This is a genomic window from Streptomyces sp. DSM 42067, assembly GCF_055792885.1.
On the sequence record NZ_CM147706.1, the window covers coordinates 2,213,637 to 2,270,440 of the forward strand.

A 56,804-nucleotide genomic window follows, 5' to 3' on the forward strand; every position below is an offset into this window, starting at 1 on the left:
GACCGATCCGGAGTCGGGCAGGGCCGTGCCGCGCGGGCTGTCGGGCTTGTCGGCGTACGGGAAGCTGCTGCCGTCGTGGAGGGTCAGCACGCTCTCCGGGTCGTTGCGCTGCCGGAAGGACTCCCAGACCCTGGTGCCTTCTTCGATGCCGTACTTCTGCTGAGCCGTGAGCAGGGAGAGTGCGGCTTCGACCTCTCCCCCGCCGCCGTTGCCGAAGAGGCCGCCCACGACCGAGGCGAGCGCGATCATGTCGGTGATCTTGAAGGGATCTATCTGGCCGACGTTGCTGATCGCGTCGATCTTGCCCGTGAGGACGTACTCGCCGGGGAAGTACCGGCCCTTCTTGGCCTGTTCGCGATAGGCGTTGAGACCGTCGATATAGGCCTGCGCATCGGCCATCGCCTGCTCGCCGCGCGCGCCCGAGGCGCTGCGGAGGTGGTCGACCTGCTTCTGCAGATCCTCCTCGGTGTACGGGGCCTGCGGCCAGAACTGCTGTTCAAGGCCCTGGTTGGCGAGTGCGCCGCCCGCGAACGAGGTGAGCTCACCGCGCCCGATGTGCCGGAACAGGTCGATGAGCCAGAGACGGTCCTGCCCGGCGGCATAGCCGGCGCCGAACTCGGTTCCGTAGCGCGTGGTCCCCTTGATGTGCGGAATGCCGTACTTCTTGTCGCGGGTGATCGTCACATCGTCGCGGGGGCGGGTGACGGAGGCGACCTGGTCGTCGGGGACGCCGAACGAGGCGTCGTTGAAGTACCGGGTGAGGGTGTCGTCCGTGAGAGTCGGGTACCCGGAGGAGAGCGTGTCATAGGGGCCCAACTGGTCGCCGGCGTGCGCGGGCTGAGTGCCCAATAGCTGGTTGGCGAGGATCTCGGCGAGCGTGGCACTGCCGTTCGCACCGGGCGGCAGGATGTCGACGCACTGGCCTTCGCAGTAGTCGGCTGCGGCGGGCTCCGCCGCGGCGGCTGCCGGGACAGGGGCCAACAGGCCCCCGGTAAGGATGAATACAGCCGTGACGGCCAGTGAGCCCGCGGATCTGCGAAGGGATCTGGCGAAGGTGTGGTGGGGGGTACGCCGTGGCATTCCTGCTCCTCCCGACGATGGGTGAGCCGGAGGTTACCGCCGGTACAGCGACGATTGAAGATGAACATGCGTCACGTTTTCCGAATCATCACAGGGCCGAGAGCGGTTGTTGACCGTCCGAGGAGACCAAAGAGACCGGTCATTGACAGCCGCTTGACGGCCCGTCCGGGACCCTCGAGAGCAACCGGCGGATGTCATCCGAATTCGGATGGAGCCGAATGGCGTGTCGATACGTCTATTCGGCGACGTCCGTACGACGACGCCGAATCAGCCGGAGTACATGTGACGGAGGTGCAGAGCGATGGCCGGATTCCGGAGTCTCGCGAGACAGGTGCGTGACCCCCGCAACGACCTGGCACTACGGCGGTACTCACTGCGCAAGTGCCTCGAGCGGTTCGCCCCTTACGGCCACCGGGCCACCTGGGACCATCTCTGCTCCCGGGCGGGCTTCGGACAGGAGGACCGCTCACCCGATCCGGCGCGGCTGGTGGCCGCGCTCGACGAACTCGAGGAGGCACGGGCGGTCTGGCTCGCCTACGAGGCCCAGTTCGCCGAACGGCGCAAGAGGGAGAAGCACGACGGACTGCGCAGGCCGGGCAGCGTGGACGACTGGCACCGGCTCACCTGGGGCGGCTTCGGGGTCGCATGGTGCGACGACCCCCGTGTCCATCCCGCCGGGCCGCTGGCCGAAACACTGCGGCGACTGATAGCGGCCCTGGAGCGGGAGCCTGGCACGGTGTGCCCGGTGTGCGCGGGTTCGCGCCTCGTCTGGAAAAGCGATCTGGCCCATGAGCCCTCGTCGGGTCCGGTCTGCACGGGCTGCGGGATAGTGGTGCCGCGGCCCGTTCTGACATCCGTGGCCCTGGCGGAGGCGAGACGAGCGCGGTTGCTGGTGTCGGCCTGAGCACGACGGGGGTGCGACATCGCGGCCGCACCCCCGTGCGCGAAGCGCCGGACCGTTTCTGCACTACGGAGTGATCACATCCGTGTGAATGGCGAGCTTGAACTCGGCCAGGATCAGCGGCGTGCCCAGCTTCTTGTCCCCCGCGCCGCGCGCCGAGACCTTCAGCCCCAACGGTGTGCCCGGGTGCACGAACATCTGCCACATGTAAGAGCGGTACTGGCCGCCCCGGGTGGCGGCCCCATCGGTCGTGGCGGTCGAGTCGTACCCCGTCGACGAGCCGAGCGGATCGCGCACGAACCGCGCCCGGTACTCGGTGGGTTCGGCGGCCGCCTCCCAGAAGACAAGCGCGGACAGCACACCCCAGCCGTCGTGGCTGGGCCATATCAGCCCCGAGCGGCGGTCCGGGAAGGCGGACGCCTTGTCGCCACCGTGGCCCGGGTCGTGCATCTTCCACGGGTCGTATGACTCCTCGCCCACCGCGTAGGGAAAGCGCACGAGGTGGTAGCCGTCGCTGTCGTACGAGATCTTCTGCGGGCCGCTGCGGGCTGCTTCCCACTTGAGTGAGCAGATGGCGAGGCTCATAGGTGGCTCCTCCTCGGTGTCCGGCCGGCGCTCGCTGTCGCTGGCGACCGGATTGTCAGTGGCGGGTGGCACCATCGGCGACATGGACTTCTTGCTCCAGGTGTGTCTGAACGGCCCGCGCGGGGCCGGCGATGGTGCGGCCGTGCCGGTTTCTCCGGGGGCGATGGCCGAGTCCGCGGCGGGGGCCGTCGCGGCCGGCGCCCAGGATGTTCATGTACATCCCAAGTCCCCCTGTGGACAGGACACTCTTTCGCCGCGCGCGGTTGCGGCGACGCTCGAAGCGATACGTTCCGCCGTGCGCGTTCCGGTCGGTGTGACGACGGGCGCGTGGGCCGAGCCGGACCCGCGGGCGCGGGCCGAGCGCATCCGCGAGTGGGCGGCGCTGCCCGATCATGCGTCGGTCAACTGGCATGAGCCGGGGGCCGAGGAGGTGGCTGCGGCCCTTCTCGACCGGGGTGTGGGCGTGGAGGCCGGGGTGTGGTCGGGCACGGACGGCCCGGCCCGGTTCGCCGCATCGCCTCTCGCACCGCGGGTCCTGCGGGTACTGGCCGAGGTCACCGATCGGGATCCCGAGACCGCCGAGGACACGGCCCGGGAGCTGCTCGAGGCGATCGGCGCGGCCCATGGCCGTCCGGTGCTGCTGCATGGTCAAGGGGGCGGTGCCTGGCCGGTGTTGCGGATGGCCCGGGGGCTGGGTCTGGCGACGCGGATCGGCCTGGAGGACACGCTGGTCCTGCCGGACGGGCAATGGGCCAGGTCCAACGCGGAGTTGGTGGCGGAGGCGCTGAGGGTGGGGGCGGGGCCGTAAGGGCTCGGAGGGTTGGTGAACGCCTTGCGGCCCGGATCTGCGGCTGCATTGGCGCCCGGATCTGCGGCCGCATTGGCGCTCGGATCAGCGGCCGCATTGGAGCTCGGATCAGCGGCCGCACTGGAGCTCGGATCAGCGCCCGGATCGGTGGCCCGGGGCCGTACCAGACGTAAATCGCTGGCTGTAGAGATGTGCCGCCGGGACAGTAGGGGCTGCAACACGGCTGAGGCCCGACCGGGGGCGCGGGACTGGAGCCAGGAGTTCCGCTATATGGCTCCGCCCTGCCGCACAGGGGACGGCAGGGCGGTTCGCGGAGGCCGGGGGCGGCGCGCGGAGGGGGCGCGCCGCCCCCGGCCACCCTTCGCGGCGCGGACGCCCTGCGCTGCGCGGACACCCTTCGCGGCGCGGACGCCCTGCGCTGCGCGGACACCCTTCGCGGCGCGGACGCCCCTCGCTGCACGGACACCCTTGGCCGCGCGGACGACCCTCGCCACGCGGACGACCTTCGCCGCGCAGACACCCCTCGCTACACGGACACCCTTCGCAGCGCGGACGACCTTCGCCGCGCAGACACCCCTCGCTACACGGAGGCCCCTAGGTGCGCGGAATGCCCCTCCCTGTGCCGAGACCCCTCCGTGCCGGACGCCCTTCGCTGCCCGTGGTCGCGCTGGCTCAGCCGGGCTTGCTCCGCTCCGATGCCCTGGGTGTCATCGGAAGGTGTCCTTGGTGTCAGGGCGGCCGCATGCAGCACCAGACGCTTCATCGGGCTCCGTCTCGCCCGAGCGCAGCGTCCCGCCCGGCTTCCCGGTGCGGCCGCGTTCGGCGAGCAGGCGTGAACCGGTCAACCGCTCACCGAAGACGTCGTCCGGGTTGGAGAGCACGCATGTCTCCAGGGACAGGCAGCCGCAGCCGATGCAGTCGGTGAGGTGGTCGCGGAGGCGGCTGAGCTGCTTGATGCGTTCGTCGAGTTCGGAGCGCCAGGCCTCGGAGAGGCGGGCCCAGTCCTCGCGGTTGGGCGTGCGCCCCTCGGGGAGTTCGGCGAGCGCCTCGCGGATCGTCGCGAGCGGGATGCCGACTCGCTGGGCGGCGCGGACGAACGCGACGCGGCGCAGCGCGTCGCGCTGGTAGCGGCGCTGATTGCCCGCCGTGCGACGGCTGCTGATCAGTCCCTTGGACTCGTAGAAGTGCAGCGCCGAGACGGCGGCGCCGCTGCGGGCCGAGAGCTGGCCGACCGTGAGCTCGTGGATCTTCTCCGGAATCTGCGGCACCCTTCGAACCCTACCGGCCCCCGCACCGGCTCCTCGTTGACAGAGGCGCCCCACCCGACCATGCTGAGCAAGCGCTTAGACAACGACGCCCGGGAGGGTCAGGGACAATGGCAGAGCCGAGGATCTTCACGTCCGCCGACGAGCTGAAGGCAGCGGTGGGCGAGCAGCTTGGCCACAGCGACTGGCTGGAGATCGACCAGAAGCGGATCGACCTGTTCGCGGAGGCCACGGGCGACCACCAGTGGATCCACGTGGACCCGGAGAAGGCGGCGGCCGGCCCGTTCGGCACCACCATCGCGCACGGCTATCTGACGCTGTCGCTGCTGCCCAGCCTGGTCCCGCAGGTCATGCGGGTCGAGGGCATGAAGATGGGCATCAACTACGGCACGAACAAGGTGCGTTTCCCCGCCCCCGTGCCGGTCGGCTCGCGGCTGCGCGCCACGGCCGTTCTCCAGGAGGTCACCGAGGCGGGCGGCGGCGTGCAGGTGACGGCGGCCGTCACCGTCGAGCGCGAGGGCGGCGACAAGCCGGTGTGCGTGGCGGAGTCGGTGTCCCGCTACTACTTCTGAGTCGCGTCACACGCAGCCGTAGAGCCGGGGTTTTGCCGCCGTAGAGCCGGGGCTTCTGCCGCGGCACCGTAGAGCCGGGGCTTCTGCCGCGGCACCGTAAGGCCGGGGCTCACCGCGGCGCCGAACAGCCGCGGCTTACCGCTTCGCCCCCACCATCCGCAGCACGAGGTCGGCGTACAGCGCGCCGACCTCGTCGGGCGTCCGGCGCCCGGCCACGTTGAACCAGCGTGCGACATCGATGCAGAGCGACAGCACGGCGAGGGTGGTGCCCTTCACGTCGGGGACGTCGAACTCCCCCGCCTGCACACCGTCGTTGATGATCCCGCGCACCACGTCGTCGGTCCTGCGGCGCAGGGCGACGATCTCCGCGCGCGCCTCCGGACCGAGCGCGTCCAGTTCGTACTGCACGACGCGCGCGGTGGTGTGCTGCGAGGCGTGCCAGCGGACGAAGGACTGCACGGCGCCGGAGAGCCGCTCCGCGGGGGTGCCCTCGCGGTCGGACGCCGTCTGCAGGACCTCAAGAGCCTTCTCGTGGCCGATCCTGCTGATGCGGTGGAGCAGCTCTTCCTTGGTCTTGTAGTGGATGTAGAGCGCGGCCGGGCTCATGCCGGCGCGGCCCGCGATGTCGCGGGTCGTCGTCGCGTGGTAGCCGCGCTCGGCGAATGCCTCGACGGCGGCGACGAGCAGCCGCCTGGCCGCGTCCGGGGTGACCTCACCCCACGGCTGGTCCTCGCCATCGGCCGTCTGAGCCGCCGCACCCATCGCTCGCCCCTTCCACCGGTCGCCTGCCGCCATCCTCGACGAAAACGGCCCTGCGGACCGCGTCTGAAGTGGCAGGACGCACCACGATACCGGAATGCTGAGCGGGCGCTTAGATCTTCTCGAAGGGGTCGTGCTCGGCGAGCAGCTTCTCGAGCCTGGCCTGGTCGACGCGACTGACCAGCTGCCCCGCCTCCTGCCGATCCCTGATCACCTTGGCCAGCGTGAACGCCGAGGTGACCAGATAGAGAACGGCGACTCCCAGGAAGGCGCGGACCCAGGCGTCGGCCTGCAGATTGAAGATCCCGATGGCCGTAGCCGCCAGGGCGACGGCGAAGGAGGCGACGGCCTGACCGTAGAACGCGGCGGTGTTCTGCTGCTTGACGGGTGTCTCGCTCATGCGGTCCAGCGTCGCGGCCCGTGGCCCGGGACACATCCGCGCGGATACTCAGCTTCGTACTTACGCTCTCGGCCGCAGGATCGTTCCGAGCTGCGCCTCAGAAGGCCGATACGCCCGTCAGCGCGCGGCCGATCACCAGCTTCTGTATCTGGCTGGTGCCCTCGTAGAGCGTCATGACCCGCGCGTCGCGCAGCAGCTTCCCGACCGGGTACTCGTCGATGTAGCCGTAACCGCCGAAGACCTGGAGGGCGTTGTTCGCGGCGCGTACCGCGGCCTCCGAGGCGAACAGTTTGGCCTTGGAGGACTCGGTGGCGAAGGGCAGGCCGCGGTCGATCAGGTCGGCGACCCTCCAAGTGAGCAGCCGCGCGGCGTCGACGTCCACGGCGATGTCGCTGATCAGCTCCTGGACCAGCTGATGGTGCGCAATGGTCTTGCCGAACTGCTCACGCTCGGTCGCGTACCGCACCGCAGCGTCCAGCGCGGCCTGCGCGATGCCCACGCAGCCGGCGGCGACCGACATACGACCCTTGGCGAGCGCGGACATGGCGACCGCGAAGCCCTTGCCCTCGGGACCGAGCATCGCCGACGCCGGGACACGTACGTCCTCGAGGACCAGCTCGGCGGTGGCCTGACCGCGCAGACCGAGTTTGCCGTGGACGGTGCGGCGGGTCAGGCCCGGCGAGGTGGCGGGCACAAGGAAGGCGGAGACGCCCTTGTGGCCCGGAGTGTCGTTGGTGCGGGCGAAGAGGAGGACGACGTCGGCCCACGTGCCGTTCGTGATGAACATCTTCGTGCCGTTGACGACGTACTCGTCGCCGTCGCGCACGGCGCTCGTCGCGAGGCTGCCCGCGTCGGAGCCGGTACCGGGCTCGGTGAGGCCGAAGCAGCCGACGTACTCGCCGGACGTCAGCCCCGGCAGCCACTGCCGCTTCTGCTCCTCGCTGCCCCAGTGCGCGATGGTCTTCGCGACCAGGCCGAGTGAGACGGAGACGATGCCCCGCACCGACGAGTCACCTCGGCCGAGTTCCTCCGTCACCAGGCAGTACGCGAGGTGGTCGCCGCCCGAGCCGCCGTACTCCTCGTCGACGGTCAGACCCAGGAAGCCGACCTCTCCGAGCTTATTCACGATCGAACGGTCGACACTCTCGGCGCGGTCCCACTCGACGACGTGCGGGGCGATCTCGCGCGCCACGAAGTCCTTGGCGAGCTGCCGGACCGCGGCCTGCTCCTCGCTGAGCTCCAGGTTCATCGATGAACGCTCCACGCTGGAATCGACTTGACGAATCGGCTTCTACTTTAACTATCACTGCTAGTTTCTGCCGCAGCGGCCCTACTATGTGCCGCATGGCCCGACCGCGCAAGCCCCTGCTGAGCACCGACCGCATCGTCGAGACGGCGCGTGCGCTGGTCGACGCCGAGGGCCTCGCGGCCGTGTCGACTCGGCGCCTCGCCGCCGAGCTCGGGGTGAGCGGGCCATCGCTCTACAACCACTTCCGTACGAAGGACGAGATCCTCGAGGCGGTCGCCGACTCGATCAGCGCACAGGTCGATCTGTCGATGTTCGAGGACGGCAGGGACTGGCGGACGGCGCTGCACGACTGGGCCGTGTCCTATCGCGCGGCCCTCTCCGAGCACCCGAACATCGTGCCGGTCCTCGCCCAGGGGCCCGGCCGACGGCCGGCGGGGCTGCGCGTCGCGGACGCGGTGTTCGGCGCGATGGTCGCGGCGGGGTGGCCACCGGCCCAGGCGACGTCGATCGGCGCCCTGATGCGGTACTTCGTCATGGGTTCCGCACTGGGGTCCTTCGCCGGGGGCTTCGTCGACGACGAGACGGCGTACGACCCGTCCGACTATCCACACCTCGGCAAGGCGCATCTGCTCGCCGAGCGCAGGCAGCAGATCGACGGGCGCGCCTTCGAGACGGGACTGCAGGCACTGCTCGACGGGTTGGCCATGCAGTTCGAACAGCTGGCGTCGGCGACGCACCAGGGCTAGACCGGCAGCGGCACGGCACACGACCCTTCGGCACTCGCCGAACGTTCCCTGCCGCATGCTGAACCCATGAGACCCACGAAGCTGTCCAGGGACTCCGCCGCCCCGCAGCTCGCCGCCCTCGCCGGGTTGTTCGCCGACGAGACGCGCGCCGCCTGTCTGCTCGCGCTGCTCGACGGGCGGGCATGGACCGCGGGTGAACTGGCGCGGTACGCGGGCGTGGCGGCATCGACCGCGAGCGAGCACCTCGGAAAGCTGGTCGCCGGCGGGCTTCTGGCCGAGGAGCGGCAGGGCCGGCACCGCTATGTGCGCCTGGCCGACGACCGGGTGGCGCAGCTCGTGGAAGATCTTGCCGCGCATGCCGCGCCGCGCGTGCGGTGGCCGCGGACGCTGCGGGCCTCGAGCGCCGGGTCCGCGATGGCGCGCGGGCGCACCTGCTACGACCACCTTGCGGGACGGCTCGGCATCGAGATCACGGATGCGCTGACCAGGCGTGGTCTGCTGCGTCAGGACACCGGGTTCGCCCTGACCAGCGCGGGGCTGAGCTGGTTCGACGGCCTGGCGATCCCACTCGAACGCACCGGCCGACGTCCGCTCGCCCGCGGCTGCCTCGACTGGACGGAGCGCAGACCGCACCTCGCGGGTGTCGCGGGGGCTGCCCTGTGCCACCACGCGCTGGACGCAGGCTGGTGCGTACGGATCGGCTCGGAGCGCGCGGTCAAGGTCACGGACGTCGGCACGCGCGCACTCTCCGAACTGCTGGGCATCGAGGCGACGGCGCTGCGGTGACAGGAGCACCTCCAACGGCGAAGGCGGCGCCCGGGATATTGCGGTGACCGCCGAACTGTGCGCCCCCTAACCTCGAGGAATGACGAACTCCGACCGGTCGGGAGCGCCCGCCATGACGCGGCGACGGCCTCGCACCCAGGTAGCGGAGCCGCTATCAGAACGGCGTCCGAAAACCGCGAGCCACCCCACCCCGCCCTCCCTAGCCTCAGGAGCATGATGACCTTCCCCCTGCCCGCCCGGCGCCCCGAACTGCTCGCCGCCGGCGCGGCGACGGTGACCGTCGTTCTGTGGGCCTCAGCCTTCGTGTCGATCCGCAGCGCCGGGGCCGCGTACTCACCGGGGGCGCTCGCTCTCGGGCGGCTGCTGGCCGGGGCGCTCACGCTCGGCGTCATCTGTCTCATACGGAGAGAGGGGTGGCCGCCACGGGCGGCCTGGCCGGGGATCGCCGTGTCCGGCCTGCTGTGGTTCGGGCTGTACATGGTGGTGCTCAACTGGGGCGAGCAGTTGGTCGACGCCGGCACGGCGGCCCTGCTGGTGAACATCGGCCCGATCCTCGTCGCCGTGCTCGGGTGGCGGCTGCTGGGAGATCCCATGCCGCCGCGCCTGCTCGCGGGGATGGCGGTGTCGTTCGCGGGTGCCATCGCTGTCGGGTTCTCCATGTCGGGCGACGGGAGCGCGTCCGTCCTCGGGGTCGCACTGTGCGTGCTCGCGGCGATCGGATACGCGAGCGGAGTCGTGGGGCAGAAGCCCGCTCTGGGGCACGCCACCGCACTGCAGGTCACGACGTTCGGGTGTCTCGTCGGAGCCGTCGCGTGTCTGCCGTTCGCAGGGCAGCTGGTCCATGACGCTGCCCGGGCGCCCGCCTCGGCGACGCTCAACATGCTCTATCTGGGCGTGTTCCCGACCGCCCTGGCCTTTACGACCTGGGCGTACGCCCTCGCCCGTACGACCGCGAGCCGGATGGGCGCGACCACGTACGCCGTGCCCGCGCTGGTCGTCCTGATGTCCTGGATCGCTCTCGACGAGGTGCCGGGTCTGCTGACGCTGGGCGGCGGAGTGCTGTGCCTCGCCGGGGTCGCGGTGTCGCGTTCCCGCCCACGCGGACGGAGGACGACGGCTCCGGCTCCGGTTCCGACCACGGCGACAGCCGCGCCCGAACCGGAACCGGAGAGCAGGTGATCCCGCGTCAGCGCGATTCGGGCCCGGATTCCGAACCCGAACTCGCCCGGGTCGCAAGGACCTTGATCGAGAACAGAGCGATCAGCGCCAGGCCGACGATGTAAGCCGAGACGGCCATGGACGTGCCCGTCGCCTCCAGAAGCAGCACCATGATGAAGGGCGCGAGCCCGCCGCCGAGGATCGCCGCGATCTGATAGCCGAGCGAGGCACCGGTGTAGCGCATCTCCGGAGTGAAGAGCTCGGCGAACAGCGCGGCCTGCGGCCCGTACATGATGCTCAGGAAGCAGCTGGTCACGAACGAGGCGACCGCCAGCCACAGCAGCGAGGCGGTGTCGACGAGCAGGAAGAGCGGCACCGCCCAGACTGCCAGGCCCACTGCCCCGAAGGCGTAGATCTTGATGCGTCCGATCCGGTCGGAGAGGGCGGCCGACGCGGGGATCAGCACGAGCTGGGTGAGGCTCACGCCGAGGGAGACGGTGAGGACCGCGCTGCGCTCCATGCCGAGTTCGCGGGTCGTGTAGTCCAGGATGCCGGTGATGAGGATGTAGAAGGTGGCGGTGTTCACGGCGAACGACCCGCCTGCCAGCAGCACCGTGCCGAGATGCCCGCGCAGGATCGTCCGCAGCGGGGAACTCTTCTCGCCCTTCTCCTTCTCCGCCAGGGCGCGTTCGGCCGCGCGGAACTCGGGGGTCTCCTCGACCCTGGTGTGGATGTACCAGGCGAGGCCCAGGACGAAGAAGCCGATGAGGAACGGCACGCGCCAGCCCCAGGCGGCGAAGGCGCTCTCGCTGGTGGCCGCGCCGGCCACCAGGAAGACGGAGTTGGCGGTCACCACTCCGATGGGGACGCCGAGTTGGACGAAGCTGCCGTAGATCCCGCGCTTGCCCTCCGGGGCGTACTCGGTGGCGAGCAGCATCGCGCCGCCCCACTGCGCACCCACGGCGATGCCCTGCAGGACGCGCAGCAGGACGAGCAGGACGGGCGCGGCGATGCCGATGGTCTGGTACGTGGGGAGCAGGCCGATTCCCGTGGTGGCGACGCCCATCAGGGTGAGCGCGAGGACCAGCATGGGCTTGCGGCCTCGCTGGTCGCCGAGGTGACCTGCGATGACACCGCCGAGCGGACGGGCCAGGAAGCCGACGGCGAAGGTCGCGAAGGACGCCAGGACCCCGGCGGACGGGCTGTCTGCGGGGAAGTACAGATCGCCGAGCACGAGGGCGGCGGCGATACCGAAGACGAAGTAGTCATACCACTCGACGGCCGAGGCGAGAGCGGCGGCGGTCGCCACCTTGCGGCGGTTGCGGGCGTCCGCCGGGGCGGCGGACCGGGGGTGAGCGGATGCTGCTGAGGGTGCCGTGTCCATGCTGCACACTCCGGTGGGTGCGGGGACGGAACAGGGGTGTTGGGGGGACGGAACAGGGGTGTGGGGGGACGGAACAGAGGGGGCGGCGCCGCGATTTCCGGGAACGTACTGACCGGACGGTATGTACGTCAACGGGTCGTGCGGCAGCAGTTTTGCCTGTGCAATGCATGGGTTGATCCGGCGCGATCCGGGCTCGGGCAGCACGCGGGCCCCGGCCGCGCGACCGCGGCCGGGGTGTACGACGAGTCGGGGAGGCCCTCCGCTAGAAGACGACCAGCGCCCGGCCGCCCTTGCCCGCGAGCATGTTGTCGAACGCCGCCGGGATGCCGTCGAGAGCGATGTGCTCGGTCACGAGGGTGCCGAGGTCGAGGCGGCCCGAGCGGATGTGACCTGCGAGAACGGGGAGGTCCTCGGCCGGGTTGGAGTTTCCGTAGACGCAGCCGGAGAGGGTGCGGCCCCAGTGGAAGATCTCCAGGGCGTTGAAGGAGACCTGCTGGTCCTTGCCGCCGATGCCGACGACCGTGGTGCGGCCGCCGCGCCGGGTGGACTCCCAGGCGGTGCGGATGGTCACGGCGCGCCCGACGCACTCCACGGCGACGTCCACGCCCTGCTTGCCGGTGAGTCCACGGATCTCGCGGGCGGTGTTCTCGGAGGCGACGACATAGTCGGTGGCGCCCGCGCGACGAGCCAGCTCCTCCTTCTCCGGGGACACGTCGACGGCCACGATCTTCGAGGCGCCCGCGATCCGGGCGGCCTGAAGCGTGGCCAGGCCCACCCCGCCGACGCCGAAGACCGCGACGGACTCGCCCTCGCGGACCCGCGCCGAGTGGTGGACGGCGCCGTACCCGGTGAGCACGGCGCAGCCGAGCAGGGCCGCGTCGGTGAGCGGCACGCCGTCCGGAACGGGCAGCACACAGCCCTCGGCGACGACGGTCTCCTCGGCGAACGCGGCGACGTTCAGGCCGGGGTGGAGGTCGGCACCGTCGTGGGCCCTCTTCGCGTACACATCGCCCGCGCCCGTCAGCGCGTTGGCGCACAGCCACACCTCGCCGAGCGAGCAGGCATGGCAACCACCGCACGAAGGCGCCCAGTTGAGGACGACGCCGTCGCCGGGTGCGACGTGCGTGACGCCCTCGCCGACGGCGACGACCGTGCCGGCGCCCTCATGGCCGAGCACGGCGGGCACGGGCACCCGCAGGCGGCCGTTGGACAGGGACAGGTCGGAGTGGCAGACACCGGCGGCGGCGAGGCGTACCCGCACCTGGCCGGGCCCGGGCTCAGGCAGCTCGATCTCGGTGATCTCCAGAGGAGAGCCGATGGCGGGCAGGACGGCGGCGCGGACCATGGTGGGCTTCAGGCTCCTCGGATCAGCGGGAATCAGAACTGGAGGGACTTGGTCTGGAGGTACTCGGCCAGCCCGTGCGTACCGAGCTCCCGCCCGACGCCCGACTGCTTGTATCCGCCGAAGGGGGCAAGCGGGTTGAAGCGGCCGCCGTTGATGTCGACCTGGCCGGTGTCCATACGCCGCGCGAAGGCGACCGCCTCCTCGTCGTCGCCCGCCCAGACGGCGCCCGCGAGTCCGTACACGGTGCCGTTGGCGATACGCAGCGCGTCGTCCTCGTCCTCGTACTTCAGGATCGACAGGACGGGGCCGAAGATCTCCTCCTTCGCGATGGTCATGTCCGGGGTGACATCGGCGAAGACGGTGGGGCTGACGAAGTAGCCCTGCTCGCGGGGCACTTCGGGGCCGCCCGCGACGAGCCGCGCGCCCTCCGCGACGCCCTTCTCGATGTATCCGCGCACGCGATCGTGCTGCTTGGCGTTGACGAGGGGGCCGATGCGGTCGCCGTACTTGCCGACGGCTTCCGCGGCGAGCTGCACCGCCTCGTCGTACTGGTCGCGGTGGACGAGCATGCGGGTCCAGGCGCTGCAGGTCTGCCCGGAGTTGGACATGACGTTGGCGACGCCGACGCTGACCGCCTTGGCGAGGTCGGCGCTGGGCAGGATGACGTTGGCCGACTTGCCGCCGAGCTCCAGCGCGACCCGCTTGACGGCCGCGCCGGCAACCGCACCGATCTGCTTGCCGACGGCCGTGGAGCCGGTGAAGGACACCAGGTCGACGCCCTCGTGCTCGGCGAGCGCCTGGCCGGCGACCTGGCCCAGGCCGGTGACCAGGTTGAACACCCCTGCGGGCACACCCGCTTCATGCACCGCCTCGGCGAAGAGCTGTGCGGTGAGCGGGGTGTCCTCGGCGGGCTTGAGGACGACGGTGCAACCCGCCGCGAGGGCGGGTGCCACCTTGGCGACGATCTGGTGCAGCGGGTAGTTCCAGGGCGTGATCGCCCCGACGACCCCCACCGGTTCGAGGAACACGGTGGAGTTGCCGGTCTTCTCCTCGAAGGGGTACGTCGCCGCCAGCTCGGCATACGAGCCCGCGACGGCGATCGGCAGGGCCGTGTGCACCTTCTGCGAGAACGGCAGGGGCGAGCCGAGCTCGGCGGTGACGGTCTCGGCGATCTCGTCCTTGCGGGCGGCCAGGACGTCGCGCAGGGCGGCGATACGGGCGGCTCGCTCGGCGGGCACGGTCGCGGCCCAGGCGGGGAGCGCGGCGCGGGCGGCGCGCACAGCGGCGTCGACGTCCTCGGCCGTGCCGGCCGGGACGTGGGCGATGGCCTGCTCGTCGGCGGGGTTCACGACCGCGATCGTGTCGCGGCCTGCGGCCGGCCGCCACGATCCGTCGATGTACATTCCGTCGTGGGCCTTCATCGCGTACCTCCGTGCCGGCGTCCGTCGTCCGGCGCCCAAACTAGCGCCGTTAGTTTTTGGACGCCAGGGGCACAGGCCGTACGCGACGCACTGTACGTCGTGGGTTGTGCCCACCCATCAGGGCTCCCTCGACGACTACGGTGCGGCGCCAGACCTGGGGGTAACTCCCAGGCCCTTAAGGCACTGGGGGAGTACATCCCGGCGCGGCCCCGCCCCGCCCACCGGCAGGTGGCGAACCGGCCACCTACAGGAAGCCGCCTGGGCACCTCGACCCACCGGTCAGCCGCGCACGCACCCCGTCAGACATCCAGCCCCGGCAACACCGAAGGCGCCGGACAGATCCGGCGGCCCTCCACGTCGAAGACGTACAGGTGGGCCAGATCGACCAGGAGCGGTACCTGCGCTCCGGGGCGCAGCTGCACGTCGGGGCTGGTGCGCACGACCAGGTCGCTCGTGTCGGTGGCGGGGCGACCTGCCCCCGGTGCAGGTGTCTCCCGGGCGAAGGGGTCCGGGTCGTCCACGGCGACCACCGGTCCCATCGCAGGGGCCGGATCCGAGCCGGCCCTGGCGCCCGCCGACTCCATCCACCGGCTCAGCACCCCGGCCCCGGGCGCCCTGCGCCGCCGACGCGGGGCGGGCGCCGGCCGGGGCGACTCCAGGTCGGCCACCACGGCGGGCCGGGAGCCGGTGTTGAAGTGGACCAGCGCCTCATGGCCCTGGTACTCCATATGCTCGACGAGCCCGCTGATCGGCACCTCACCGGGGCGCGCCTCGGCCGGGGTCGCTATGCGGACCGCCTCGGAGCGGAGGCCGACCACGATCCGCCGCCCCTGCTGGATGCGCAGCAACTGGTGGTCGGGGCTGAGCGGTTCGGGCAGGGGCAGCCGCTGCCGGCGCAGGTCGATCGACATACGGCCGTCGAGCGGGGCGTGGACCGTGGCCTCCAGCAGATTGATGCGCGGGGTGCCGATGAACGTCGCCACGAAGATGTTCGCCGGGACGGCGTAGACGTCGCGCGGCGTGCTCACCTGCTGCAGCACACCGCCGCGCATGATCGCGACGCGGTCGCCGAGCGACATGGCTTCGGCCTGGTCGTGCGTCACGTAGACCGTGGTGACGCCCAACTCGCGGGTGAGCCGGGAGATTTCGGCCCGCAGGTGGTTGCGGAGTTTGGCGTCGAGGTTGGACAGCGGCTCGTCCATCAGGAAGCACGAGGGGCGCCGGCTGACGGCCCGGCCCATCGCGACCCGCTGCCGCTCGCCGCCGGAGAGCTGGCTCGGGTAGCGGTCGAGGATGTCCTCGATGCCCAGCATGCGGGCGGTCGCCTCGACGCGCGGACGGGGGTCCTCACTCGATTTCTCCATCCGCAGCGGGAAGCTGATGTTGTCGCGGTTCGTCATGCGCGGATACAGGGCGAAGTTCTGAAAGACCATGGCCATGTCACGTTCGCCGGGCGCTACACCGTCCACGCGCTCGCCGTCCAGCAGCAGTTCGCCCTCGGTGATGTCCTCGAGTCCGGCGATCATGCGCAGTACGGTCGACTTTCCGCAGCCCGAGGGTCCGAGGAGGACCACGAACTCCCCCGGTGCGATGTCGAGCGTGAAACGGTCGACGGCCCGTACGTTCCTGCCGTACGTCTTTGTGACGTTGCGAAGCGATATGGCGCGAGTCATTGGGGTCCCGCCCAGTATTCGAGATGCGGCTGCGACGTAAGTGCTGGGATACCACCTGAGTGAACAGGCGGTGCCGGAACGTTAGCCGGTTACTCACCGAGAGGGAACGACTCCGGCATGAACAGGCCGATAGACAACGGCTGTTCTGGTCGGAACCCACGCCCCGCTTACTTCGTGCGGCTCGCCGCCCCCTTGGCCCGCTCGTCCCGACGCGCCGCCGGGGCGTCCTCCGCGGCGACCGGCGCCCCTCGCCGGAGCCCCAGCCCGGAGGCCACCACCAGCAGCACACCCAGCATCACGAACGGTGCCGCCGTCCCCGCGACCCCGGCGACCATTCCGGCGCCCGCAGGTGCGGCGACCTGGCCGAGCCGGTTGCCGGTGAGCCGCAGGGCGAGGGCGGTGGAGCGGGCGTCCTCGGGCGCGGCCTGGACGACCGTCGTCATGGACAGGGGCTGCCCGACGCCGAGGCAGAACCCGAGTACGGCGAGCATCACGGCGAGGGCCCAGACCGGAACGGGGAACGCGATGCCCGCGCACACCAGGCCCCCGATCAGGCACGTCACGGTGAGCAGCATGGCCCGGCCGAGCAGCCGCAGCATCGGGGGCAGCACCAGGCGGCACGCGATCGTCGCCGCGGCACGCAGGCTGAGCAGCAGACCGACCACGGACGGCGCGATGCCCCGGTGTTCGCCGACGACGGGCAGATACGCGGTGAGGATGTCCGTCGCCGACAGCACGGCGAGGCTGATGAAGATGCCGGCGGGCACACCCCGGGTTCGCAGGATGCGGTGCACGGGAACGCGCGGGCCCTCCGCCTTACGTGAACCCCGCGGCGTACCCCGCTCGATGCGCCACAGTGAGGTGAACGACACCGCGGCCACCACGGCCGCGACGATCAGCGCGAGGGCGCTGGTGTGCGCCATCGCGCCCGCCGGCCCGGAGACCGCGCCGCCCTGCCCCGAGGCCGCACCACCCTGGCCGGACACCACGTACCCCGCGGCGATGGGCCCGACGAGCTGGCCGAGCGAGGCGCCGATGGTGAAGTGGCCGAAATTGCGGTCTTGTTCGGCGGGCGCGGACTGCCTCGCGACGATCGACTGGGCGCCGATGACGAAGCAGAGATGGCCGAGACCCATCACCCCGCTCCATGCCGCCATGGCGAGCAGCGAGCCGGCCGTACCGCTGAGGGCGCATCCACCGGAGATCAGGACGACACCGACGGACAGGAGGGGCGCGCAGCGGCCGTGGTCGGTCCTGCGTCCGAGCGGTACGGCGGCGAACAGCGGAAGGAGCGCGTACACACCGGCGATCACACCGATCGCCCGTTCGTCCGCGCCCAGAGCGAGGGCCCGGTAGGAGACGGCGGGCCGTGCCATCGACACGGCCCCCTGCGCGAAGGCGAAGGCGATGACGAGGCGGAGCAGCCAGCCGCGGTTCCCACCGGGCCCGGGTATGTCGGTGTCAGTCATGGATCAGATGATGCCGAACAGGATTCCGGCGCCGAGCACCACCAGGGAGGTGAGCGCGGCCCACTTCACCACGAACCGGGTGTGGTCGCCGAATTCGACCTTGGCCATGCCGACGAGGACGTAGACGGCGGGCACCAGCGGGCTCGACATGTGCAGCGGCTGGCCGACGAGCGAGGCGCGGGCGATCTCCAGCGGGCTGACGCCGTGGGCGGCGCCGGCCTCGGCGAGGACGGGCAGGACGCCGAAGTAGAAGCCGTCGTTGGACATGAAGTAGGTGAGCGGCAGGCTGAGGAGGCCGGTGACAAGACCCATGTGCGGGCCCATGGCGTCCGGGATGACGTCGACGAGCCACTTGGCCATGTGGTCGACCATGCCGGTGCCCTGCAGGACGCCGGTGAAGACGGCGGCGGCGAAGACCATGCCGGAGACGTTGAGGACGTTGTCGGCGTGGGCGGCGATCCGGGCCTTCTGGTCCTTCATGTGCGGGAAGTTGACCGTGAGGGCGAGCGCGGCACCGAGGATGAACAGCACCGGGATCGGCAGCCACTCCATGATCATGGCGGTGAGCAGCGCAACGGTCAGCGCGGCGTTGAACCAGTACAGCTTCGGGCGCAGCGTGGGCCGGTTCGGGTCGAGACCCTTGAAGCCGTCGTCGTCGGCGTCCTCGGCCGCGTCCGCGTCGGTACCCGAGCCGGAGCCGCCGGTGCCCTTGGTGGTGCGCACCTTCTCGTCGCCCGAGCCTCCGACGCCGGCACCGACGAGCACCGTCTCGGACTCCTGCTCCTTCTCCTCGACCAGCACGTCGTCGAGCGTGAGGACGCCGAGGCGCTTGCGCTCACGCAGACCGAGGAAGTACGAGAGGACGATCACGAAGAGCAGGCCGACCGCGAGCGCCGGGATCATCGGGACGAAGATGTCGCCCGCGTCGAGCTTGAGGGCGGTGGCGGCGCGGGCGGTCGGGCCGCCCCACGGCAGGGTGTTCATGACGCCGTTGGCGGTGGCGGCGACACCGGTCATCACGACCAGGCTCATCTTGAGGCGCTTGTACAGCGGGTACATGGCCGAGACGGTGATCATGAAGGTGGTCGAGCCGTCACCGTCGAGCGAGACGATCGCCGCGAGCACGGCCGTACCGACGACGATGCGCAGGGGGTCCGCCTTGCAGAAGCGGAGGATGCCCCGGACGATCGGGTCGAACAGGCCGACGTCGATCATCACGCCGAAGTAGACGATGGCGAACATCAGCATCGCGGCGGTGGGCGCGAGGTTGCCCACCCCTTCGATGACGTAGTCGCCGAGCTTCGCTCCCTTTCCGACGAACACACAGAACAGTGCGGGGATCAGAACCAGCGCCGCTATCGGCGACATCTTCTTCATCATGATCAGGACCAGGAAGGTCGCGATCATGGCGAAGCCGAGGATGGTCAGCATGAGTGGGATACCTAACGTTCGCCCTTGAACACCCCTCGGGGGGCCGGGGGTGGCACGACGTTAGGTCGCCCAAGTTGGGCTTAACAAGATGTTGACACGCGAGCAATAAGCGCAAAACTCCAGGTCACGGCGTTGGTGTTATGCCAACAGGGATCCCGTTGAGCACAGAGTTGCCGGACAGCGGGTCCAGGAGGGTGCCGTCCAGCAGCTGGTTCACGTTGACGCCGGGGTCGGTTGCGGCGGCCCGCAGCCGGGTGCCGGGACGGTCGTGGCCCCAGCCGTGCGGGAGGCTGACGACTCCGGGACGTACCGTGTCGGTGATCTCCACGGGAGCGCTCACCTCTCCCCCGGCGCCCTTGAGGAGCGCGCACGCACCGTCGGTGAGGCCGAGCCGCGCCGCGTCGTCGGGGTGGACGTGCAGCGTGCAGCGATTGGTGCCGCCCGTGAGGGCCGGGATGTTGTGCATCCAGCTGTTGTTGGAGCGCAGATGGCGGCGGCCGACGAGGACCAGTTCCGCGGGGCGCTCGGCGAGACTCTTCTTCAGCCGCGGCAGGTCCTCGGCGATCGGCGCGGGCAGCAGCTCGATACGGCCGCTGCGGGTCTTGAGGGGCCCGGGGATCCGCGGCTGGAGCGGGCCGAGATCGATGCCGTGCGGGTGGGCTAGTGCCCCGGCAGGCAACGTTTGCCCGTCAAGGAGCGGCGTCCGGTGCGTGCTCTCGGCGTGCCGGCCGGAAGTCCTCGTACTGGACGTACTCGGGCTTTCGGCCGGTGCGGCGAGAGTGCGTGCCGGGCGTCGCGACGGGGCGAACGTTGCCTGTTGGGGCACTAGCAGCCGGTCGAGGGTGAGGCCGTCGGGGTCGGCGCCGAATCCGTCGCCGTACGGGCCGAGGCGCAGCATCATGTCCAGCCGCCGCTCGGGACCGCTCTCGCCGGTGAGCTGTGCGGCGAGCTCCTTCGGATCGCGGCCGTGCACCGGCGAGTGCGGTTCGGTGACGGCCTTGCCGAGCGTCCGGTCGATGACCATGGCGTCGACGGCGTCCGGTTCCGCGCCGTGCATGCCGGAGGCCGCGAGCACCAGCCGCGCATGGATCTCGGTCTCGGCCATCCTCCCCGCTTCGAGGGGTATGGCGGCCCGGGTGTAGCGGACCTGGTTGTGCACGGCGAAGGCGTTGAAGGCGAAGTCGTGGTGCGGGCTCTGCGCGGGCGGGGGCGGGGGCAGTACGACGTCCGCGTGCCGGGAGGTCTCGTTCAGATACGGGTCGACGCTGACCATGAAGTCGAGGGACTCGAGGGCCTTGTCGAGGCGGTCGCCGTCGGGCGCGGAGAGGACGGGGTTGGCGGCGATGGCGATGACGGCGCGGATCGGGCCGGCTTCCGCGGCGCCGGAGCCGGAGCCGTCCGGTGTGTCGATCTCCTCCGCGAGCGCCGCCAGGGGCAGTTCCCCCTTGGCCTCGGGGTGCCCGCTCACCCGGCTGCGCCAGCGGCCGAGCGCGAACCCCCTGCCGGGACCGGCGGGGCGCGGAGCTTTGTCGGTGGCGGCAAGCGGGAAGAGCGCGCCGCCGGGCCGGTCCAGGTTCCCGGTGAGGATGTTCAGGACGTCGACCAGCCAGCTGCCGAGGGTTCCGAAGGGGACGGTGCAGCTGCCGATGCGGCCGTAGACGGCGGCGGTCGGGGCGGAGGCCAGCTCGCGTGCCATGGCGCGGATGGCCTCGGCCGGCACGTCGCATGCGTCCGCGACCGCTTCGGGGGTGAACTCCCGTACCGCCTCGGCGACCTCCTCGACCCCTTCCACATGGTCCGTCAGCGCGCCGAGATCGGTCAGCCCCTCCTCGAAGAGGACGTGCACCATGGCCGCCAGCAGCAGGGCGTCCGTGCCGGGCCGGATGGCGATATGCCGGTCCGCGAGCTTCGCCGTGCGCGTACGCCGCGGGTCGATCACCGTGAGCGTGCCGCCCCGCGCACGCAGCGCCTTGAGCTTGCCCGGGAAGTCGGGTGCGGTGCACAGACTGCCGTTGGACTCGAGCGGGTTGGCGCCGATGAGCAGCAGATGATCGGTGCGGTCCAGATCGGGCACGGGTATCGCGAGCGCGTCGCCGTACAGCAGTCCGCTGGAGACGTGCTTGGGCATCTGGTCGACGGTGCTGGCCGTGAAGATGTTGCGGGTCCTGATCGCGCCGATCAGCACCGGCGGGTAGAGGGCCCCGGCCATGGTGTGCACATTGGGGTTGCCGAGGACGACGCCCACGCTGTTCGGCCCGTAGGTCTCGATGAGCGGCCGCAGCCCGGCGGCGACGGCGTCGAACGCCTCGTCCCAGCTCGCCTCCTGAAGCCTGCCGTCCTTGCGTACGAGCGGCGTCCGCAGCCGGTCCGGGTCGCTGTCCACCGCCCCGAAGGAGGCGCCCTTGGGGCAGATGAACCCCCGGCTGAAGACGTCGTTCCGGTCACCACGGGCGCCGGTCACCCGCTCGCCGTCGGGCGTCTCCTCAATGGTGAGGACGAGACCGCAGGTGGCTTCGCAGAGCGGGCAGATACGCAGGGCGGTACGGGACATGAGTCCTCCCCCGGGGCGGCGACGGTGACGCGCGGGAACGATGGCACACGAGCGGCGGCTTGCGGAGCAGGCGCCGCGGGTACCGGCGAGCATACCGACCGGTATGCACGGAAGCGATCCCTCAGTCGAGAGTCCGCGCCAGATAGGCCCTCAGCAGCTCCCGCGTCTCCTCGATGATCCGCTCGTCCCCGTGGCCCGGCGGCCCCAGCCGGAAGGCGAGCTGGACCAGGGCGTCGGCCGACTCGACGGCCACCAGGAAGGTGCGGCGCAGGGCCTCGTCGGGATCGCGGCCAAGGTGGGCCGCGAGCAGGTCGGTGAGGCGGTCGGCGACACGGTGGTTGGGTTCGGCGCCCCGCGTGCCGACCGGGATCTGATTGCCGAAGTCGACGAGCGAGAAGCCCGGGGCGGTCCGCTTCATGGCGAGGTACTCGTCGAGCACGGCGTCCATGACCGGGCGCCAGTCGCCGGCGGGGGTCGCGGTCAGCCGCTCGGTGATCCGCTCCGCGTAGTTCTCCAGATTGCGCTGGGCCAGCGCGTCGGCCATGGCGCGCTTGTTGGAGAAGAAGCGGTAGACGGAGCCGATGGGCACGCCCGCGCGGTCCGCCACCGCGCGCGTGCTCAGGTCGTCGTAGCCGACCTCGTCCAGGAGCTCGGCGCAGGCGTCGAGGATGCGGGTCAGCCGCTCGGCACTGCGCCGCTGAACGGGTGCACGGCGCAACGAGGTGGGAAGAGGCACGGGCTTCATGATGCCTTTCCCGTACTGGTTTTCGCGCCCCCTACGACGAAGCACGCCCCCTTGACGATCCGCGCGACGACACCTTCCCGCGCCACACCGACGGCTCTTGCGCAGATGCCCCCCTATTCCTATGGTCAAGCATAGAAATCAAGGGATCCTGACTGCATACACGGACAGCACCGAGCCCAGCACCGATTCACCGAGCACCGACCGCGCCGGCGAGGAGCCGAGGGAGCCAAGATGAGCCGGGACGACGCCAGGAAGACAGCCGAGGGCCTGACCTATCTCTCGGGCTTCGGCAACGAGCACAGCTCGGAGGCCGTGCCGGGCGCCCTGCCGCTCGGCCGCAACACACCCCAGCGCGCACCGCTCGGGCTGTACGCGGAGCAGCTGAGCGGCAGCGCGTTCACCGAACCGCGCGCCCACAACCGCCGCTCATGGCTGTACCGGATCCGCCCGTCGGCCGCGCACCCCGCCTTCGTCCGCATCGGCAACGGCACGATCCGCACGGCACCGTTCACGGAGACGGTGCCCGACCCCAACCGGCTGCGCTGGGACCCGCTGCCGGAGCCCCCCGCCGGGACGGACTTCCTCGCGGGCCTGTGGACGCTCGGCGGCAACGGCGACGCGACCCAGCGCACGGGCATGGCCGTGCATCTGTACCACGCCGACTCCTCCATGCGCCGGGTGTTCAGCGACGCCGACGGCGAGCTGCTCATCGTCCCGGAGCGCGGCGGGCTGCTGCTGCACACCGAGTTCGGCCTGCTGCACGCCGAGCCGGGCGAGGTAGCGCTGATCCCGCGCGGGGTGCGCTTCCGGGTGGAGCTGCTCGACACCGAAGCGGCGGACGGACAGACCCCGCCCGCCCGCGGCTACGTCTGCGAGAACTACGGAGCCCCCTTCCGACTCCCCGACCTGGGCCCGATCGGCGCCAACGGCCTCGCGAACCCGCGTGACTTCAGGGCGCCGGTCGCCGCGTACGAGGACGTCGAGGGGCCGGTGGAGGTGGTGAACAAGTTCTGCGGGAACCTCTGGGAGGCGACGTACGACCACTCGCCGCTGGATGTCGTCGCCTGGCACGGCAACCATGTGCCGTACGTCTACGACCTGCGCTCCTTCAATGTCCTCGGCACCGTCAGCTACGACCACCCGGACCCGTCGATCTTCACGGTGCTCACGTCGCCGTCGGACACGCCGGGCCTCGCGAGCGTCGACTTCGTGGTCTTCGCGCCGCGCTGGCTGGTGGGCGAGGACACCTTCCGGCCGCCGTACTTCCACCGCAACGTGATGAGCGAGTACATGGGCCTGATCGAGGGCGCGTACGACGCCAAGACCTCCGGCCCGGGCGGCTTCGTGCCGGGCGGCGGCTCGCTGCACAACATGATGTCGGCGCACGGTCCGGACCGTGAGACCTTCGACCGGGCGAGCGCGGCCGAACTGAAGCCGCAGAAGCTCGACGACGGTCTTGCGTTCATGTTCGAGACTCGCTGGCCGGTGACGCTCACCGCGCAGGCGGCGGAGGCGGAGCACCTGCAGAGCCGTTACGACGACGTGTGGCAGGGTCTGGAGCGCCATTTCACGGAGGGCGGCCCGCGGACCCTTTGACTCGCCGGCGGAGGGTAGAGCTGGATAGAACCCTTGCCGAGCCCCTCAGTAACCGATGCCGGAGATGTCGTGACCGCTTTTGCCCCGGACTCGATCGTCCTGAACCGCAAACTGCCGTTGTGGTACCAGGTGTCGCAGTCGCTACGGGCATCGATACTGGGCCGGCCCGAGGACGCCCCGCTACGGCTTCCCACCGAGGAGCAGCTCGCCGGTCACTACGGGGTGAGCGTGCTGACCATGCGCCAGGCGCTCAAGGAACTCGAGGACGAGGGCCTGATCAGCCGGCACCGGCGGCGCGGCACCTTCATCGAGCCGGCCGCCCAGCGCGCCGCTCCCGTACGGCTGATGGGCTCCGTCGACGCGATCGTCGCCCAGCAGTCTGGCATGAGCACCCGTCTCCTCGACCACGGCACGTCACCGGTGCCACCGGACCTCGCCGAACACTTCCCGAACGGTACGGACGTGATGACGTACCACCGGCTGCGCAGCGACGAAGGGACCGGCGAGCCCACCAACCACGCGCGCAACTACGTACGGCCCGACATCGCCGAACGCATCGACCCCGCCGATCTGGAGCGCTGGCCCATGACGAGGGTCCTGCGCGACATGGTGGGCGCCCGGATCAGCCGGATCACCGACACCGTCGAGGCGCGGCTCGCGGACCCGGAGACCGCCCGCCTGCTCCAGGTGCCGCTGCTCAGCCCGATCCTGCACTACACGGGCATCAGCTACGACCAGGACGGCCGCACCCTGGACGTGGCCCGCATCCACTACCGGGGCGACCGCTTCTCCTTCACGGTCACCCTCGACGCCGACTGACCACGACGTACGATGCCGAGCGTGACGCACGACGACGCTCCGCTGCTCGCGGACCTCATGCCGTGGTCCGTCGCACCCCTGCGGCCGGGCCGCGCCTGGCCGATGGCGCCGGACGCCCCTTCCCTGAAGGCCCGTTGGGACGCCTTCATACGCGCCGAAGAGCCCGCGCGCGAGGCGCTGCTGCAGCCGACACGGTCCCGCACCCTGGGCACCGCCGTGGCGCAGCTCCCCGGACACCCGGGCGGCACCGGGCGGCTGGCCCGCGAGTCGGGTCCCTGCCCCGAGCCGGTACGCGTCCTGCACGGGCCGTTCGACGAGCAGTGGCTCATACCGGACCACCGGCTGATCGACACGGCCCGCCCCGAGCTGTGGCGGGTCGCCGACGAGCACCAGCTCTTCGCCGTCGAACAGGGCTATGTCCCGGACGCGTCCGGTCCCGCCCTGCTGGCCACGGCCCTGCTGCCCGACGGCCGCTCCCCCGCCGGCCGCCCCGGCCGCATCCGCCCGCTGTACCGCCGCCCCGGTGGCCTCGAACCGAACCTCGCACCGGGCCTGCTCGACCATCTCGCCCACCGCCTCGGTGCACGTGCGGAACCGGCCGACGTCCTGGCCTGGACACTCGCCGTCGCGCAACCCGACGCCTCGGGGTGCCGGGTCCCGCTGACCGCCGACGCCGACGTCTGGGCGCACGGGACCAGGCTCGGGCACCGCATGCTGTGGCTGATGCTCCACGGCGACATCAAGGACGGCCGCGTCACGCACGGCACCGGCGAACGGCCCAAACTCCCCGGCGGCCGCCGCCCCTACGTCCGCGCCCCTCTCCCCGCCCGGCCCGCCGAGCTCCTCTACGACCGCGACGAGGAGACCCTGCTCGTCGGCGATGGCCGCATCGCACCCGTACCGGCCGAGGCCTGGGACTTCCACGTCAGCGGCGCCCGCGTACTGGAACTCTGGTTCAGCCGGAGAAGCGGACAGCCGGAGCCGGGCACGCTGGAGGCGATCCGGCCCGGCGCGTGGCCCCAGGCCTGGACGTCGGAGCTCCTCGAACTCATCACCGTCCTCGCGCTCCTCGCCGAACTCAAGCCGCAGCAGGCCGAGTTGTCGGAGGCTCTGGCATCACCGATCACGGCGACCGAACTGCACCGATCGGGGGTCCTTCCCGTGCCCGCCACGGCCCGGCAACCCGCATCCGTACTGGACCATCTCGAGGAGGGCCCGGAGGGGCAGTTCGCGCTGCTCTGATCTCAGCAGCCGGCACCGGGCACCTTGTCGGCCACACCGCGCACCCGGATACGTCAGGCCGCGGATCGAATGCCGATCGCGGTGTTCGCGCCGCTCGCCGTCCGCCGCTACGCGAACGGCGGACGGCGGACGGCGAGCGACGTGCGTACGGCTACTTCTGAGCCGCGAGCTCCGGGCCGAGCGAGGCGAACTTCTCCTGGGACACGACCCGCTTGGGCGGCCAGGTGATGTTCTCCGGGGGCCACGACTGGCCGGTCTTGCGCAGGAACCACGCCGGCGGCTCGTACATGGGCGGCTCATAGCCGTCGGGCAGGGCTGTCTTCCACTCGACGCCCTTCGTGCGCTCCGCGAACTCGTCCTTGATCGCCTTCAGCCGCTCCGGCTGGGTGATGAGATCGACGGCGGTCGCGGTCAGATACTGGGCGGCGGCGATCACGGCGGCCTGGCCTGGGGCGGCAGCCGCGCACGCGGCGGTGGACCACGTGTGCATCTTGGTGCCGATCGGGGCGAGGGCTGCGCCCATCGACACGGTGGGCACGTTCCAGCTGATGTCGGCGACGTCGGTCGAACCACCGCCCATGAAGACCGGGTTGGGCGCGGTCAGATCGGCGACGGTGTCGTGCATGCCCTTCGTCGGCAGACCGAGCGACTCCTGCAGCTCCTTGGCCAGCCGCTGTGCCTCGTCGCTGAACTCGGGCGGTCCGATCTGCCGCATGTTCTCGTGCAGCAGTTCAGCGAAGGACTTGGACGGCAGCTGGTTCCAGCAGGCGGAGGTGATGCGGTGCTGCACCTTCGTCTGGCTGGCCTTGGCGGCCGCCTCGGAGACGGCGATCACCTTGTCGAGAAGCACCTGGACGCGGGCCGGGCTGCCTTCGCGTACGTAGTACGAGATCTCGGCTATCTCGGGGGTGACGTTCGGTATGTCTCCGCCGTTGTTGATCACCCAGTGGAGGCGGCCCGAGGGGGCGAGGTTCTCCTCGCGGAGGAACTCGGACAGGGTCGCCATCATCACGGCCGCGTCCAGCGCGCTCTTGTTGCCGAGTGGGGTGCCACCGTGGCCGGCCACGCCGAGGAAGGTGAAGGTCACGGCGGTCATCGCGGTACTGGTGCCCCAGCCGGTCGCGTTGGCCGTCGAGGGGTGCCAGTCGAGGAAGGCGTCGAGACCCTCGTAGACGCCCTTGCTGACCGCGTACGTCTTGCCGATCAGGGTCTCCTCGGCGGTGGAGCCGAAGAACTTCACCGTCACCGGCAGCTTGTGCTTCGCCGCCGCCTGCGCGACCGCTGCCGCTGCGGCGGCCGCTGCCGTGCCCAGCGCGCTGTGGCCGCAGCCGTGTCCGGGCCCGTAGCTCGGCGCGAAGGGGTCGTGGATGTACTCGCGCGGATCGTGGTGTCCGACGCCCTTGTTCTGCGAGAGGCCGGGCAGCGCGTCGTACTCGCCGCTGAACCCCAGCACCGGACCGTCCTTGCCGTACGCGTACGTGGCGGTGAACGCGGTCGGGAAGCCCGCCGTTCCGAACTCGACCTCGAATCCGGCCTTCTGCAGGAACTCGGCCTCGGCGATCGAGGACTTCCACTCGCGGAGGCTGAGCTCGGCGTGCTCCCAGATCTCGGCGTTCAGGCCGGTGATGCGGTCGCTGTTGGACTTGATCCAGTCGAGCGCCTCGGACTTGGCCGGGCTGTCCTCGGCAAGGCCCTCCGGGGCCTGGTACTCGGCCGGGCTGCCGGCGTCCGCCGCGGCGGCCATCGCCGGGTCGGCCTCGGCGGCCATCACGGCCGTGGTCACTCCGGCCGCTCCGAGCATCTGCATGATGCGGCGCCGGCTCAGGGAGGGACCGTCGGCGGGCTGGGACTCGTGCTCATGGTGATCGTGCAGGTCACACACGCGGGCGCCTCCGGGGTGAAGTTATGTGTAATGGCCAAACGATCAGCCACACTGGCCTCACCACATTGCTGCGTCAACAGCACTGCATGACAAAGGTGTTACGCGCGGGAAAGGTCGGGGACACCTTCCGGATGATCGCGGCACTGGGGAGGTGCCGTGCGCAAGCCGTGGCCGCGCGGGCGAACACACCGAGGGCGCTGCCGCATGCCGTGGGGATGACGGACGCGAGATCGCAGCGGGGCGCCGGAGCGGTGTGTCCGCCTGCGCGCGGAACGTATCTGCCGCTGGAAGCCGCTGACGGTGTTCTGTCAGTGGCTGCCGAACAGTGAACGACGCAGGCGTCGCAGCGGCGCGAAGAGGGAGAGGCGCCTGACGCGTGCCCCCCTGCTGCTGCGGTCGTGCGCGACATCCCGTGTGGTTATCTCGCGCATCAGCGACGTCGCCTCAGCCGCCTCGCGCTGCGGGACGGCGGGACCGCCCAAGACCGAGAGATGTCGGTCGAGGCGCGCACTGGTGGCGCTGCTCCCGCACGTGATCGCAGGGACACGCGCCCTGCTGCGCACTGTTATCTGTTCCATGACACTCCCCACGCGTCAACCCACCCATACGGCGGGCACCCGGCCCGGGCAGGTTAACCCTATCGCCCCGTCAGGACACCCGTGTATCCCGGTCATTGGATTCACTTCCCCCGTAAGGGGGTTGGGAGTCACTCTCCGAATCCAACTTATTTCAGGGCGAGTTGGACAAGAGGGGCGCTGGTGGGCTGATGTGATCCGCCCGCAGGTTCCGTTGTGACGGCAAGTGAAGTGGCCGATGTGTTCAAGCCCCCGACGACCTTCGGCGTGTCGCCGTCGAGGAGGCCCAGGGAGCGGGGCGAACCGGTCGTGTCCATGGCCCACAGCTGGTGGACCCGGTCGTCCGGCGGAGTGCCGAGGCCCGTGACGGTCACCACCGCGCGGTCCTGGGACGCGGAGGCGACCACGTTGATGCCGCGGCCCCGGGCGTCCTGCTGCCCGGTGGACCGCGCGTCGGGCGCCGCCAGGACGTGGGCGATCTCACTCGCGGCGGCCCGCTCCCGGTCGAGGCGGTCCTGTGTGCGGTCGAGCTGGACGCCGAACAGGGCGGCCACGACGAGGGCCGCGGCGGCGGTGGCGGTCGCGAAGGGGACGAACAGCGCACGCGCGCGTGGCGTGCGCTCAGGTCCACGCGCGCGTGTCCGCTGCCATGCCGCCTCCTGCCGCGGCGTCTCCTGTGGTGTCGTGCGTACGGCGGTCAGCACTCTCTCCCGGAGGGCGGGCGGTGCCGGGGCCGCTGCCGACCACGCGAGGCGGACCGCGTCCTCGGCCAGGGCGCGCACCTCTCCGGCGCAGCGCTCGCAGCGCCGGAGATGCCGCTCGAAGCGGCGCCGTTCCCGGGCGTCCAGCGCGTTGAGTGCGTAGGGGGCCGCGAGCGAGTGGAGGTCGCGCCTCATACCGCGCCTCCCAGGCATTCGCGCAGCCGCGTCAGTCCGTCCCGCATCCGCGTCTTGACAGTGCCGAGCGGTACGGAGAGCCGCTGGGCCACCTCACGGTAGGTGTAGCCCTCGTAGTAGGCCAGGGTGACGGACTGGCGCTGCAGCTGGGTGAGTCCGTCGAGGCAGCGGCGTACCCAGTCGCGTTCGAGACCGGCCTCCACCGCCTCCGCGACCTGGTCGAAGGCGGGGCCGTCGGCGCGTCGGCCGATGCGCTGGTCCCGCTCGCTGGCGGCGCGGGCGCTGCGCACCCGGTCGACGGCCTTGCGGTGGGCGAGAGTGAGGACCCAGGCGAGGGCGCTGCCGCGCTCGGGGTCGAACCGCGCTGCGGACCGCCAGAGTTCGAGCAGCACCTCCTGGGCGACCTCCTCGGACTGGGCGGGATCGCGCACCACCCGCCGTACGAGCCCGTAGACCGGTCCCGACACCACGCCGTACAGCTCCTCGAAGGCCTGTTGGTCGCCATGGGCCACCAGCACCAGCAACTCCTCCGGCTCCACTCATCCCCCTCTCCGGCCGCCCACCACGGCCTGCCCGGACCCCAGGCGGTACGTCCGAAAGTCCCGCCTGTCATTCGGAGCGCGACGGCATCCGGATGGGAGTACGGACGGGCGGCCCGAAAACGCGGGCGAAAGTTCGACCAATCCGCCCTGCCGACCGCTCCGAATGGCGTGCATCAGGCAACGGACGCGGCGCGTGCCGGCGGGGCCCTCGCCAGGAGGCCCCACCGGGGACACCGCCCGGGACGTCAGGACGGACGGCATGACAGCTATCACCAGGAGCGGCGCGGGGCGCAGGAGTCTCGCGGCCCTCGTCTGCGGTGCGCTGGCCGCCGGGGGGCTCGCAGCCGCCGGCGTGACCGCGCTCGAACCGGAGGCGGCCCGCGCCTCCAGCCACCGGGAGGCCCCGCTGATCTCGGGGCAGCCGCAGTACGACAACACGGACCTGTACGCGTTCGTGAGCCCCGACCACCCCGACACGACGACGATCGTGGCCAACTGGATCCCCTTCGAGGAGCCGGCGGGCGGGCCGAACTTCTACCAGTTCGCGGAGGACGCCCAGTACGACATCCACATCGACAGCGACGGGGACGCGCAGGGCGATCTGCTGTACCGGTGGACCTTCAGGACCCATGTGAAGAACGGCAACACCTTCCTGTACAACACCGGGCCCGTCGAGAGCCTGGACGACCCGGATCTCAACGTCACGCAGACGTACGACATCGATGTGCTGCAGCTGCGCCACCAGAAGCTCGTATCGAAGACGAAGCTCGCCGACGACGTGCCGGTCGCGCCGTCCAACGTGGGCAAGGCGTCGATGCCCGACTACCAGACCCTGCGCGACCAGGCCGTACGGGAACTCACCGGCGGCGCCAAGGCGTTCGCGGGCCAGGCCGACGACCCCTTCTTCCTGGATCTGCGGGTCTTCGACCTGCTGTACGGCGGTGATCTGTCGGAGGTCGGCCGGGACACGCTGAAGGGCTTCAACGTCAACACCGTGGCCCTGCAGCTGCCGAGCAAGTGGATCCGGCAGTCGGACGAGCAGCCCGTCGTCGGCATCTGGTCCACGACGCAGCGCAAGAACGCCCAGGGGCACTGGACGCAGGTGTCGCGGCTCGGGATGCCGCTGGTCAACGAGGTCGTCGTTCCGCAGAAGGCCAAGGACCGGTTCAACGCGTCATCGCCGTGGAACGACGGGCAGTTCCTGCCCTTCGTGACCAAGCCCGAGCTGCCGAAGCTCATCGAGGCCATCTACAAGATCAAGGCTCCGGCGGAGCCGAGGAACGACCTGGTCGACGTCTTCCTGAAGGGCGTGCAGGGCCTCAACCAGCCCCCGAACGTCCGCCCGGCGGAGGCCCTGCGGCTCAACACCTCGATCCAGCCCACCGCCGAGCCCAAGCGGCTGGGGGTGCTCGACGGCGACAACGCGGGCTTCCCCAACGGCCGCCGGCTCTCCGACGACGTCATCGACATCTCGTTGCAGGTCGTCGAGGGTGAGCTCGTCGGGCAGAAGAACGACCTGGGCGACGCGGTCGACGCGAACGACAAGAAGTTCGGCTCGTCCTTCCCGTATGTCGCCAACCCGACAGCGGGCTCGCGGGGCAAGACGGCCAAGCCGGCCGGCGGCGAGAACGGCGATGTGCGGACCCAGCTCGGCGTCGGCCCCGCGGGCACGTCCGGCCTGTCCGACGACACGCTGCTCGTGGCCTCGGCGGCCTCGGCCGGGGCGGGCTTCCTGCTGATCGGTACGGGTCTGCTGTGGTGGCGCAGGCGGCAGCGGAGCCGCGGCTACTGACGCACCCCCCATGTGCCGGCGCGGCCCGCGCTTCCGTCCCCACGCCCCGCGGGCCGCGCCACTCCAACCACCGACTGACGACCGACTGACCGCATGCGGACGAAGGAGGGGGCATGCCCCCGCGCAGTACGCCCCACGAAGGGGAAACCGAAGGAGGCGGTGCGGCCCGGCGACGAGCGGGACGCCTGGCCGCCTGTGCCGCCGCACTGGCCGTCGCGCTCACCGCGGGCGCCGTCGTCCTGAGCACCGGGTCCGACGATCCGGCGACGACGGCCTCCGTGCCCGCGACGGCACCGCAGTTGCTCGCGAGCGGTGACCTGACGGCACAGATCTCGGCCCTGCAGTCTCATCTGCGCGCCCAGCACAAGGACTTCACGTCCTGGGCCACGCTCGGCGTCGCGTACGTGGAGCAGGCGCGGACCCAGGGCGACCCGTCCCGCTATCCGCAGGCGGAGCAGGCCCTGGACCGCTCGCTGGCCCTGCGCCCCGGTAACGACCCGGCGCTCGCGGGCCACGCCGCGCTGGCCGCCGCCCGGCACGACTTCCGCGGCGCTCTGCGGCACGCCGAGCGGGCGCTCGCCGAGAACCCCTACAACGAGCGCGCGCTGTCGTCGCGTATCGACGCCCTCGTCGAACTCGGCCGGTACGACCAGGCCCTGCGCGCGGCCGAGGAGGCGGACGCGCGGCGGCCGGGCATCCCGGTCTTCACGCGGTACGCGTACGTGCAGGAGCTGCGCGGCGACGTACCGGCCGCGGGGCGCGTGTTGGAGCGGGCGCTCGCCTCGGCGAGCGCGCCCGGTGACGTGGCGTACGTGGCGACGGCCCTGGGGCGGCTCGCCTGGCAGCAGGGCGAGTACGGGACCGCGCTGAAGCACTTCGCGCGGGCGCTGGGCGCCGACCCGGCGTACGTCCCGGCCCTGGAGGGCCGCGCGCGGGCGCAGGCGGCGCGCGGCGAGGCGGCGGAGGCGGTCCGGGGCCTGGAGAAGGTCGTGGCCCGGTATCCGCTGCCGGGCCCGCTCGTGGAGCTGGGCGAGCTGTACGAGGCCGCGGGCGAGAAGGGCAAGGCCCGTGAGCAGTACGCACTGATCGACGCCTGGACCGGCCTCGCCCGCGCGAACGGCGTCAACGCGGACCTGGACACCGCGCTGGCGGCCGCCGACCACGGCGACCGCAAGGCGGCGCTGCGTGCGGCCCGCGCCGAGTGGTCGCGCCGCCACACGGTCCACACGGCTGACGCCCTCGCCTGGGCCCTGCACGTCAACGGCCGCGACGAGGAGGCCCTCCCGTACGCCCGCCGAGCGGCGACCACCGGCTTCCGCGACGCGACGTTCCTGTACCACCGCGGCCTGATCGAACACGCCACGGGCGACATGCCCGCGGCCCGCCGCTCACTTGAGGCCGCCCTGCGCCTCAACCCGGCCTTCTCGCCGATGGGTTCCCGGGTGGCGCGGGAGACGCTGGCGGGGCTCGGGGGTGCGCGGTGAGCGCACCGGTCAGTGGGCGGGTGTTCCGCACGGCGATGGGGGCACCTCCCATGCCCTTGAGGCAATGGGGGCGGGGTGGGCACAGCGGAACGGGTGGGCCGGCCACCGGGCCGCACGAGACCACGCACCGGTCCACGCACCCAGCGGGCGCTGCCCGCAACAGCCGTACCCGTCCCACGGGGGGAATCGTGATCTGTCGTCACCCACTCGCGGCCTGCGCGGCCCTGCTCGTGGCGGTCGCCACCCTCGTGCTGCTGCCCGCGACTGCAGCAAGCGCGCATCCACTCGGGAACTTCACCGTCAACCGGTACGACGGCCTGGTCGCGGCCCCTGGAGCGCTGCGAGTCGATCACGTCGAGGATCTCGCGGAGATCCCGGCCACGCAGGCCCAGCCGCGGATCAAGGAGCTGGGGATGGCCGGTTGGGCCCGTGAGCGGTGCCGGGCGGCCGCCGACGGGAGCCGGGTCGAGATCGGCGGGCGTGCCGTCAGGCTCACCGCCGGCGCAAGCCACGCGCGCGTGCGGCCCGGTCAGGCCGGGCTGCCCACGCTCCGCCTGGAGTGCCGGCTCACCGCTCCCCTGCCGGAGGGGCGCGCCGTGACCGTCGTCTTCCGGGCAGCGGGTGACGCCGGCCCGGGCTGGCGGGAGATCACGGCGCGCGGCGACCGCAGGACTCTCGCCCGGTCCGACGTGCCGGAGGAGTCGGTGTCCCGGCGGCTGGCCGACTACCCGCAGCGCCTGCTGTCCTCGCCACCGGACCGGACGTCCGCGTCCCTGCGCGCCGTTCCCGGCGGCCCGGCCCTCTCCGAGGAGCGGGCCGCCCCGCCCGCCGCCTCCGTACTCCCGCGGGGCGCGGACCGCTGGACGCAGGCCCTCACCGGCCTGGTCGCCCGGCACGACCTCACACCCGCCTTCGCGGCGCTGGCCTTCGGTACAGCCGTCGTGCTCGGCGCCATGCACGCCCTCGCCCCGGGCCATGGCAAGACCCTGATGGCCGCAACGGCGGCCGCCCGGAGCCGCGCCACCCTCCGCGACGTCCTCCCGCTCGCCGCCTCCGTGACGGTCACCCATACGCTCGGCGTGGTCGTGCTCGGCCTCCTCATCGCCGCCGGCTCGGCCGCCGCCCCGTCGGTGATCTCATGGCTGGGCGTGGCGAGCGGAGCACTCGTCACGGTGGCCGGAGCGGGGCTCCTGCGAAGGGCCTGGCGGCAGCGGGGGCTTTCCCACGCACATGGTCACTCACACCGGCATGGCCACTCACACGGACCCGGGCACTGGCACCCGCACGGTCACGGGCACCCGCACGAACACGCGGACCGGCACACGCACTCCGCAGGCCATCAAAGAGCGGATGCGTGCAGCGGAACCGACACCGGCACCGAACCGGACGAGGGCACCGGCACCGGCAGCCACCCCCACGCGGCAGCAGCGGCGCCAAACGCCCGGGAACACCCGGACCCGAGCCCGCAGCCCCACTCGCACGACCACAAGGGAACGCACTCTGGCACTCGCAAACACCCGCACACGGACAGGCACACGGACACGGACACGGACGCCACGATGGCAGCGGGGACGGGCGCGGCACCGGAAGCCGGGCCTCCCACCCTCCGCGGCACCCTCTTCCTCGGCTTCGCCGGTGGGCTCGTGCCCAGTCCGTCCGCGGTCGTCGTGCTCGTCGGGGCGGCCGCGCTGGGGCAGGCATGGTTCGGGTTTCTGCTCGTGCTGGCGTACGGCGCCGGGCTTGCCCTGACTCTCACGGCGGCCGGGTTCGCCGTGGTACGGGTCGGCGGCCGGGTGGTGCAGGCGCTCGTCAGCCGTCCCGACCGGGGCCGAGGACGGCTCGGCGGCGGGCTCAGCGGACGGGGCGGCTACCGGCTCACCGGCCGACTGTCAGCGGCCGTACGGCGCCTCGTCCCGCTCGGCTCGGCATGCCTCGTGGTCGCCGTCGGCTGCGGATTGGTGCTGAAGGGGGCGGCAACAGCGCTCGGTTGAGCTACTTTTGTGGAGAATCGCACCACTGCGAATGGGGGTCGCCCGTGAGTGCACAGCCGGGCATCGACGGGGTGGGCGGACCCCGGCGGATCGCGGGCCGCTACCGCCTTCTCGCACCACTGGGCGAGGGCGGCATGGGTACGGTGTGGCGGGCCCTCGACGAGGTCCTGGGCCGCGAGGTCGCGGTCAAGGAGGTACGCGCCCCCGCGGGGCTCCCGGCGGGCGACGTGGACCGGCTGTACACCCGGCTGGAACGAGAGGCGTGGGCGGCCGCCCGTATCCCGCACCGCAACGTCGTGACGGTCTACGACGTGGCGACCGACGAGGACCGCCCCTGGATCGTGATGGAGCTCGTCCGTGGGCTCTCCCTCTCCGACGTACTGGAGGCGGAGGGTCCCATGTCCCCGCAGCGCGCCGCCCGTGTGGGCGCCGAGGTGCTGGCCGCCCTGCGCGCCGCGCACGAGGCGGGGGTGCTGCACCGCGACGTCAAGCCCGGCAACGTACTGATCGCGAACGACGGGCGCATCGTGCTGACCGACTTCGGCATCGCGATGGTGGAGGGCAGTTCAGCGCTCACGATGACCGGGGAGGTCATCGGGTCGCCCGAGTTCCTGGCCCCGGAGCGGGCCTTGGGGCGGCGGCCCGGGCCGGAGTCGGACCTGTGGTCGCTGGGCGTGATGCTGTACGCGGCGGTGGAGGGCGCCTCGCCGTTCCGGCAGGACACCCCGCTGAGCACACTGCGGGCCGTCGTGGACGAGGAGTTGCCGCCGCCGCGCCGCGCGGGTCCGCTGACACCCGTCATCGAGGGGCTGCTGCGCAAGGATCCGGCGGAACGGACCTCCGCCGTCGACGCGGAGCGCGATCTGCGGACCGTGGCCGCGGGCGGCACCCCGCGCACGGGCACGACGCAGTCGTCCGCGCTGTCATCCCTCCCGACGGCCACGGCCCTCCCGCAGCCCAGTCCGGCACCGACGCCCCCGCGCCCCCTCCCGGCTCCCACCGGATCACCCTCGTACGCCTCGTCCACCGCGAGCCCCGCTACGACGACCACGACGGCGCCGGCACATCCACGCCGCACCGTCGTGGTGCTGGTCGCGGGCATGGCCGCCCTCGCCCTGGCCCTGGCAGGCCTCACCTACGCACTGGTCAACCGGGACGATCCGGGCGGCAACTCCGGGAACGGCACCACCACGGCCGGAGGCACCACGGGAGGAAAGGACGGCGGCAGCGGCACGGGCGGCGGCAGCACCACGGGCGGCAGCGGCTCCGGGAGTTCGAGCGGCGGGTCGGCCAACGAAGGGTCCACCACCGGCGGGTCGAACGACGGCGGAACCACGAACGGCGGCCACGGCGGTACGACGACCACGCCCGCCCAGTCCGTGAAGGTCACCGTCACCGCGGTCCGCGACAGCTACACCGGCACCTGTCCGCCGCCGGAGGCCGAAGCGCCCGGGTTCACGGCGACGTTCACGGTGGGCCGGGTCCCGGCGGAGGTCGACTACCGCTGGGTCACCAAGACCGGCGAGTCGTCCGACCCGGGCTGGAAGACGCTGTCGTTCCCCTCCGGCGGCGAGAGGACGAAGCATGTGAACCACGTCGAGCTGACGTATGAGGCGGACGGGACGTACCACAACGAGATCAGTGTGGAGGTCCGCAGTCCGGTGGTGACCGAGTCCGCCTCCGTGGCGTTCTCAGTGACCTGCGAGAAGGAGGCCCCGACGGGCGGGGCCTCCTACACGGCCAATGCCGGGATCAGGCCGCGGCGGTGAACACCGGCAGGTAGCCGCTGGACTGCCCGGTCGCGGTCGGGTGGTACGACTCGCCGATGTTGACCCAGTTGACGCTGTGCAGCCACGAGCTGCCGGAGCAGATCTCGTGGCCGGTGAACGTCGCGTTGACGTCCCCGAAGGTGAATCCGTGATCGGCGGCCCGCTTTCCGATCACGCTGTTCAGATGGTCCGCCGCGTTGTTGATGGCGGAGCGCTCCGTCTCCGAGAGGCCCGCCACGCAGGAGCCGTTGAGCTTGTAGAAGCGCGGATAGCCGAGCACCACGACATGGGCGGCCGGGGCCCTGCCGCGGACAGCCGAGTAGACGTTGTCGAGGTTGCCGGGCAGCGTCGAGTCCATGTATGCCTCCGCTCGGGCGATGGCCGCGAGGCAAGCACTCTCGGACTGGAGCACACACGTCGTCATGACGTCCGCGAAACCGGCGTCGTTGCCGCCGATGGTGATGCTGACGAGGCCCGTTCCGGAGCCGAGCGGGCCGAGCTGGTTCGCGACGACATCACTCGTACGAGCTCCGGAGCAGGCGGTGAAGGCGAACGTCGAGGGTGAATGGGCGGCTGCCCAGAGGACGGGGTACGCACGCGTGCTGCGCTTGCAGGAGCCGCTGGAGCTGTCGTAGCTGCCGGCCCCGACACCGGAGGAGTAGGAGTCGCCGAGGGCCACATAGCCGGTGGCCGCTGCCTGTTGGGACGCCTGCGCCGTCGCGGCCCCCGTGAGGGTGCAGACGACGGCGAGGAGGAACGAGGAAACATATGCCGCGGTTCGGGACTGTCTCATGAAACCTCCCTTAGCAGGATCTCTGCCTCAACTGTCATAGCACTCCCCCTAATTGACGGGTAGTGTCCATGACAAGAACTTCCGGCACAGAACCTCCTGAGCCACTGACGCTCACTCAGTTTCACGTTCATGTCAGGGATATGACATTCCCTCAAGACTCTTGATCTACGCCCGTAGAGCCGTCACCCTTGCTGATCGCCGGGGAACGGAACGCCCAGTTCCCGGGCGCGTGTGCGATCCCGCACACCCCCCCACAGTTGCGCGCCCGCCGGGCACGCACCGCCTAGAGGAGGACTCCCTCGTAATGGCACAGCAGCGCAGCAACAAGAGGATCCGGATCGCCGCCGCGATCTCCGTCGCCACAGCCGCCACCCTGATCGGCGCGGTGACCGCTCTCCCCGCCCAGGCCGCTCCGGCCGAGGGCACCGTGGTCGGTGCCGGCTCAGCCGACGCCGTGAAGGACAGCTACATCGTCACGCTCAAGAAGGGCGCGGGCTTCAAGGCCGCCTCGGCCCAGGGCAAGGGCCTCATATCGGAGTACGGCGGAGAGGTGAAGCAGACCTACAAGGCAGCGCTCAACGGCTATGCCGTCCAGCTCTCCGCGCAGGAGGCGAGACAGCTGGCTGCCGACCCGTCGGTGGACAAGGTCATCCAGGACACCAAGGTGTCGGTCGACGCCACCCAGTCCAACGCGCCCTGGGGCCTCGACCGCATCGACCAGACATCGCTCCCGCTCTCCGGGACGTACACGTACCCGGACACCGCGGGCAGCGGCGTGACCATCTACGTCATCGACACGGGTGTACGCATCAGCCACTCCGACTTCGGCGGCCGTGCGGTCAACGGCTACGACTTCGTGAGCAACGACGGCGTCGCCCAGGACGGCAACGGCCACGGCACCCACGTCGCCTCCACCGCCGCGGGCACCACGTACGGCGTGGCCAAGAACGCGAAGATCGTCGCGGTCCGCGTGCTGAACAACAGCGGAAGCGGCACCACGGCAGGCGTGGTCGCGGGCATCGACTGGGTGACCCAGAACCACAGCGGCCCCTCGGTGGCCAACATGTCGCTGGGCGGCGGCGCCAACACCGCGATCGACACGGCCGTACGCAACTCCATCGCCTCGGGTGTCACCTACGCCGTCGCGGCGGGCAACGAGACGACCGACGCCTCCACCAGGTCCCCCGCCCGCGTCTCCGAGGCCATCACCGTCGGCGCCACCACCAGCACCGACGCGAAGGCGAGCTACTCCAACTACGGCAGCACCCTGGACCTGTTCGCCCCGGGTTCGAGCATCACCGCGGCCTGGCGCACCAACGACACCGCGACCAACACGATCTCGGGCACCTCGATGGCCACCCCGCACGTCGCGGGTGCAGCCGCCGTCTACCTGGCGGGCCACATCTCCGCCACGCCCGCGACGGTCGCCTCGGCCCTCGTGAACGGCGCCACCACCGGCGTGGTCACCAGCCCGGGCAGCGGCTCGCCGAACAGGCTGCTCAAGATCGTCCCGTAATCCCAACTGCGCTCAGCTGTCAGTGAGTTCCCCGGAGACGCACCATGTCTCCGGGGAACATCTGCACACTCCCTCCGCATCTTGACGCGGCCGGGGGGACTGCGCGACATTGAAGCCCGGCATCCGGCGCTTCGGGGGGAAACGTCGCCAATGCAGACCATCGGTGTCAAGCCACCGTCATCAGGGCCGCAGCAGAGTCGGGGGAAAGATCTGCTGCCGCTGGCCGCGGGTGCGGCCGTCGCCGTCGGAGGGGTCGGCGCGGTTCTCGCACTCATCGATGTGGACGCTCCGCTACGCGGCCCGTTCACGCTCTTCTTCCTTCTCGCGGCGCCCGCAGCCGCCATCGGAGCCGCTCTGCGCGGCCTGGAACCGGCGGGCCGCGTCCTGGCGTCGTCAGCAGGGGCCGTCGCGGTCAATCTGCTCGTGGCCCAGGCGATGCTCGCCATGCACAGCTGGTCCGTCGAGGGCGGGATCGTCGCCGTCGCCGTACTGAGCTTCCTCATGTTCCTGCTGGTTCTGGTACGTCGGCTGCGCGGCCGTACAGCGAGAAGGCGGGCTTCCTGACGTGGACATCAACGTGTACCGCCCCGGCGAACTGACCACCGCCGACCGGGCGGCGTGGACGGCCCTGCAGTCCAAGGCCCACCTCGACGGATCACCCGAGCTGGCCAATCCCTTTCTGTCCCCGGAGTTCATGATCGCGGTGGGCCGCTGCCGGCGCGGCGTGCGCGTCGCGGTCGCCCGCGAGGACGGTGAGCCCGTGGCGTTCTTCCCGTTCCAGAGGTCCGTCACCGGCGTCGGCCGGGCCGTGGGCCTCGGTGTCTCCGACAGCCAGGGTCTCGTGCACAGGCCCGGCTTCACCTGGGACGCACAAGAGCTGCTGCGGGCCTGCGGGCTGGCGGTGTGGGAGTTCGACCACCTGGTGGAAGGCCAGGCTCCGTTCGAGACAGCTGCCACCGGCACCTTCCCGTCGCCCGTCATGGACATCGACCAGGGCTACGAGGCGTATCTGAGCCGGCTGCGGCAGCAGTCTCCGAAGTTCACGCGGACGACGCTCGCCAAGGAGCGCAAGCTCGGCCGGGAGCACGAAGGCGTGCGTTACGTGCACGACGAGCGCGACCCGGCGGCCCTGCGGGCGCTGATGGCCTGGAAGTCCGCGCAGTACCGCAGGACCGGGCGCAGCGACCGCTTCGCGCAGGAGTGGATCAACCGGCTTGTCCAGCATCTCTTCCACACCCGGTCGGAGTCGTTCGCCGGCGTGCTGTCGGTGCTCTACGCCGACGGCCGGCCCGTCGCGGCACACTTCGGGCTGCGCTCCGAGCGGGTGCTGGCGTGCTGGTTCCCGGCGTACGACCCGGCGTTCTCGAAGTACTCCCCCGGGCTGGTCCTGCATCTGCGGATGGCCGAGGCGGCCGCCGCCGACGGCATCGCGTACCTGGATCTCGGCCGGGGCCAGAAGGAATACAAGGACTCCCTCAAGACACGGGAGATCTCCGTGTCCGAGGGCTGGGTGACGCGCCGTCACCCGGTGGCGATCGGACACCGGGCGCGGCGCGCCCCCGTCCGGGCGCTGCGCAACACCGTTCTCGCCCGGCCCGAACTTTTCGAGCCGGCCGACAGACTTCTCAAACGGATGGGGAAAATCCGCTCGAGGGACTGAGCGATAACGGGAATTCGGAATTACGAGCTCCAGATGTGCCCGCGAATGCGGGACGAAAACAACAAAAACGTGAGACCTGGTTCTAGGTCTTGCTATAGGGTCTCAATCGTCAATACCGTCGTACATCACCCGCATCGGTCCATCTTCATAGCGGCTCCAGGGGAGGGCTCAGGACCGCGATGGTTTCGGCGCGGGGCGCGGTAGGGGGGTGCCGTGTTCGGTGACCAGTGGTCTGCCGGGACGCGGGCCGCGCGACCGACTTTGCCAGTCGGCCAGTTTTACCAGCTCACCCGGCCTGCACGAAGATCGATTTCGGCATGGCCGTAAGTGAGAACCCCCCTTTCGAACCGGACACAGAGCCGGACCGCCCAGGGGCGGGCGGTCCACCGGACGAGAGGGAACAGACTCATGAGCGCTTTTCTGCGCCCGGCGATACCAGGCGAAGATCCGCTGATCAAGCCGTCCACGAACGGAAGCACCGCCGAAACAGCGACGGCGAGAATTCCGAGGCAGTACCGCCCGGTGTCGTCGCACCTCGCGATCGCACCGCCGGTGAGTGTGGTGATCCCCGCCATGAACGAGGCGGAGAATCTCCCGCACGTTTTCAAGACCCTTCCCGAGTGGATCCACGAAGTGGTTCTGGTCGACGGGAATTCCACGGACAACACGGTCGAGGTCGCGCGTGAACTGTGGCCGGACGTCAAGGTCGTCAAGCAGCTCGGCAAGGGCAAGGGCGACGCTCTGATCACCGGCTTCGAGGCGTGCACGGGCGACATCATCGTGATGGTCGACGCGGACGGCTCGGCCGACGGCCAGGAGATCGTGTCGTACGTCTCCGCGCTGGTGTCCGGCGCCGACTTCGCCAAGGGCTCCCGGTTCGCCAACGGGGGCGGCACGGACGACATGACGCCGATCCGCAAGCTGGGCAACCGCGTGCTGTGCGCCGTGGTGAACGCCAAGTTCGGCGCCCGCTACACGGACCTGTGCTACGGCTACAACGCGTTCTGGCGGCACTGCCTCGACGAGATCGACCTCGACTGCACCGGCTTCGAGGTCGAGACCCTGATGAACATCCGGGTGGTCAAGGCCGGACTCAAGGTGCAGGAGATCCCCAGCCACGAGTACCTGCGGATCCACGGCGCGAGCAATCTGCGTGCCGTACGCGACGGGCTGCGCGTACTCAAGGTGATCCTCAAGGAGCGCTCCAACCGGCGTGCGCTGCGGCGCCGCGCGCATACGCTGCGGCTCAAGGCCAGGCTCAACACGGGGATCGGCCCCGGGCTGCACTCCGGACTCAACTCCGGCCGGGGTGAGGTGTCTTGAGCCCGTACAGCCTTCAGGAGGGCGGGGGCCGGGAGCGCGGCGGCGCGGAGAGCCGCGCCGCCGCCCTCCCCACCGTCTCCGTCGTCATCTGCGTCTACACCGAGGACCGCTGGGAGGACATCCTCGCGGCGGTCGCCTCGGTGCGGGCGCAGTCGCTGTCCGCGCTGGAGACGCTGCTGGTGGTGGACCACAACCAGCCGCTGCTCGAGCGCCTGACCAAGGAGTACAAGGAGACCGAAGGGGTCCGTGTTCTCGCGAACGCGGGCCCGCGCGGCCTGTCCGCCGGCCGCAACACCGGCATCGCGGCCTCCAGCGGCGAGATCATCGCGTTCCTCGACGACGACGCCGTCGCGGAGCGCGACTGGCTGCGCCACTTCGCGGCCGCGTACGAGGACCCGCAGGTCATGGCGGTCGGCGGCCGGACCATGCCCGTCTGGGCGTCCGGCCGCCGGCCGGCCTGGTTCCCCGAGGAGTTCGACTGGGTCGTCGGCTGTACGTACAAGGGGCTGCCGCCGGGCCGGGCCCGGGTGCGCAACGTCCTGGGCGGGAACGCCTCGTTCCGGCGCACGGCGTTCGACGCGGCGGGGGGCTTCGCGACCGGCATCGGCCGCGACGGCGACAAGCGGCCGCTGGGCTGCGAGGAGACCGAGCTGTGCATCCGGCTCAGCAGCGCCAGACCGGACGCGATCCTGCTGATCGACGACCGCGCAGTGATCCACCACCGGGTACCGGCCGCGCGTGAACAGTTCCGCTACTTCCGGACCCGTACGTACGCCGAGGGCCTGTCCAAGGCTCTGGTGGCCCGGAGCGTCGGTGCCGGCAAGGGCCTCGAGTCGGAGCGCCGCTACACCACGCGCGTCCTGCCCGCCGGAGTCGCCCGCGGCCTGCGCGACGCCCTGCTGGCCCGCCCGGGCGGAGCGGGCCGCGCGGGCGCCATCGTGGCCGGAGTGGCGGCAGCGGCCGGTGGGTACGTACTCGGGAGCGTCCGTGCGCGCAGGGGTGGCGCCACGTTCTCCGTGGCGGAGATCGGGGGGAGCACGGACGGCGAGGGGGCGGGGGTATGAGCAGGAGATCCGTGCCGGGTCATGCGCATCAAAGGGGCGCATGGCAGGCGCGCGGGTGCGTGCGGGGGGCGCGCGGCGCCTGGCCGCACGCGTGCGCCGCCGTGCTGCGGATGCGCGGGGGCGGCGCGCTGGGGACGCGCCGCGCGGCATGGCGTACGGCCGTTGAGGGCCTGACCGCGCACGGCACCGGACCACACACCGCTGCTGCCGACGGGCCGGGGGTGCACCGCGCCGGAGCACACACCGCTGCCGACGCCCTGAGGACACACCGCGCCGGACGGCACACGTCAGGAGGCGTGTTGCCGGGGCGCGGCACCTGGGCGCACACGCGGGAGTGCCCCGTCACCGGCGCCCGGTTCCGTGGGGCCGCCGTGCCCGGCCGCGGGCCCGCGGCCCGCCTGCGGCGCGGAGGTGGTGCCGCATGAACACCCCCGTGCCCATCCTCATGTACCACTCCATCGCGCACGCTCCCAACGACGCCACCCGGGCGCTGTCCGTGGCGCCCCAGGCGTTCGTCGAGCAGATGGCGCTGATCGGGGACGGCGGGTTCACGCCGCTCACCACCGCGCAGTTGGCGGACGCCTGGCGGGCCGGGCGTCCGCTGCCGGAGCGTCCCGTGCTGGTCACCTTCGACGACGGCTACGAGGGCGTGCACCGGCATGCGCTGCCCGTGCTCGCCAAACACGGCTTCGCGGCCACCGTGTTCGTCTCGACGGGCTGGCTGCGCGGGGCGTACGACACGGGGGGCGCCCTGGACACCATGCTCGACTGGGACCAGGTGCGCGAACTCGCCGACATCGGCGTGGAGATCGGCGGGCACAGCCACACGCATCCGCAGATGGACCAGCTCGCGGACGACGCGCTCCGGTCGGAGGTGCTGCGCTGCAAGGAGATCGTGGCCGATGAGCTCGGCACGCGGCCCGTCTCGTTCGCTTACCCGTACGGCTACTCGAGCCGCCGCGTGCGTCAGGCGGTTCGTGAGGCCGGGTTCGCGCAGTCCCTCGCGGTCGGCAACGCCCTGGCCCGGCGCCGCCAGGGACCGTACGCACTGCAGCGTGTGACAGTGCGCCGCAACACCGGAATCGACGAGTTCGCGCGGCTGGTGGAAGGCCGCGCCATCGCCCGTACGTTCGCAAGGGACCGCGCCCTCACCAAGGGGTACGCCGTGGTCCGAAGAGCCCGACAGGCCAGCCGGAAGGCAACACGTTCCCGTGTCTGACACGACGACCACCGCCCAGGTCGACTCCTCCGCGACTCCCCCGGCCGAGCCGGAGCCCTCGGCCGGCCGCAGGTTGCGGCTGCCCGGACGGGGCAAGGGCTCCGGCGGCAACCCGCTGTTCCGCAACGCCTATGCGCTGATGCTCAACACCGGGATCAGCGCGGTGCTCGGCCTCGGCTTCTGGCTGGCCGCCGCGCGCTACTACTCGGAGGACGCGGTAGGCCAGGGCTCCGCGGCGATCGCCGCGATGAAGCTCCTTGCGGGACTCACCGCCGTGACGCTCACGGGCGCGCTGGCCCGTTTCATCCCGGTGGCGGGCCGCGCCACCGGGCGTCTCATCTTCCATATCTACGCGGGCAGTTCGGTGATCGTGGCGCTCGCCGCTGTCGCGTTTCTGCTGACCCTCGACGTGTGGGGGCCGTCGTACCGTTTTCTGTATGGAACCGTCAACGGCCTGGGATTCATCGCGGCCGTCGTCGCCTGGTCGCTGCTGACGCTGCAGGACGGGGTGCTGACCGGGCTGCGCAATGCGCTGTGGGTGCCCGTCGGGAACACCGTGTTCTCCGCGGTGAAGCTGGGGCTGCTGGTCGCGTTCGCCGTGGCGCTCCCGACCACCGGCGTCTTCGCGTCGTGGGTGGCCGCGATCGCCGCGTCCGTGGTGCCGCTCGGCTGGCTGGTGTTCCGCCGTCTCGTGCCACGCCATGTGAAGGCGACGAAGGACCATATCCGGCCGCCGACGATGCGCGAACTGGGCCGGTTCCTCGCCGGCGACTACACGGGCTCGCTGTTCTCGCTCGCGGTGGTCTATCTGGTCCCGGTGATCGTCGCCGCCCAGGTGAGCTCGGCCGACAACGCGTACTTCTACATCACCGCCACCATCGGCGGCACCATCAACCTGCTCGCCATCAACATGGGTGCGTCCCTGACCGTCGAGGGCTCCCACGACCCGGTGCAGCTGGCCGCGAACACCCGCGCGGCGCTGCACCGCATGGCGCGGATCATGCTGCCGGTGGCAGGGGTGCTGTTCATCGGCGCGCCCTGGATCCTGCGGGTGTTCGGCGAGGGGTACGCGGACGCGGCGACCCCCCTGCTGCGATTGTTCGCGGTAGGCGCGGTACTGCGGGTCGTCATCGAGACGTACTTCGCGGTGCTGCGCGCCCAGAGTCGTACCTCCGGACTGGCCTATTTGCAGGGCCTGTTGTGCTTCCTGGTGCTGGGACTGACGCTGGTGCTGCTCCCACGGATGGGCCTGACCGGTGCGGGTGTCGCGGAGATCTCCAGCCTTGCGGTGATCGTGGCGATCGCCGCACCCAAGCTGTACCGGATCGTCAGGACCGCACCGGGCGAAACGCCCGCCGCCGCGTCTGCCGCGCCGGACGGTGACCTGGCCGATCTCGGCACGCCCGACGTGGCGGAACTGCCGCGCGAGGAGAAAGATCACCACGGGCCCACCTGGGCGCTGCGCAACTCCCTCGGATCGGACACCCTGGCGCTCGGCGTCCAGCTCAACCTCGACCACCAGGAGCGCAGACCGGACGTACGGCCGGGGCCCGGCACGCCCGCCTTCGGGACGGCAGCGGTCAGGGACGCACGGCGGGACGAGGACGCACTCGGCGGGAACGCCGCGGAGCAGCGGCCGACGTGGGCCCTGAGGTCGCGGCTGGCGCTGCCCGGGCCGCGGACGGAGGCGCATGCGGAGGCCGCTCCCGTGAACGACCCGGGCGACGGTGAGAAGAAGGTGCCCGCGTCGGCGGAGGGCAGCGATTCCGCGGAGAAGTCCCCTTCGGCGGAGAGTGCGGAGGATTCTCCGACGGCGAGTTCGGAGAGCTCGCGTACGGAGGCGTCGCGCAGCACGGAGGCCTCGGAGGGGCCGCCGTCGCGGACGGATTCGCGTGGTGGCCGCGCACAGGAGGGGCCACGGGCCGAGGAGTCGCGCAAGGAGAAGTCGGCGAAGCAGCCGGCGGATCGGTCGGCGCGGAGCGCGCAGCAGGAACCGAATGGCCGGGACGACCGGAACGGCAAGGAAGCCCTGGGTGGGCACGAAGCCAGGCAGGCGTCACGGCCCTCAGGGCCCTCACGGCAGGGGGCTCCCGTGCGTGGGGGCTCTGCGCGAGGGGCCTCCGTGCATGAGGACTCCGCGCGAACCGCCCGGCACGCGCGCGTGACGCCCGGCGTCGTCGTGCTGGCCATGCTGCTGGTCAGCGCGCTCGGACTGTACTGGGTGCCCGCGTCGGCTCTGGACGACCGCGACCTCGACCGTATGGGCGGGCTCGGGCTGATCTCCGTGCTGCCCCAGACCACGTTGGTGGGCGCCGCACTGCTGGTCGTCGTCTTCGCCTCGCTGCTGTGGGCGAACCGGCAGCACCGGGTCCTGCTGCTGGTCACCCTGCTCGCCACCGTCGTGTCGCTGCACGCGCTGCCCGCGGTCATCGAGACCGAGCCGCGCTTCGCGACGGCCTGGCAGCACCTCGGCTTCATGGACTACATCGACAGGACGGGCTCGGCCGTGCCCGACCTGGACGCGCGCTGGAGCTGGCCCGGCTTCTTCGCCGCGGCCACCTTCATCGCGCAGGCGTGCGGCGTCACGGACATGACCGAGGTCATCCGCTGGTGGCCGCTCACCATGCAACTGCTCTACCTCGCACCGATGTTCCTGCTCATGCGGTCGATGCGGGCGGGCTGGCGCGCCAAGTGGACCGGCGCCTGGATCTTCGTGCTGAGCGGCTGGGTCGGCCAGGACTACTTCTCGCCGCAGGGCTTCACCTACCTGCTCTACCTGGCATTCGTGGCCATACTGCTGGTCTGGTTCCGCGCCCCGCGCGTGCTGTGGACCAAGCGGCGCCCGGGCGAGCTGGAGGTCGAGCCGACCAACCGCCGCCAGCGGGCCGTGCTGCTGCTCGTCCTGATCGCGCTGTTCGCGGCCACCGTCCCGGCCCACCAGCTCACGCCCTTCGTGATGCTCGGCGTTCTCGCGGTCCTGGTGCTGGCCGGCCGCAGCGAGCTGCGCGGGCTGCCGATGCTGTTCGCGGTGCTGGTCGCCGTATGGGTGGGCTTCCTCGCCGAGCCTTACTGGTCGGGGCACTTCGACGAGATGTTCGGCGGTATCGGCGGCCTCGGCAGCAATGTGGAATCGTCCGTGTCCGGGCGTATCGAGGGCGGCAGCTCCACCCACCAACTCGTGCTGTACGCGCGCGTGGCGCTCGCCGGCGGCGTGATGGCGCTGGCCTGCTGGGGCTGGTGGCGGCGGCGCGACGCCAAGTACCGCGAGCGGTCGCTGCTCGTGCTCGCGTTCGTGCCGTTCCTGGGCTTCGGCATGCAGTCGTACGGCGGCGAGATGGCGCTGCGCGTCTTCATGTTCGCCCTGCCCGGCGCGGCGCTGCTCGCGGGACTGGCGCTGTTCCCGCGCGCGGGCGTCACCGCGGAGGAACGGGACCGCGACCGGGTCAGCCTGGCGCCGCTCGCGGCCCTCATGGCGGGCCTGGTACTGATGGGAGGCTTCCTGATCGCCCGCTGGGGCAACGAGCCCTTCGAGCGCATCAGGACGGGCGAGGTCGCGGCCATGGAGTACGTGTACGCCCACGACGACCCGACGGTCCGCCTCCTGTGGCTGAGCAACGACACGTTCGAGAACGTCACGCCCGCCATGCCGTGGGGCTCGCGCGACATGGAGAAGGTGAGTTACGTCCCGACGCTCGCGCCCACCGATCCGGTGCTGGTGTCCGGCCTGGTCAAGGCGCTCAAGGACGCGGGCCCGAACTCGTACCTGATGGTCAACGAGAGCCAGGTCGTCTATCTCCGGATGGACGCGGGCTATTCGGAGAACTGGGAGACGCGCCTCATACAGAACCTGGACCAACGGCAGGAGCTGAAGAAGGTCTTCACCAACGACGACGCGACCATCTACACGCTGAGCCGGGAGCCGGACGGCGAGCCGGCGAAGGCCGATCCGGGGCCGATCGGTCCGCAGGTGACCTGGACGCCGTGGTCGGTGGTGGGCGCGCTGGCGGCGGTGGCGCTGATCCTGCTGCTGGCGGCGCGCGAGGTGGTACGGGTCGCGGTGGCGCCGAGCGTACGGCAGCTGCGCTGGCTGCAGAGCACCTTCTGGTTCTCGCTGCCTCTGCTGGCGGTGCTGCTGGCCTCGCTGGTGCAGCGGTTCATGACGATGGCGTGAGGCCGGTGCGGCCCGGGCGCCTACAGCGGCGCCTGCGGCAGCCGGGTGAAGTGGCTCAGCGCCCCAGCCACTTCACCTCGTAGGCCCTCATGTCGAACCGCTTGCCGTCGACCTTCACGCTGATCTGGCGGTCAAGGGTGTTCACCACGAGGACCGCCTTGTCGTCGGCCAGCACCCGCACACGGGGTACGTCGTCGGCGGCGACGGACACCTTCTCGTACCGGGTGCCGGGCGGGAACTCCTTGGCGAACCGGGAGAGCAGGCCGAGCATCGGCAGCCCGGTGCCGCCGTCGGACAGTTCGGTGGAGCGCCACAGGCAGCCAGGGCAGGTGGCGCCCCTCTTCTGCGGGTTCCAGTAGAAGGCGGAGCCGGCACCGCCGTGTGCCATGGCCATCAGGCCGGAGGCGTGGACGGCTACCCGGTGCGGCTCGGACCAGGCGTCGCGGTCGTCATCGTCGTCGCCCGGTTCGACGTAGTACTCGGCCCACCACAGGGGCAGGTCGCCGGTCTGCTGCCGCACCCAGCGGCTGACGGCGGTCAGCTTGTCGGTGGCCTTGAACTCGTCCGGGACCAGCTCGTCGTCGACCGTGTAGCTGGAGCCGTCGACGACGACGAAGTCCGCGCCCGCCTTGTGCTTGTTCCAGTAGTCGAAGGCGTCGAGGACGCGCTGGTCCATGGCGCCCCATTCGCCCGTGAGCGCGCTCGACGCGTTCTCCTGGCGGGGGTCGACGCTGTCCATGACCAGATAGGGCCCGCCGACCAGGATGTCCTTGTTGACCTTCTTGAGCTCTTTGTAGATGAGGTTGTAGAGCTCGGTGTACCCCTCGTAGTCCCAGCGGTGCTCGGCGTTGTTCCAGAAGCCCTTGAACTCGTTCCAGACGATGAAGTGCCGTACGTCCGGATAGCGCTTGGCGACGGTCGCGGCGAGCTTCGCGAAGTCCTTGTAGTGGGCGCGGTCGGGTGCGGTCTCGAGGGCCTGCCGGCTCCAGTCCGTGTTGTCGGCACCGGGCTTGCCGCCCTTCATCCAGTCCGGGGCGCAGCAGAGGGTGACGACCGGGGTGCCGCCGGTGGCGCGGACGAAGTCCAGCCGCCGGTCCATGTCCTCGAAGTCGTAACGCCCCTTGGTGGGCTCGGGGTTGCTCGCGCCCCAGCCCATGATGTGCTGGATCTGCGGCAGCGGCTGCTTGGAGAGCAGCTTCTCGGCGCGCTCGACCGCCGCCGGTTCCCCGTGGTCGGCGCTGTACTGGGTGTGGGTGAAGCCCCAGCCGACCTCGGGATCCGCCTTCCCGGACGGGACGGCGGGGGTGCCGTGCACCTTGTCGCCGTCGGCTGTCGTTCCCGTGGTGCTGCCCCCGGCATCCGAAGGCAGCGTGCTGACGAGGGTCACCACCAGGGCCAGCACGGCCGCACCGACACCGAGCAGCGCGGTGAGCCGCCACCGCCGTGCCCCCGAATTCCACCCATGACGTCCCATCAGGGGCAAGAGTAGTGGCGTGTGTCGGCGGTGGCACCGATTCCGCGACGACAGCTCGGTAACGGGGCGGGCGGGACGGGTCTCGCTATGGGCGCGTGGCGCCGCGGAGCAGGCGCCGCGTAGGACGAGGCGCGGGCGCGCCGCGGAGCAGGCGCCGCGTAGGACGAGGCGCGGGCGCGCCGCGGAGCAGGCGCCGCGTAGGACGAGGCGCGGGCGCGCCGCGGAGCAGGCGCCGCGTAGGACGAGGCGCGGGCGCGCCGCGGAGCAGGCGCCGCGTAGGACGAGGCGCGGGCGCGCCGCGGAGCAGGCGCCGCGTAGGACGAGGCGCGGGCTCGCCGCGGAGCAGGCCCAGCCTAGGACGGGCACGTGGCGCGCTCACGGACCGGGCGCAGCCTAGGACGGGCGCGTGGCGCGCCGCGAAGCGGGCGATCGGCGCGCAGTGCGCCGGACGCACGGCTCGCTGCGGAAACCGGATGCACGGGGCGCCTGCGTGGCGGATCATGTCGGCATGTCTGCGAACCCACACGACGCTCTGCCGATCCGGCTCAACGTCGACGACAGCGACTCCCCGTCGGATGTCGTCGACGCGCTGTTCCTCGGCCGCTTCGCGACGGGCGAGCAGCCTTTCTCGCACAGTCTGAACATCGACCGGGTGCGTTCGGGCGCCACCCTGCTGCCGCCGGACGCCACGGTGCTGCGCGGCGCCCGCGACGACGACCGCAGCGCGACGCTCGCCGAGGGCGACGGCTGGACGCTGCTGATCTCGCGCTGGAACCGCGGCGCGGACGTCACCGTGACCGCGACCAGCGCGGAGCTGGCGGAGAAGATCCTCAAGCAGGCCACGGACGGCGCGCAGGACGAGCCGGAACCGCAGCCCGACAACGTGACGATGGGCTTCTGGTACGTGTCGCCGCGGCGCGGCCCGTACCGCACGACCCGCCAGATCTCGGCCGGTACGTGGGAGGAGGTACGGCCCAACTACACGGCGCCGGTCGCCGACGCCATGGACCGGCTGATGAAGACCACACCGGAGGACATCGCGGGCCGGCTGCTCCTGCTGCACGGCCCGCCGGGCACCGGCAAGACGTCGGCGCTGCGCACGCTGGCGCGCTCGTGGCGCGACTGGTGCCAGGTGGACTGCGTCCTGGACCCGGAGCGCCTGTTCTCGGACGTCGGCTATCTGATGGACATCGCCATCGGCGAGGACGACGGCACGGCGAAGGGGCGCTGGCGGCTGCTCCTGCTGGAGGACTGCGACGAACTGATCCGCGGCGAGGCCAAGCACACGGCCGGTCAGGCGCTGTCGCGCCTGCTCAACCTCACGGACGGGCTGCTCGGCCAGGGCCGCAACGTCCTCGTCGGGGTCACCACCAACGAGGACCTGGAGCGGCTGCACCCGGCGGTCGTCCGCCCGGGTCGCTGCCTGGCCCGCATCGAGGTCGGCCCCCTGACCCGCCCCGAGGCGGTCAACTGGCTCGGCCAGGACGCCCCGGACCTGGAGTCCGGCATCAGCCGCGACGGCGCGTCGCTCGCCGAGCTCTACGCACTGCGGCGTGGCACGACACCGGCGTCGGTACCGGAGCCTCGCGGGGGCGCGGACGCGGGGTTGTACCTGTAGCCGTACCTGCAGTGCAGGAGCGCCAGTCCCCCGACCCGAGGGTCACCCCCCGTTGCCGTAAGCCGCGCGCAGCGCGTCCCGTACCGCGTCCAGTGCCGCGGCCTCCGTGAGGCCGAGGCGCTGGACACGCTCGGCGTACGCCTGCGCCGCCGCGGCGGCGGCCTTCGACGCGGCGTCCCCGGCGGCGGCGACGAACGTTCCGTGGCGCCCGCGTGTCTCGATCACCCCGTCCGACTCCAGCGCGCGGTACGCCTTGGCCACGGTGTTGGCGGCGAGCCCCAGGTCCTCCGCGAGGCCGCGTACCGTCGGCAGCTTGTAGCCCACCGGCAGCGCCCCCGAGCGGGCCTGGTCGGAGATCTGGGCGCGCAGTTGCTCGTAGGGCGCGATGGCGGCGCCCGGGTCGATGTCGATCTTCAAGGTCACGTGCCGATTGTCCCGCACGGCGCGGTAATTCGGAGGCGAGCACGACGCCTCCCGCGTAGCGTGCGGCCCCATGACTGTGATCGTCCGCGGCTTTGGCCCCGAAGATTGCGAAGGCTTCGCGCGGGTGCGGCGCGCCGCCCTGCCGTTCATGCTGTCCACCGCCGAGTCCGTCGCCTTCGACGTGGCGCACGCCCATCCGGACGCGCACTACCGGCCGCTGGTCGCCGAGGAGGACGGCGAGATCATCGGTACGGCGCAGCTGGGCGTCGCCTACGACAGCCCCGAGCCCGGGCAGGGGTACGCCAATGTGTATGTGCACCCGGAGCGGCTCCGCCGCGGCGCGGGTTCGCTGATCGTGCGTACGGCGGAGGAGTACCTGGCCGGGCACGGCGTCACCACGCTGTACAGCTGGGTCCTGGACGCGCCGGGCAACCGCGCCTTCGCCGAGAAGCACGGTTACCGCGCGAGCCGGTCGGCTCACTTCCTCCGCCTGGATTTGGCGGGAGGCACCCTGCCGCCGCTCCAGCGGCCCCCGGCGGGCGTCGAACTCCGCACCGCCGCGGATTTCGCGGACGACCCGCGCTCCCTGTTCGACCTGGACGCGGAGACCGTGCAGGACGAGCCCGGCGACATCGAAGCCGAGTTCACGGACTACGAGCACTGGCTGGCCCAGACATGGGGCCATCCGCTGCTTGACCGCGAGCTGACCACGGTGGCCGTGGTGGACGGCCGGCCCGTGGCGTTCACGGCGGCCCGCACGGACGGTGTGTCCCGGTACGCGACCGGCATGACCGGAACGGCGCGCGCCTACCGCGGCCGGGGCCTGGCAAAGCTCGCCAAGAACGACTCCCTTCACCGGGCCCGCGCGGCCGGCTACTCGGAGGCCTTCACGGGGAACGACGCCGAGAACGGCCCCATGCTGGCGATCAACAAGTGGTTCGGCTACGAGATCTGCGCGACGGAGGTCCGGTATGTCCGCGAACTCGGCTGACGGCACCCGCCGCCCCCAGCCTGAGAGCCCGACGGACGCCGCCGCCCGCATCGAAGTGGTCCTGGTCAAGTCCGGCCGTACGAAGATCCGTTACCCGGCGCGGCTCGTCCACGACGACGGCACCCGCATCACGGTCCAGGCCCCGTGGGCGGGCGGGGTCGTCCGCGACTTCGGCTTCGTACGCTTCGAGCCGGGCGACGTCTTCACCGAGCACTACTGGCGCGACCGGTGGTACTCCGTGAAGGAGGTCCGGGCCGCTGACGGCACCCTCAAGGGCTGGTACTGCGACGTGACCCGCCCCGCCGTCCTCTCGGGCGGCGAGCTGGTCGTGGAGGACCTGGACCTCGACCTGTGGGTGTCCGGCGACGGCACGGCGGTGCTCCGGCTGGACGAGGACGAGTTCGCAGCGAGCGGCCTGGCCGAGTCCGACCCGGCTGCCGCGAGCGCCGCCCGCCGCGCCCTGGACGAGCTGGAGCGCCTCGCCCGCGGGGCCGGTCCAGGCGGCCGCGCGAGCCTCGCCGGCCTGGTCAGCCCCTGAGGTCTCCCCCGTCTGCTCGTGTCTCCCCGAGCGCCTGCGCACGACTCACCCCTCCCGGCTCGTACGCGATGGGGTCACCGTCCTCATGCCAGTGCAGAACGAAGCGGTGCCCGGCCCGGTAGGCGTCGAGGCCCGCGCGGCAGTACGCCACCATGTCGTCGGGGAGCGCGGCCAGCGGGTGCCAGCTCAGCCCTGAGCACTTGTCCGGCTCGCTGTTCACCGGCTCGCCGCCCGCCCCGTACTCGGCCTCGAAGAACCAGCCCATGCGCGGCTGACCGCCCGGCCCGCGGTGCTGCATGACGAGTGCGGCGCGCAGGTCGTCCGGCGCGAGGTCGAGGCCGACCTCCTCGTGGGCCTCGCGGATCACGGCGGCGCGGACGTCCTCGCCGTCCTCGACGTGCCCGGACGGTGCGTGCAGCAGGCCGTCTGCGTATCCCGTGCCGGCACGGCGGGCGAGCAGCACCTCGTCGCCGCGGCGGAGGATCAGATGGACGTCGACGACCTCGGTGTGGCGGGCGGCCGTCCGCGGGTCCGGGAACGTCGCCACCACCGCGTACCGCTCGTCGTGCACCGCCCGTCCCCACAGGCGGGCGTCCCCCGAGAGCCGCTCGGTGTGGACGCGGGCCGCGAGCGGCATGAGCATGTCCGCGAGGCGGTGTGCGGGGATGCCGACCGGGGACGTCTCGCCCCAGACGCCCTCGACCAGGACGAGCCGGCCCCCTTGCCGCAGCAGCCCGCACCAGTGGCGCAGGACCGCCTCGGGGTCGGGCAGGGCCCACAGCACATGGCGGACCAGCACCACGTCGAACCTGCGGTCCCCGACCGGGGGTGCCGCCGCGTCGCCGACCAGGATCTCGGCGTCGTGCCCCGCGAGCTTGGCCCGGGCCCGCTCGGCCATACGAGGCGACAGGTCCATCCCGGTGACCCGGTGCCCCTGCTCGGCGGCGAGCAGCGAGAGGCTGCCCGTGCCGCACCCGATGTCCAGGATGTGAGATCTCGCGGAGGGAAGCCATTCCTTCAGCCGCCCCGCCCAGGCGTCCCGCACGTCCGGGTCCCGCAGGCCGTGATCCGGCTCATCGTCGAAGGTGGCGGCCTCCGCGTCCCAGTCGACGGCGGCGCGCACGGTGCTCTCCTGCTCGGAGCTCAGGTCCGAATTCATGCCCCTCAGCGTGACAGCCGCCACTGACAATCCCGCCTCCGATGAGACACCCTCCCTCAACGGGTCTACCTCCGCACACCTCTGCGGAACCCGGTAGGCACAAGGAGGCAGCCATGCGCCGTGTGACCGTGCAGAAGCCCCTGGGAAAGACCACCGTCCGCCGCCGCGCGCGGGAAGAGGCCGAAGAACAGCAGCCCCGCGAGCGTCCCGAGGTCCGCAAGGACATCCAGCGGACCTGGTGGCCGGACGGCTGACCGGAAGAAGCCCCACTCCGTCCGTGTCGACGGCCCCTCACTCCAGCAGCGGGAACCTCCCGGACTGCAGCAGGGCCAGTACCGCGTCGGTCCTGGCCCTCGGAGCGGCGTAGTCCGGGTGCGCGCGCAGCACGGCGGCGGCGTCGTGCAGGCGGTGCATCTGTGCGGCGGCCTCGGCCACACCGCGTCCGCCAGGGCTGACGGGGTGGGTGGCCAGCACCGGCCGCCGCGGGTCGACGCGGCCGCGCGCGACCGCCGTCCCGACCCGACGGGCGCAGCGGCAGAACGCCTTCGGGTTGACGATGCCGCATGTCGACCCCATGAAGGCGCGAATGCGCTGCCGTGCGCGCTCGAGGCGCTTGCGGTACGCGGCCGGGGTGACGTCGAGAATCCACGCCGCGTCCGGGGACGGCAGCTCGAAGATCTCGCCGAGCACGAAGGCGATCCGCTCGCCGCGTTCCAGGCACTGCAGCACCGCCTGCGAGCAGCTGAGCCGTACCTCGTGGGCCAGCAGTTCGGCCTCGGGGCCCGTGTAGTCGGCCGCCGCCAGCCCGTCGGCCAGGTTCTCGCGGAACTCCTCCAGGCTGAGCTGCTTCGCCTCCTGCGGGGTCTTGCGGCGCAGATTCAGCAGGTAGTTGACACCGATCCGGTACGCCCACGTGAGGAGCCTCGCCTCGGCACGCCAGGTGGCGAGCCGGGTGATGACCCGGATCAGGATCTCCTGGGTCGCGTCCTCCGCGTCCGCCGGCCGCCACGCCATGCGCAGGGCCAGCCGGTAGAGCGGATCCTGGAGGAGGTGGACCACCTCCTCCAGGGCCGCCTTGTCGCCGTCGACCGCCCGCGCGACCAGCTCCCGTTCGCTGTCCACGACCGCTTCGGCCTCGCTGCGCACGGCGTCTTCGCTACTCATGGCTCCATCGCTGCGCACGGCATCTTCGCTGCTCACGGCTTCGTCGTCACCTCCTGTCGGCGCAGCCAGCGGGCGACCGCCCATCCGATGGCGTCCGGCTGGTCCTCCGGGGCGTGGTGCCCGCCCGGTCCGACCGACTCGACCTCGACGCTCGCAAACGTGTCCTTGACCCACGCGGCCGTCTCCGGCGACCCCATCCCCACACCGGGCTCGACGGTCATCACGAGCTTCGGCACCTCGGGAGTGTCCCCCATCCAACGGCCGTATGACAGCATGCGCTCGTGCACGTCGGCCGGTTCGCCGTCGATGGGGATCTCGCGCGGCCACACCAGGAGCGGCTTGCGCGAGGCCGGGTCGGGATACGGCGCGCGGTAGACGTCGTGGTCCTCGCCCGCGAGTCCGCTGGTCACCCCGAAGGGGAGGTTGAACTCGATGAACATGTTGTTCTCGAGGATCTTCACCTCTCCCTCCGGGGAGCGGAACGACCGGAACAACTCGGCGCCCTGCGGCGGGAACTCCTCCCAGCGCAACGGCCGCAGAAACGTCTCGATCAGCGCCACGCCCCGTACCCGCCCCGGATGCCGGACGGCCCAGTCCATGCCCAGCGCCCCGCCCCAGTCATGACCGACGATCACGACCTCCTCCAGGCCGAGCGCGTCGAACCAGGCGTCGAGATACCGGGCGTGGTCGTCGAAGCGGTAGCCGATGTCGGGCTTCCCGGAGTCGCCCATCCCGATCAGGTCCGGCGCCAGGCAGCGGGCCTGGTCCGCCACGT

At 71.3% G+C, this 56,804-nt stretch carries 48 protein-coding genes (2 of these 48 cut by a window edge); 24 read left to right on the forward strand and 24 right to left on the reverse strand.

All coding sequences use genetic code 11. The features are described 5' to 3' along the window. Window positions 1-1,080, reverse strand: the 5' end (the start) of a protein-coding gene (locus ACSMXV_RS10470; RefSeq protein ID WP_473177392.1) for a penicillin acylase family protein. Its footprint begins 1,812 nt before the window's first position; 1,080 of the gene's 2,892 nt are visible here — the first part of the coding sequence; the start codon lies at window positions 1,078-1,080; its stop codon lies beyond the left edge, outside the window. Window positions 1,081-1,381: 301 nt separating this feature from the next. Here ACSMXV_RS10470 and ACSMXV_RS10475 point away from each other — a divergent pair, with 301 nt between their 5' ends. Next, the gene (locus ACSMXV_RS10475) at window positions 1,382-1,984 is read left to right on the forward strand and encodes a hypothetical protein (RefSeq protein WP_473177393.1); all 603 of its coding nucleotides are present in this window, start codon (window positions 1,382-1,384) and stop codon (window positions 1,982-1,984) included. A 63-nt stretch (window positions 1,985-2,047) separates the two neighbouring features. Here the strand turns inward: ACSMXV_RS10475 and ACSMXV_RS10480 are convergent, their stop codons facing one another. Beyond that, a complete protein-coding gene (locus ACSMXV_RS10480) occupies window positions 2,048-2,566 on the reverse strand; it encodes a hypothetical protein (protein ID WP_473177394.1) in 519 nt (172 codons plus the stop codon). Between the two features lie 91 nt (window positions 2,567-2,657). Here ACSMXV_RS10480 and ACSMXV_RS10485 point away from each other — a divergent pair, with 91 nt between their 5' ends. After that, a complete protein-coding gene (locus tag ACSMXV_RS10485) occupies window positions 2,658-3,374 on the forward strand; it encodes a 3-keto-5-aminohexanoate cleavage protein (RefSeq protein WP_473178883.1) in 717 nt (238 codons plus the stop codon). Window positions 3,375-4,081: 707 nt separating this feature from the next. Here ACSMXV_RS10485 and soxR read toward each other — a convergent pair. Continuing rightward, window positions 4,082-4,642, reverse strand: a complete 561-nt coding sequence (gene soxR / locus ACSMXV_RS10490; RefSeq protein ID WP_473177395.1) for a redox-sensitive transcriptional activator SoxR — start codon at window positions 4,640-4,642, stop codon at window positions 4,082-4,084. Window positions 4,643-4,749: 107 nt separating this feature from the next. Between soxR and ACSMXV_RS10495 the strand changes: the two genes are divergently transcribed. Then, window positions 4,750-5,211 (forward strand): MaoC family dehydratase, encoded by a 462-nt coding sequence (locus tag ACSMXV_RS10495; protein ID WP_181866621.1) that lies wholly within the window; start codon window positions 4,750-4,752, stop codon window positions 5,209-5,211. A 135-nt stretch (window positions 5,212-5,346) separates the two neighbouring features. Here ACSMXV_RS10495 and ACSMXV_RS10500 read toward each other — a convergent pair whose 3' ends face one another. The 3 genes from ACSMXV_RS10500 to ACSMXV_RS10510 all read right to left on the reverse strand — a co-directional run bounded on the left by ACSMXV_RS10500 (window position 5,347) and on the right by ACSMXV_RS10510 (window position 7,619). Then, the gene (locus ACSMXV_RS10500; protein ID WP_181866622.1) at window positions 5,347-5,973 is read right to left on the reverse strand and encodes a TetR/AcrR family transcriptional regulator; all 627 of its coding nucleotides are present in this window, start codon (window positions 5,971-5,973) and stop codon (window positions 5,347-5,349) included. Between the two features lie 109 nt (window positions 5,974-6,082). After that, complete coding sequence (locus ACSMXV_RS10505) at window positions 6,083-6,370, reverse strand: YiaA/YiaB family inner membrane protein (RefSeq protein WP_473177396.1); 288 nt, start codon at window positions 6,368-6,370, stop codon at window positions 6,083-6,085. 97 nt (window positions 6,371-6,467) lie between these two features. Then, window positions 6,468-7,619 carry an acyl-CoA dehydrogenase family protein gene (locus ACSMXV_RS10510; protein ID WP_473177397.1) on the reverse strand — a complete coding sequence of 384 codons (1,152 nt, stop codon included), beginning with the start codon at window positions 7,617-7,619 and terminating at the stop codon, window positions 6,468-6,470. 95 nt (window positions 7,620-7,714) lie between these two features. Here ACSMXV_RS10510 and ACSMXV_RS10515 point away from each other — a divergent pair, with 95 nt between their 5' ends. From ACSMXV_RS10515 to ACSMXV_RS10525, 3 genes are all read left to right on the forward strand, one after another. Continuing rightward, window positions 7,715-8,365, forward strand: coding sequence for a TetR/AcrR family transcriptional regulator (locus tag ACSMXV_RS10515; RefSeq protein ID WP_181660941.1), 651 nt, complete (start codon window positions 7,715-7,717; stop codon window positions 8,363-8,365). A gap of 66 nt (window positions 8,366-8,431) precedes the next feature. Beyond that, a complete protein-coding gene (locus ACSMXV_RS10520; protein ID WP_473177398.1) occupies window positions 8,432-9,151 on the forward strand; it encodes an ArsR/SmtB family transcription factor in 720 nt (239 codons plus the stop codon). Window positions 9,152-9,364: 213 nt separating this feature from the next. After that, a complete protein-coding gene (locus ACSMXV_RS10525; protein WP_473177399.1) occupies window positions 9,365-10,330 on the forward strand; it encodes a DMT family transporter in 966 nt (321 codons plus the stop codon). A 7-nt stretch (window positions 10,331-10,337) separates the two neighbouring features. On the opposite strand, the gene ACSMXV_RS10530 is transcribed toward ACSMXV_RS10525, so the two are convergent. The 8 genes from ACSMXV_RS10530 to ACSMXV_RS10565 form a co-directional block, all read right to left on the reverse strand. Beyond that, window positions 10,338-11,693, reverse strand: a complete 1,356-nt coding sequence (locus ACSMXV_RS10530; RefSeq protein WP_473177400.1) for an MFS transporter — start codon at window positions 11,691-11,693, stop codon at window positions 10,338-10,340. A gap of 262 nt (window positions 11,694-11,955) precedes the next feature. Continuing rightward, the gene (locus ACSMXV_RS10535) at window positions 11,956-13,038 is read right to left on the reverse strand and encodes a Zn-dependent alcohol dehydrogenase (RefSeq protein ID WP_473177401.1); all 1,083 of its coding nucleotides are present in this window, start codon (window positions 13,036-13,038) and stop codon (window positions 11,956-11,958) included. 32 nt (window positions 13,039-13,070) lie between these two features. Next, window positions 13,071-14,459, reverse strand: coding sequence for an aldehyde dehydrogenase family protein (locus tag ACSMXV_RS10540; RefSeq protein ID WP_473177402.1), 1,389 nt, complete (start codon window positions 14,457-14,459; stop codon window positions 13,071-13,073). A 299-nt stretch (window positions 14,460-14,758) separates the two neighbouring features. After that, complete coding sequence (locus tag ACSMXV_RS10545) at window positions 14,759-16,132, reverse strand: ABC transporter ATP-binding protein (RefSeq protein WP_473177403.1); 1,374 nt, start codon at window positions 16,130-16,132, stop codon at window positions 14,759-14,761. 167 nt (window positions 16,133-16,299) lie between these two features. Next, window positions 16,300-17,601 carry an MFS transporter gene (locus ACSMXV_RS10550; protein ID WP_473177404.1) on the reverse strand — a complete coding sequence of 434 codons (1,302 nt, stop codon included), beginning with the start codon at window positions 17,599-17,601 and terminating at the stop codon, window positions 16,300-16,302. A gap of 3 nt (window positions 17,602-17,604) precedes the next feature. Further along, the gene (locus ACSMXV_RS10555) at window positions 17,605-19,032 is read right to left on the reverse strand and encodes a CitMHS family transporter (RefSeq protein WP_473177405.1); all 1,428 of its coding nucleotides are present in this window, start codon (window positions 19,030-19,032) and stop codon (window positions 17,605-17,607) included. 124 nt (window positions 19,033-19,156) lie between these two features. After that, a complete protein-coding gene (locus ACSMXV_RS10560) occupies window positions 19,157-21,583 on the reverse strand; it encodes a molybdopterin oxidoreductase family protein (RefSeq protein WP_473177406.1) in 2,427 nt (808 codons plus the stop codon). Between the two features lie 121 nt (window positions 21,584-21,704). Then, entirely contained in the window at window positions 21,705-22,328 is a 624-nt protein-coding gene (locus tag ACSMXV_RS10565; protein WP_473177407.1) for a TetR/AcrR family transcriptional regulator, read from the reverse strand. Between the two features lie 231 nt (window positions 22,329-22,559). Between ACSMXV_RS10565 and hmgA the strand changes: the two genes are divergently transcribed. The 3 genes from hmgA to ACSMXV_RS10580 all read left to right on the forward strand — a co-directional run bounded on the left by hmgA (window position 22,560) and on the right by ACSMXV_RS10580 (window position 25,985). Continuing rightward, on the forward strand, window positions 22,560-23,924 hold the full coding sequence (gene hmgA, locus ACSMXV_RS10570) for a homogentisate 1,2-dioxygenase (protein WP_473177408.1): 1,365 nt from the start codon (window positions 22,560-22,562) through the stop codon (window positions 23,922-23,924). A 69-nt stretch (window positions 23,925-23,993) separates the two neighbouring features. After that, window positions 23,994-24,743: a GntR family transcriptional regulator gene (locus ACSMXV_RS10575; RefSeq protein ID WP_473177409.1), complete on the forward strand. Its 750-nt coding sequence runs from the start codon at window positions 23,994-23,996 to the stop codon at window positions 24,741-24,743. A 12-nt stretch (window positions 24,744-24,755) separates the two neighbouring features. Continuing rightward, window positions 24,756-25,985, forward strand: a complete 1,230-nt coding sequence (locus tag ACSMXV_RS10580; protein WP_473177410.1) for a type ISP restriction/modification enzyme — start codon at window positions 24,756-24,758, stop codon at window positions 25,983-25,985. Window positions 25,986-26,136: 151 nt separating this feature from the next. Here ACSMXV_RS10580 and ACSMXV_RS10585 read toward each other — a convergent pair whose 3' ends face one another. From ACSMXV_RS10585 to ACSMXV_RS10600, 4 genes are all read right to left on the reverse strand, one after another. Next, window positions 26,137-27,867: an amidohydrolase gene (locus ACSMXV_RS10585; RefSeq protein ID WP_473177411.1), complete on the reverse strand. Its 1,731-nt coding sequence runs from the start codon at window positions 27,865-27,867 to the stop codon at window positions 26,137-26,139. Between the two features lie 308 nt (window positions 27,868-28,175). Then, window positions 28,176-28,445, reverse strand: coding sequence for a hypothetical protein (locus ACSMXV_RS10590; protein ID WP_246460294.1), 270 nt, complete (start codon window positions 28,443-28,445; stop codon window positions 28,176-28,178). A 146-nt stretch (window positions 28,446-28,591) separates the two neighbouring features. Continuing rightward, the gene (locus ACSMXV_RS10595) at window positions 28,592-29,338 is read right to left on the reverse strand and encodes an anti-sigma factor (protein WP_473177412.1); all 747 of its coding nucleotides are present in this window, start codon (window positions 29,336-29,338) and stop codon (window positions 28,592-28,594) included. Further along, window positions 29,335-29,877, reverse strand: coding sequence for a sigma-70 family RNA polymerase sigma factor (locus ACSMXV_RS10600; protein WP_181660926.1), 543 nt, complete (start codon window positions 29,875-29,877; stop codon window positions 29,335-29,337). Before ACSMXV_RS10600 ends, ACSMXV_RS10595 begins: the two co-directional genes overlap by 4 nt. A 262-nt stretch (window positions 29,878-30,139) precedes the next feature. On the opposite strand from ACSMXV_RS10600, the gene ACSMXV_RS10605 reads away from it, so the two are divergent. The 4 genes from ACSMXV_RS10605 to ACSMXV_RS10620 all read left to right on the forward strand — a co-directional run bounded on the left by ACSMXV_RS10605 (window position 30,140) and on the right by ACSMXV_RS10620 (window position 36,916). After that, entirely contained in the window at window positions 30,140-31,672 is a 1,533-nt protein-coding gene (locus ACSMXV_RS10605) for a DUF4331 domain-containing protein (RefSeq protein WP_473177413.1), read from the forward strand. Between the two features lie 113 nt (window positions 31,673-31,785). Continuing rightward, entirely contained in the window at window positions 31,786-33,156 is a 1,371-nt protein-coding gene (locus ACSMXV_RS10610) for a tetratricopeptide repeat protein (protein ID WP_473177414.1), read from the forward strand. Window positions 33,157-33,344: 188 nt separating this feature from the next. After that, window positions 33,345-35,147, forward strand: a complete 1,803-nt coding sequence (locus tag ACSMXV_RS10615; protein WP_473177415.1) for a nickel transporter — start codon at window positions 33,345-33,347, stop codon at window positions 35,145-35,147. A gap of 44 nt (window positions 35,148-35,191) precedes the next feature. Next, a complete protein-coding gene (locus tag ACSMXV_RS10620) occupies window positions 35,192-36,916 on the forward strand; it encodes a serine/threonine-protein kinase (protein WP_473177416.1) in 1,725 nt (574 codons plus the stop codon). On the opposite strand, the gene ACSMXV_RS10625 is transcribed toward ACSMXV_RS10620, so the two are convergent. Further along, window positions 36,900-37,709 carry an SGNH/GDSL hydrolase family protein gene (locus ACSMXV_RS10625; protein ID WP_473177417.1) on the reverse strand — a complete coding sequence of 270 codons (810 nt, stop codon included), beginning with the start codon at window positions 37,707-37,709 and terminating at the stop codon, window positions 36,900-36,902. The two genes, ACSMXV_RS10620 and ACSMXV_RS10625, sit on opposite strands and share 17 nt — an antisense overlap. A gap of 304 nt (window positions 37,710-38,013) precedes the next feature. Between ACSMXV_RS10625 and ACSMXV_RS10630 the strand changes: the two genes are divergently transcribed. The 7 genes from ACSMXV_RS10630 to ACSMXV_RS10660 all read left to right on the forward strand — a co-directional run bounded on the left by ACSMXV_RS10630 (window position 38,014) and on the right by ACSMXV_RS10660 (window position 48,662). Further along, the gene (locus ACSMXV_RS10630; protein WP_473177418.1) at window positions 38,014-39,225 is read left to right on the forward strand and encodes a S8 family peptidase; all 1,212 of its coding nucleotides are present in this window, start codon (window positions 38,014-38,016) and stop codon (window positions 39,223-39,225) included. Window positions 39,226-39,375: 150 nt separating this feature from the next. After that, the gene (locus tag ACSMXV_RS10635) at window positions 39,376-39,789 is read left to right on the forward strand and encodes a hypothetical protein (protein WP_181660919.1); all 414 of its coding nucleotides are present in this window, start codon (window positions 39,376-39,378) and stop codon (window positions 39,787-39,789) included. A 1-nt stretch (window position 39,790) separates the two neighbouring features. After that, on the forward strand, window positions 39,791-40,885 hold the full coding sequence (locus ACSMXV_RS10640) for a GNAT family N-acetyltransferase (protein WP_473177419.1): 1,095 nt from the start codon (window positions 39,791-39,793) through the stop codon (window positions 40,883-40,885). A 408-nt stretch (window positions 40,886-41,293) separates the two neighbouring features. After that, window positions 41,294-42,208: a glycosyltransferase family 2 protein gene (locus tag ACSMXV_RS10645; protein WP_473177420.1), complete on the forward strand. Its 915-nt coding sequence runs from the start codon at window positions 41,294-41,296 to the stop codon at window positions 42,206-42,208. Beyond that, window positions 42,205-43,272 (forward strand): glycosyltransferase family 2 protein, encoded by a 1,068-nt coding sequence (locus ACSMXV_RS10650; protein ID WP_473177421.1) that lies wholly within the window; start codon window positions 42,205-42,207, stop codon window positions 43,270-43,272. Before ACSMXV_RS10645 ends, ACSMXV_RS10650 begins: the two co-directional genes overlap by 4 nt. Before the next feature lie 421 nt (window positions 43,273-43,693). Further along, window positions 43,694-44,491, forward strand: coding sequence for a polysaccharide deacetylase family protein (locus tag ACSMXV_RS10655; RefSeq protein ID WP_473177422.1), 798 nt, complete (start codon window positions 43,694-43,696; stop codon window positions 44,489-44,491). Further along, window positions 44,484-48,662 carry a lipopolysaccharide biosynthesis protein gene (locus tag ACSMXV_RS10660; protein ID WP_473177423.1) on the forward strand — a complete coding sequence of 1,393 codons (4,179 nt, stop codon included), beginning with the start codon at window positions 44,484-44,486 and terminating at the stop codon, window positions 48,660-48,662. Before ACSMXV_RS10655 ends, ACSMXV_RS10660 begins: the two co-directional genes overlap by 8 nt. A 55-nt stretch (window positions 48,663-48,717) precedes the next feature. On the opposite strand, the gene ACSMXV_RS10665 is transcribed toward ACSMXV_RS10660, so the two are convergent. Beyond that, entirely contained in the window at window positions 48,718-50,136 is a 1,419-nt protein-coding gene (locus tag ACSMXV_RS10665; RefSeq protein WP_473177424.1) for a GH39 family glycosyl hydrolase, read from the reverse strand. A 508-nt stretch (window positions 50,137-50,644) separates the two neighbouring features. On the opposite strand from ACSMXV_RS10665, the gene ACSMXV_RS10670 reads away from it, so the two are divergent. Next, window positions 50,645-51,754 (forward strand): DUF5925 domain-containing protein, encoded by a 1,110-nt coding sequence (locus ACSMXV_RS10670; protein ID WP_473177425.1) that lies wholly within the window; start codon window positions 50,645-50,647, stop codon window positions 51,752-51,754. 42 nt (window positions 51,755-51,796) lie between these two features. Here ACSMXV_RS10670 and ACSMXV_RS10675 read toward each other — a convergent pair whose 3' ends face one another. After that, on the reverse strand, window positions 51,797-52,177 hold the full coding sequence (locus tag ACSMXV_RS10675; RefSeq protein ID WP_181660913.1) for a GntR family transcriptional regulator: 381 nt from the start codon (window positions 52,175-52,177) through the stop codon (window positions 51,797-51,799). A 70-nt stretch (window positions 52,178-52,247) separates the two neighbouring features. On the opposite strand from ACSMXV_RS10675, the gene ACSMXV_RS10680 reads away from it, so the two are divergent. Both ACSMXV_RS10680 and ACSMXV_RS10685 read left to right on the forward strand, forming a co-directional pair. Then, complete coding sequence (locus ACSMXV_RS10680; RefSeq protein ID WP_473177426.1) at window positions 52,248-53,168, forward strand: GNAT family N-acetyltransferase; 921 nt, start codon at window positions 52,248-52,250, stop codon at window positions 53,166-53,168. Further along, complete coding sequence (locus ACSMXV_RS10685) at window positions 53,149-53,706, forward strand: ribonuclease FAU-1 family protein (RefSeq protein WP_473177427.1); 558 nt, start codon at window positions 53,149-53,151, stop codon at window positions 53,704-53,706. Before ACSMXV_RS10680 ends, ACSMXV_RS10685 begins: the two co-directional genes overlap by 20 nt. Here the strand turns inward: ACSMXV_RS10685 and ACSMXV_RS10690 are convergent. Further along, on the reverse strand, window positions 53,696-54,865 hold the full coding sequence (locus ACSMXV_RS10690) for a methyltransferase domain-containing protein (RefSeq protein ID WP_473177428.1): 1,170 nt from the start codon (window positions 54,863-54,865) through the stop codon (window positions 53,696-53,698). The genes ACSMXV_RS10685 and ACSMXV_RS10690 overlap by 11 nt on opposite strands. A 113-nt stretch (window positions 54,866-54,978) precedes the next feature. Between ACSMXV_RS10690 and ACSMXV_RS10695 the strand changes: the two genes are divergently transcribed. Beyond that, the gene (locus ACSMXV_RS10695; protein ID WP_181660909.1) at window positions 54,979-55,119 is read left to right on the forward strand and encodes a hypothetical protein; all 141 of its coding nucleotides are present in this window, start codon (window positions 54,979-54,981) and stop codon (window positions 55,117-55,119) included. Window positions 55,120-55,156: 37 nt separating this feature from the next. Here the strand turns inward: ACSMXV_RS10695 and ACSMXV_RS10700 are convergent, their stop codons facing one another. Beyond that, window positions 55,157-56,029 carry an RNA polymerase sigma factor gene (locus ACSMXV_RS10700; RefSeq protein WP_473177429.1) on the reverse strand — a complete coding sequence of 291 codons (873 nt, stop codon included), beginning with the start codon at window positions 56,027-56,029 and terminating at the stop codon, window positions 55,157-55,159. Window positions 56,030-56,061: 32 nt separating this feature from the next. After that, on the reverse strand, window positions 56,062-56,804 hold the 3' portion of the coding sequence (locus ACSMXV_RS10705) for a haloalkane dehalogenase (protein ID WP_473177430.1). The gene runs 130 nt beyond the window's last position; only the last 743 of its 873 coding nucleotides appear in the window; its start codon lies beyond the right edge, outside the window; its stop codon occupies window positions 56,062-56,064.

What these genes read in the sequence shown, in the direction of transcription:
- ACSMXV_RS10475 (WP_473177393.1), top strand. Translation starts at nt 1,382, where the DNA reads ATGGCCGGATTCCGGAGTCTCGCGAGACAGGTGCGTGACCCCCGCAAC.
- ACSMXV_RS10480 (WP_473177394.1), bottom strand. Translation starts at nt 2,566, where the DNA reads ATGAGCCTCGCCATCTGCTCACTCAAGTGGGAAGCAGCCCGCAGCGGC.
- ACSMXV_RS10495 (WP_181866621.1), top strand. Translation starts at nt 4,750, where the DNA reads ATGGCAGAGCCGAGGATCTTCACGTCCGCCGACGAGCTGAAGGCAGCG.
- ACSMXV_RS10500 (WP_181866622.1), bottom strand. Translation starts at nt 5,973, where the DNA reads ATGGGTGCGGCGGCTCAGACGGCCGATGGCGAGGACCAGCCGTGGGGT.
- ACSMXV_RS10505 (WP_473177396.1), bottom strand. Translation starts at nt 6,370, where the DNA reads ATGAGCGAGACACCCGTCAAGCAGCAGAACACCGCCGCGTTCTACGGT.
- ACSMXV_RS10510 (WP_473177397.1), bottom strand. Translation starts at nt 7,619, where the DNA reads ATGAACCTGGAGCTCAGCGAGGAGCAGGCCGCGGTCCGGCAGCTCGCC.
- ACSMXV_RS10515 (WP_181660941.1), top strand. Translation starts at nt 7,715, where the DNA reads ATGGCCCGACCGCGCAAGCCCCTGCTGAGCACCGACCGCATCGTCGAG.
- ACSMXV_RS10520 (WP_473177398.1), top strand. Translation starts at nt 8,432, where the DNA reads ATGAGACCCACGAAGCTGTCCAGGGACTCCGCCGCCCCGCAGCTCGCC.
- ACSMXV_RS10525 (WP_473177399.1), top strand. Translation starts at nt 9,365, where the DNA reads ATGATGACCTTCCCCCTGCCCGCCCGGCGCCCCGAACTGCTCGCCGCC.
- ACSMXV_RS10530 (WP_473177400.1), bottom strand. Translation starts at nt 11,693, where the DNA reads ATGGACACGGCACCCTCAGCAGCATCCGCTCACCCCCGGTCCGCCGCC.
- ACSMXV_RS10535 (WP_473177401.1), bottom strand. Translation starts at nt 13,038, where the DNA reads ATGGTCCGCGCCGCCGTCCTGCCCGCCATCGGCTCTCCTCTGGAGATC.
- ACSMXV_RS10540 (WP_473177402.1), bottom strand. Translation starts at nt 14,459, where the DNA reads ATGAAGGCCCACGACGGAATGTACATCGACGGATCGTGGCGGCCGGCC.
- ACSMXV_RS10545 (WP_473177403.1), bottom strand. Translation starts at nt 16,132, where the DNA reads ATGACTCGCGCCATATCGCTTCGCAACGTCACAAAGACGTACGGCAGG.
- ACSMXV_RS10550 (WP_473177404.1), bottom strand. Translation starts at nt 17,601, where the DNA reads ATGACTGACACCGACATACCCGGGCCCGGTGGGAACCGCGGCTGGCTG.
- ACSMXV_RS10555 (WP_473177405.1), bottom strand. Translation starts at nt 19,032, where the DNA reads ATGCTGACCATCCTCGGCTTCGCCATGATCGCGACCTTCCTGGTCCTG.
- ACSMXV_RS10560 (WP_473177406.1), bottom strand. Translation starts at nt 21,583, where the DNA reads ATGTCCCGTACCGCCCTGCGTATCTGCCCGCTCTGCGAAGCCACCTGC.
- ACSMXV_RS10565 (WP_473177407.1), bottom strand. Translation starts at nt 22,328, where the DNA reads ATGAAGCCCGTGCCTCTTCCCACCTCGTTGCGCCGTGCACCCGTTCAG.
- hmgA (WP_473177408.1), top strand. Translation starts at nt 22,560, where the DNA reads ATGAGCCGGGACGACGCCAGGAAGACAGCCGAGGGCCTGACCTATCTC.
- ACSMXV_RS10580 (WP_473177410.1), top strand. Translation starts at nt 24,756, where the DNA reads ATGCCGAGCGTGACGCACGACGACGCTCCGCTGCTCGCGGACCTCATG.
- ACSMXV_RS10590 (WP_246460294.1), bottom strand. Translation starts at nt 28,445, where the DNA reads ATGGAACAGATAACAGTGCGCAGCAGGGCGCGTGTCCCTGCGATCACG.
- ACSMXV_RS10595 (WP_473177412.1), bottom strand. Translation starts at nt 29,338, where the DNA reads ATGAGGCGCGACCTCCACTCGCTCGCGGCCCCCTACGCACTCAACGCG.
- ACSMXV_RS10605 (WP_473177413.1), top strand. Translation starts at nt 30,140, where the DNA reads ATGACAGCTATCACCAGGAGCGGCGCGGGGCGCAGGAGTCTCGCGGCC.
- ACSMXV_RS10610 (WP_473177414.1), top strand. Translation starts at nt 31,786, where the DNA reads ATGCCCCCGCGCAGTACGCCCCACGAAGGGGAAACCGAAGGAGGCGGT.
- ACSMXV_RS10625 (WP_473177417.1), bottom strand. Translation starts at nt 37,709, where the DNA reads ATGAGACAGTCCCGAACCGCGGCATATGTTTCCTCGTTCCTCCTCGCC.
- ACSMXV_RS10630 (WP_473177418.1), top strand. Translation starts at nt 38,014, where the DNA reads ATGGCACAGCAGCGCAGCAACAAGAGGATCCGGATCGCCGCCGCGATC.
- ACSMXV_RS10635 (WP_181660919.1), top strand. Translation starts at nt 39,376, where the DNA reads ATGCAGACCATCGGTGTCAAGCCACCGTCATCAGGGCCGCAGCAGAGT.
- ACSMXV_RS10645 (WP_473177420.1), top strand. Translation starts at nt 41,294, where the DNA reads ATGAGCGCTTTTCTGCGCCCGGCGATACCAGGCGAAGATCCGCTGATC.
- ACSMXV_RS10655 (WP_473177422.1), top strand. Translation starts at nt 43,694, where the DNA reads ATGAACACCCCCGTGCCCATCCTCATGTACCACTCCATCGCGCACGCT.
- ACSMXV_RS10665 (WP_473177424.1), bottom strand. Translation starts at nt 50,136, where the DNA reads ATGGGACGTCATGGGTGGAATTCGGGGGCACGGCGGTGGCGGCTCACC.
- ACSMXV_RS10670 (WP_473177425.1), top strand. Translation starts at nt 50,645, where the DNA reads ATGTCTGCGAACCCACACGACGCTCTGCCGATCCGGCTCAACGTCGAC.
- ACSMXV_RS10680 (WP_473177426.1), top strand. Translation starts at nt 52,248, where the DNA reads ATGACTGTGATCGTCCGCGGCTTTGGCCCCGAAGATTGCGAAGGCTTC.
- ACSMXV_RS10685 (WP_473177427.1), top strand. Translation starts at nt 53,149, where the DNA reads ATGTCCGCGAACTCGGCTGACGGCACCCGCCGCCCCCAGCCTGAGAGC.
- ACSMXV_RS10690 (WP_473177428.1), bottom strand. Translation starts at nt 54,865, where the DNA reads ATGAATTCGGACCTGAGCTCCGAGCAGGAGAGCACCGTGCGCGCCGCC.
- ACSMXV_RS10695 (WP_181660909.1), top strand. Translation starts at nt 54,979, where the DNA reads ATGCGCCGTGTGACCGTGCAGAAGCCCCTGGGAAAGACCACCGTCCGC.
- ACSMXV_RS10700 (WP_473177429.1), bottom strand. Translation starts at nt 56,029, where the DNA reads ATGAGTAGCGAAGACGCCGTGCGCAGCGAGGCCGAAGCGGTCGTGGAC.